This is a genomic window from Stenotrophomonas sp. YJH_SMC_20, assembly GCF_059367845.1.
The window spans coordinates 454,379-512,049 of the sequence record NZ_JCAFRG010000002.1 but is presented as its reverse complement, the minus strand read 5'-3'; the positions used below and the strand labels follow the sequence as shown (position 1 = coordinate 512,049).

The 57,671-nt window shown below is 68.1% G+C and carries 46 protein-coding genes (2 of these 46 running past the window's edge); 38 read left to right on the top strand and 8 right to left on the bottom strand.

The features are described 5' to 3' along the window. From moaCB to AC5P6A_RS05645, 10 genes are all read left to right on the top strand, one after another. A protein-coding gene (moaCB, locus tag AC5P6A_RS05690; RefSeq protein ID WP_346473935.1) for a bifunctional molybdenum cofactor biosynthesis protein MoaC/MoaB crosses the window boundary here: on the top strand, nt 1-823 show its 3' portion. The gene continues 173 nt to the left of window position 1, outside the view; only the last 823 of its 996 coding nucleotides appear in the window; its start codon lies beyond the left edge, outside the window; the stop codon is at nt 821-823. Beyond that, the gene (locus tag AC5P6A_RS05685) at nt 823-2,076 is read left to right on the top strand and encodes a molybdopterin molybdotransferase MoeA (protein WP_346714891.1); all 1,254 of its coding nucleotides are present in this window, start codon (nt 823-825) and stop codon (nt 2,074-2,076) included. Before moaCB ends, AC5P6A_RS05685 begins: the two co-directional genes overlap by 1 nt. Further along, nucleotides 2,076-2,336: a MoaD/ThiS family protein gene (locus AC5P6A_RS05680; protein WP_021204222.1), complete on the top strand. Its 261-nt coding sequence runs from the start codon at nt 2,076-2,078 to the stop codon at nt 2,334-2,336. The genes AC5P6A_RS05685 and AC5P6A_RS05680 overlap by 1 nt, the downstream gene beginning before the upstream one ends. A gap of 3 nt (nt 2,337-2,339) precedes the next feature. Beyond that, nucleotides 2,340-2,840 carry a molybdenum cofactor biosynthesis protein MoaE gene (locus AC5P6A_RS05675; RefSeq protein WP_308305671.1) on the top strand — a complete coding sequence of 167 codons (501 nt, stop codon included), beginning with the start codon at nt 2,340-2,342 and terminating at the stop codon, nt 2,838-2,840. A 108-nt stretch (nt 2,841-2,948) separates the two neighbouring features. Further along, complete coding sequence (gene mobA / locus AC5P6A_RS05670) at nt 2,949-3,491, top strand: molybdenum cofactor guanylyltransferase (protein WP_058981727.1); 543 nt, start codon at nt 2,949-2,951, stop codon at nt 3,489-3,491. Next, nucleotides 3,488-3,853, top strand: a complete 366-nt coding sequence (locus AC5P6A_RS05665) for a hypothetical protein (protein WP_164144752.1) — start codon at nt 3,488-3,490, stop codon at nt 3,851-3,853. The genes mobA and AC5P6A_RS05665 overlap by 4 nt, the downstream gene beginning before the upstream one ends. A 68-nt stretch (nt 3,854-3,921) precedes the next feature. Beyond that, nucleotides 3,922-4,698 carry a helix-turn-helix domain-containing protein gene (locus AC5P6A_RS05660; protein ID WP_308305670.1) on the top strand — a complete coding sequence of 259 codons (777 nt, stop codon included), beginning with the start codon at nt 3,922-3,924 and terminating at the stop codon, nt 4,696-4,698. A gap of 23 nt (nt 4,699-4,721) precedes the next feature. Next, entirely contained in the window at nt 4,722-5,465 is a 744-nt protein-coding gene (gene modA, locus AC5P6A_RS05655; protein ID WP_308305669.1) for a molybdate ABC transporter substrate-binding protein, read from the top strand. A gap of 3 nt (nt 5,466-5,468) precedes the next feature. After that, nucleotides 5,469-6,152 (top strand): molybdate ABC transporter permease subunit, encoded by a 684-nt coding sequence (gene modB, locus AC5P6A_RS05650; protein WP_021204216.1) that lies wholly within the window; start codon nt 5,469-5,471, stop codon nt 6,150-6,152. Then, nucleotides 6,142-6,810: a sulfate/molybdate ABC transporter ATP-binding protein gene (locus tag AC5P6A_RS05645; protein ID WP_171952988.1), complete on the top strand. Its 669-nt coding sequence runs from the start codon at nt 6,142-6,144 to the stop codon at nt 6,808-6,810. The genes modB and AC5P6A_RS05645 overlap by 11 nt, the downstream gene beginning before the upstream one ends. 137 nt (nt 6,811-6,947) lie before the next feature. On the opposite strand, the gene AC5P6A_RS05640 is transcribed toward AC5P6A_RS05645, so the two are convergent. Further along, on the bottom strand, nt 6,948-8,477 hold the full coding sequence (locus AC5P6A_RS05640) for a diflavin oxidoreductase (protein WP_346714890.1): 1,530 nt from the start codon (nt 8,475-8,477) through the stop codon (nt 6,948-6,950). Next, the gene (locus tag AC5P6A_RS05635; RefSeq protein WP_026347009.1) at nt 8,474-8,902 is read right to left on the bottom strand and encodes a PAS domain-containing protein; all 429 of its coding nucleotides are present in this window, start codon (nt 8,900-8,902) and stop codon (nt 8,474-8,476) included. Before AC5P6A_RS05635 ends, AC5P6A_RS05640 begins: the two co-directional genes overlap by 4 nt. A gap of 440 nt (nt 8,903-9,342) precedes the next feature. On the opposite strand from AC5P6A_RS05635, the gene glgA reads away from it, so the two are divergent. From glgA to glgX, 7 genes are read left to right on the top strand one after another with little or no spacing between them, the layout of a single operon-like run. Beyond that, on the top strand, nt 9,343-10,869 hold the full coding sequence (gene glgA / locus AC5P6A_RS05630; RefSeq protein WP_019659881.1) for a glycogen synthase GlgA: 1,527 nt from the start codon (nt 9,343-9,345) through the stop codon (nt 10,867-10,869). Continuing rightward, complete coding sequence (locus AC5P6A_RS05625) at nt 10,866-13,100, top strand: 1,4-alpha-glucan branching enzyme (protein WP_308305667.1); 2,235 nt, start codon at nt 10,866-10,868, stop codon at nt 13,098-13,100. Before glgA ends, AC5P6A_RS05625 begins: the two co-directional genes overlap by 4 nt. Next, nucleotides 13,097-14,815: a malto-oligosyltrehalose trehalohydrolase gene (gene treZ, locus AC5P6A_RS05620; RefSeq protein WP_308305666.1), complete on the top strand. Its 1,719-nt coding sequence runs from the start codon at nt 13,097-13,099 to the stop codon at nt 14,813-14,815. Before AC5P6A_RS05625 ends, treZ begins: the two co-directional genes overlap by 4 nt. Next, a complete protein-coding gene (locus tag AC5P6A_RS05615; RefSeq protein ID WP_134729029.1) occupies nt 14,812-16,656 on the top strand; it encodes a 4-alpha-glucanotransferase in 1,845 nt (614 codons plus the stop codon). The genes treZ and AC5P6A_RS05615 overlap by 4 nt, the downstream gene beginning before the upstream one ends. After that, nucleotides 16,653-19,226: a malto-oligosyltrehalose synthase gene (gene treY, locus AC5P6A_RS05610; protein WP_164144760.1), complete on the top strand. Its 2,574-nt coding sequence runs from the start codon at nt 16,653-16,655 to the stop codon at nt 19,224-19,226. The genes AC5P6A_RS05615 and treY overlap by 4 nt, the downstream gene beginning before the upstream one ends. Next, nucleotides 19,195-19,365 (top strand): DUF2934 domain-containing protein, encoded by a 171-nt coding sequence (locus AC5P6A_RS05605; protein ID WP_080352942.1) that lies wholly within the window; start codon nt 19,195-19,197, stop codon nt 19,363-19,365. The genes treY and AC5P6A_RS05605 overlap by 32 nt, the downstream gene beginning before the upstream one ends. After that, nucleotides 19,352-21,472 carry a glycogen debranching protein GlgX gene (gene glgX, locus AC5P6A_RS05600; protein WP_171952994.1) on the top strand — a complete coding sequence of 707 codons (2,121 nt, stop codon included), beginning with the start codon at nt 19,352-19,354 and terminating at the stop codon, nt 21,470-21,472. Before AC5P6A_RS05605 ends, glgX begins: the two co-directional genes overlap by 14 nt. 52 nt (nt 21,473-21,524) lie before the next feature. Here the strand turns inward: glgX and AC5P6A_RS05595 are convergent, their stop codons facing one another. Together AC5P6A_RS05595 and AC5P6A_RS05590 are read right to left on the bottom strand one after the other, a co-directional pair. Then, nucleotides 21,525-21,839 (bottom strand): AzlD family protein, encoded by a 315-nt coding sequence (locus AC5P6A_RS05595; protein WP_111102601.1) that lies wholly within the window; start codon nt 21,837-21,839, stop codon nt 21,525-21,527. Further along, nucleotides 21,836-22,567 carry an AzlC family ABC transporter permease gene (locus AC5P6A_RS05590; protein ID WP_019659873.1) on the bottom strand — a complete coding sequence of 244 codons (732 nt, stop codon included), beginning with the start codon at nt 22,565-22,567 and terminating at the stop codon, nt 21,836-21,838. The genes AC5P6A_RS05595 and AC5P6A_RS05590 overlap by 4 nt, the downstream gene beginning before the upstream one ends. 127 nt (nt 22,568-22,694) lie before the next feature. Between AC5P6A_RS05590 and AC5P6A_RS05585 the strand changes: the two genes are divergently transcribed. From AC5P6A_RS05585 to AC5P6A_RS05515, 15 genes are all read left to right on the top strand, one after another. Further along, entirely contained in the window at nt 22,695-23,159 is a 465-nt protein-coding gene (locus AC5P6A_RS05585) for an Lrp/AsnC family transcriptional regulator (protein WP_005413654.1), read from the top strand. A gap of 597 nt (nt 23,160-23,756) precedes the next feature. Further along, nucleotides 23,757-24,437 (top strand): STN domain-containing protein, encoded by a 681-nt coding sequence (locus AC5P6A_RS05580; RefSeq protein WP_346714889.1) that lies wholly within the window; start codon nt 23,757-23,759, stop codon nt 24,435-24,437. Between the two features lie 16 nt (nt 24,438-24,453). Continuing rightward, nucleotides 24,454-24,984 carry an RNA polymerase sigma factor gene (locus tag AC5P6A_RS05575; protein WP_026347004.1) on the top strand — a complete coding sequence of 177 codons (531 nt, stop codon included), beginning with the start codon at nt 24,454-24,456 and terminating at the stop codon, nt 24,982-24,984. 69 nt (nt 24,985-25,053) lie between these two features. Next, nucleotides 25,054-26,034: a FecR family protein gene (locus AC5P6A_RS05570; RefSeq protein ID WP_346714888.1), complete on the top strand. Its 981-nt coding sequence runs from the start codon at nt 25,054-25,056 to the stop codon at nt 26,032-26,034. Between the two features lie 58 nt (nt 26,035-26,092). After that, complete coding sequence (locus tag AC5P6A_RS05565; protein ID WP_346714887.1) at nt 26,093-26,644, top strand: hypothetical protein; 552 nt, start codon at nt 26,093-26,095, stop codon at nt 26,642-26,644. Nucleotides 26,645-26,764: 120 nt separating this feature from the next. Continuing rightward, nucleotides 26,765-27,346, top strand: a complete 582-nt coding sequence (locus tag AC5P6A_RS05560; protein ID WP_171952997.1) for a hypothetical protein — start codon at nt 26,765-26,767, stop codon at nt 27,344-27,346. Between the two features lie 57 nt (nt 27,347-27,403). Further along, nucleotides 27,404-27,841 carry a type II secretion system major pseudopilin GspG gene (gene gspG, locus AC5P6A_RS05555; protein WP_171952998.1) on the top strand — a complete coding sequence of 146 codons (438 nt, stop codon included), beginning with the start codon at nt 27,404-27,406 and terminating at the stop codon, nt 27,839-27,841. 9 nt (nt 27,842-27,850) lie between these two features. Further along, nucleotides 27,851-28,756: a type II secretion system minor pseudopilin GspK gene (gene gspK, locus AC5P6A_RS05550; RefSeq protein ID WP_171952999.1), complete on the top strand. Its 906-nt coding sequence runs from the start codon at nt 27,851-27,853 to the stop codon at nt 28,754-28,756. Further along, nucleotides 28,753-29,916, top strand: coding sequence for a type II secretion system protein GspL (gspL, locus tag AC5P6A_RS05545; protein WP_171953000.1), 1,164 nt, complete (start codon nt 28,753-28,755; stop codon nt 29,914-29,916). The genes gspK and gspL overlap by 4 nt, the downstream gene beginning before the upstream one ends. Next, nucleotides 29,913-30,440 carry a type II secretion system protein M gene (locus AC5P6A_RS05540; protein WP_171953001.1) on the top strand — a complete coding sequence of 176 codons (528 nt, stop codon included), beginning with the start codon at nt 29,913-29,915 and terminating at the stop codon, nt 30,438-30,440. The genes gspL and AC5P6A_RS05540 overlap by 4 nt, the downstream gene beginning before the upstream one ends. Continuing rightward, on the top strand, nt 30,437-32,818 hold the full coding sequence (gene gspD / locus AC5P6A_RS05535) for a type II secretion system secretin GspD (protein ID WP_155029661.1): 2,382 nt from the start codon (nt 30,437-30,439) through the stop codon (nt 32,816-32,818). Before AC5P6A_RS05540 ends, gspD begins: the two co-directional genes overlap by 4 nt. Continuing rightward, a complete protein-coding gene (gene gspE, locus AC5P6A_RS05530; protein WP_134729052.1) occupies nt 32,815-34,248 on the top strand; it encodes a type II secretion system ATPase GspE in 1,434 nt (477 codons plus the stop codon). The genes gspD and gspE overlap by 4 nt, the downstream gene beginning before the upstream one ends. A 7-nt stretch (nt 34,249-34,255) precedes the next feature. Then, nucleotides 34,256-35,455 carry a type II secretion system inner membrane protein GspF gene (gene gspF, locus AC5P6A_RS05525; RefSeq protein WP_134735426.1) on the top strand — a complete coding sequence of 400 codons (1,200 nt, stop codon included), beginning with the start codon at nt 34,256-34,258 and terminating at the stop codon, nt 35,453-35,455. A gap of 254 nt (nt 35,456-35,709) precedes the next feature. Beyond that, nucleotides 35,710-36,906 carry a substrate-binding domain-containing protein gene (locus tag AC5P6A_RS05520; protein ID WP_155029658.1) on the top strand — a complete coding sequence of 399 codons (1,197 nt, stop codon included), beginning with the start codon at nt 35,710-35,712 and terminating at the stop codon, nt 36,904-36,906. Between the two features lie 206 nt (nt 36,907-37,112). Continuing rightward, on the top strand, nt 37,113-49,505 hold the full coding sequence (locus AC5P6A_RS05515; RefSeq protein WP_346714886.1) for a filamentous hemagglutinin family protein: 12,393 nt from the start codon (nt 37,113-37,115) through the stop codon (nt 49,503-49,505). 344 nt (nt 49,506-49,849) lie between these two features. Here AC5P6A_RS05515 and AC5P6A_RS05510 read toward each other — a convergent pair whose 3' ends face one another. Genes AC5P6A_RS05510 through gspH form a run of 3 tightly spaced genes read right to left on the bottom strand, consistent with a single transcriptional unit; the run spans nt 49,850 to nt 51,266 of the window. After that, nucleotides 49,850-50,464, bottom strand: a complete 615-nt coding sequence (locus tag AC5P6A_RS05510; protein ID WP_180876723.1) for a prepilin-type N-terminal cleavage/methylation domain-containing protein — start codon at nt 50,462-50,464, stop codon at nt 49,850-49,852. Then, on the bottom strand, nt 50,461-50,811 hold the full coding sequence (gene gspI / locus AC5P6A_RS05505; RefSeq protein ID WP_219633891.1) for a type II secretion system minor pseudopilin GspI: 351 nt from the start codon (nt 50,809-50,811) through the stop codon (nt 50,461-50,463). The genes AC5P6A_RS05510 and gspI overlap by 4 nt, the downstream gene beginning before the upstream one ends. 8 nt (nt 50,812-50,819) lie before the next feature. Next, the gene (gene gspH, locus AC5P6A_RS05500; RefSeq protein WP_495222260.1) at nt 50,820-51,266 is read right to left on the bottom strand and encodes a type II secretion system minor pseudopilin GspH; all 447 of its coding nucleotides are present in this window, start codon (nt 51,264-51,266) and stop codon (nt 50,820-50,822) included. A gap of 115 nt (nt 51,267-51,381) precedes the next feature. Here gspH and AC5P6A_RS05495 point away from each other — a divergent pair, with 115 nt between their 5' ends. Next, the gene (locus tag AC5P6A_RS05495; protein WP_346714885.1) at nt 51,382-51,831 is read left to right on the top strand and encodes a hypothetical protein; all 450 of its coding nucleotides are present in this window, start codon (nt 51,382-51,384) and stop codon (nt 51,829-51,831) included. A 90-nt stretch (nt 51,832-51,921) separates the two neighbouring features. Here the strand turns inward: AC5P6A_RS05495 and AC5P6A_RS05490 are convergent, their stop codons facing one another. Then, nucleotides 51,922-52,257, bottom strand: coding sequence for a hypothetical protein (locus tag AC5P6A_RS05490; protein ID WP_346714904.1), 336 nt, complete (start codon nt 52,255-52,257; stop codon nt 51,922-51,924). 201 nt (nt 52,258-52,458) lie between these two features. On the opposite strand from AC5P6A_RS05490, the gene AC5P6A_RS05485 reads away from it, so the two are divergent. The 5 genes in view from AC5P6A_RS05485 to AC5P6A_RS05465 are tightly spaced (at most 42 nt apart) and all read left to right on the top strand, a layout consistent with a single transcriptional unit that may run on beyond the window. After that, nucleotides 52,459-54,075: a ShlB/FhaC/HecB family hemolysin secretion/activation protein gene (locus AC5P6A_RS05485; protein WP_346714884.1), complete on the top strand. Its 1,617-nt coding sequence runs from the start codon at nt 52,459-52,461 to the stop codon at nt 54,073-54,075. Between the two features lie 38 nt (nt 54,076-54,113). Beyond that, entirely contained in the window at nt 54,114-55,898 is a 1,785-nt protein-coding gene (locus tag AC5P6A_RS05480; protein WP_180876738.1) for a DUF2341 domain-containing protein, read from the top strand. A 10-nt stretch (nt 55,899-55,908) separates the two neighbouring features. Continuing rightward, entirely contained in the window at nt 55,909-56,322 is a 414-nt protein-coding gene (locus AC5P6A_RS05475; protein ID WP_005409874.1) for an ExbD/TolR family protein, read from the top strand. 39 nt (nt 56,323-56,361) lie between these two features. Continuing rightward, nucleotides 56,362-57,027, top strand: coding sequence for a cell envelope integrity protein TolA (gene tolA / locus AC5P6A_RS05470; RefSeq protein ID WP_134735433.1), 666 nt, complete (start codon nt 56,362-56,364; stop codon nt 57,025-57,027). Nucleotides 57,028-57,069: 42 nt separating this feature from the next. Further along, nucleotides 57,070-57,671, top strand: the 5' portion of a protein-coding gene (locus AC5P6A_RS05465; RefSeq protein ID WP_346473825.1) for a putative porin. Its footprint extends 1,144 nt past the window's final position; only the first 602 of its 1,746 coding nucleotides appear in the window; its start codon is at nt 57,070-57,072; its stop codon lies beyond the right edge, outside the window.

Sequence of the window (57,671 nt, the reverse complement as noted above, 5' to 3'; positions counted from 1 at the left end):
CCTGCAGGGCGCGAAGATGGCCTCGATGCTGATGCCGCTGTGCCATCCGTTGCCGCTGGAGCTGGTGCAGGTGTTCTGCGCGCCGGTGCCGGAACGGCAGGCGATCCGCGTGTGGTGCGAGTGCGCCAGCGAGGCACGCACCGGCGTCGAGATGGAGGCACTGGCCGGCGTCAACGCGGCGCTGCTGACCCTGTACGACCTGAGCAAGCCGGTGGAGCCGGCCCTGCGCATCGAAGGCATCCGCCTGCTGTTCAAGGAAGGCGGCAAGCGCGGTGTGTGGCTGCACCCGGATGGCATGGACGAGGCCGAGCGTGAGCGGTTCAAGCCGCGTGCGCCGAAGGGCCTGGAAGGCGCGGCCTGCGCGGTGATCACGCTGAGCGATCGCGCCAGCGACGGCACCTATGAAGATGTGTCCGGCCCGACCCTGGTGTCTGGCGTGGAAAAACTGGGCGGCGAGGTGGTGGCCGCCGAGGTACTGCCCGATGGCATCGAGCCATTGGCAGGCCGCCTGCAGGCCTTGGCCGCCGAGGGCGTGCGCCTGTGCCTGTGTACCGGCGGTACCGGGCTGGGCCCGCGCGACCTGACTCCGGAGGCGCTGCGTTCGTTGAATGCGCGGCCGGTGCATGGCCTGGCGCAGATGGTGCGGGCACTGAGTGCACAGCACACGCCGATGGCCTGGCTGAGCCGCGCCGAGGTGGTGCAGCTGGGCAACATGCTGGTGTTCGCGCTGCCGGGCAGCCCAAAGGCGGCGGCGCAGTGCCTCGATATTCTGGCGCCGGTGCTGGGCCACGCCTTGGCCATGGTCGATGGCGGTGGCCACTGATGATTGCCTACAGCGAGGCCTTGCAGCACCTGCTGGACGCGGCTACGCCGCTGCCGGCCGAACGCCTGCCGCTGCACGAGGCCGCGGGCCGCACGCTGGCCCGTGACATCCACAGCGCACAGTCGCTGCCGCCGTTCGACAATTCGGCGATGGACGGCTTCGCGCTGCGCGCCAACGGCGCGACGTTCGAGGCCGGCACCGAATTTGCCGTGCAGGGTTGGCAGGCGGCCGGCGATGCTGGCGCCGAAGGCGGCGAGGGTGCCTGGGAAATCATGACCGGGGCACGCATGCCGGTTGGGCTGGATACGGTGGTGCCGGTCGAGAACGTGGAGATCCTCGCCAGCGAGGATGGCCGCCCGACCCGCATTGCCCTGAAGGCATTGGTGAAGCCGGGCCAGAACGTGCGCCTGCGCGGCGAGGATGTAAGCGACGGCGAGCGCGTGCTGCAGGCCGGGCAGGTGCTGGACATCAACGCGCGCACCCTGCTGCATGCCATCGGCGTGGGCGAGGTGGCGGTGGTGGCGCGGCCAAAGGCGGCGGTGATTGCTACCGGCAAGGAGCTGGTGACCGAGGCGGCGCAGACGCTGGCATCCGGGCAGATTCGTGACAGCAACCGGCCGTATCTGGTCGGCCGCCTGCAGGCCGCCGGTGCCGAGGTGGTCTGGCAGGGCACGGTGGGCGATGAGGTGGCGGCGTTCAACGCTGTCCTGGATGAAGCGCTGGACGCGGGTGCGCAGCTGTTGATCAGCACAGGCGCGGTGTCGGCCGGCCGCTACGATTTCATTCCCGACGCGCTGCGTGGCCGAGGTGCGCGCATCGTGTTCCACAAGGTGGCGATCCGCCCCGGCAAGCCGTTGCTGTTCGCGGTGCTGCCCAATGGCGCGCTGTATTTCGGCCTGCCGGGCAACCCGGTCTCCGCTGCGGTGGGCCAGCGCTTCTTTGTCGAGCCGGTGCTGCGCCGCCTGCTGGGGCTGGCACCGGAGCCGGTGCTGACGTTGCCGCTGCAGGCCGACGTGCGCACGCCGCCGGGCCTGCGCTTCCACGCGCGGGCGCGGGTGGAAGTGGATGCGCAGGGTCGCCTGAGTGCGCGCGTGCTGGCCGGGCAGGAGTCGTTCCGGTTGATGTCCATGCTGCAGGCCAACGCCTGGGTGGTGCTGGAAGGCGAGGGCGGTCTGGCCCCTGCCGGCACGCCGGTGCGTGTGCAGGGCTGGGGTCATCAGGACCCGGTGCAGCTGGCGAGCCAGGAGCCGTGATGAGACAGGTGAATCTGCAGTTGTTCGGTGCGTTTTCCGATCTGGATGCAAGCCGTGAAATCGCGGTGGAGGTGGCTGGTGGCACCGTGGCCGATCTGCGCCAGGCGCTGCGCGAGCTGCTGCCACTGCGTTGGCCGGGTTTCCGTGCCGGCCTGCTGGATTACTCGGCATTCGCCGATCAGCAACGCGTGCTGCGCGACCACGACGCGTTGCCCGACGATGGCCGGGTGGCGATCCTGCCGCCGGTGAGCGGGGGCTGAGCGATGAGCGAGAAGATCATCGCGAAGGTGGTGGACCGCGCGCAGGCGGCGATTGATCCGGCCGAGGGCATCGCGGCGGTCTCCGATCCGGGCTTCGGCGGCATCGATGTGTTCATCGGCAAGGTGCGCGACGTCAATGTGGGCCGGCGGGTGACCGGGATCACCTACGATCTGTTTGAACCGCTGGTGCTGAACGAATTCAAGCGCCTGGCCGCCGAGGTCGAAGGCACGTTCGGGCCGAAGCTGAAGCTGTATGTGGCCCATGCCAAGGGCCGGCTCGGCATCGGCGATGTGGCGGTGGTGGTGGCCGCCGGCAGTCCGCACCGGGACGAGGCGTTCCGCGCGTGCCGGCAGCTGATCGAGGTGGTGAAGCACCAGTGCCCGATCTGGAAGCAGGAGCATTACGAGGACGGCGACAGCCAGTGGAGCGAGGGTTGCAGCCTGTGCCATGTGGACAGCGAAGCTTCGCACTCCCACGACCACACACATGACCATGGGCATTGACCGCGCCCTTCGGGAGGGCGCCGGGTCCAGTAGATCCACGCCATGCGTGGATGAGGCGTTCCCGATGAATCCGGCCGACGCAGCCACGCATGGCGTGGCCCTACTGCGATGAGCATCAACGGCATCGTGCTGGCCGGTGGCCTGTCCAGCCGGATGGGCCGCGACAAGGCGCTGCTGCCCTGGCAGGGCCGCACCCTGCTGGAACACATGCGCGGCGTGTTGAAGCAGGCGGGCGCCGGGCGGGTATGGGTGAGCGGCAACTACCCGGCGTTCGGCGGCGTGCCGGACTGCGTGGCACGCTGCGGCCCGCTGGGCGGGCTCTACAGCGTGGCGATGCAGATGCCTGACGGGCCGGCCTGGGTGGTGCCGGTCGATACGCCGCGGATGACGCCCGCGCTGTTGCTACGTCTGCAGGCCGATCAAGCGCGCGCCTGCACGGTATTCGACGATGAACCGTTGCCGATGCGGCTGCAGATCGATGATCATTGCCGCCGCGTGCTGCGGGACTTGATTGATGATCCGATGGCGCGACGTTCACTGCGCGCCCTGCAGGAACGCCTGGGCGTGACCCGATTGCCATTGGCACCCGAGGATCAGGCGTTGCTGCTCAACTGCAATACGCCATCAGAGTGGGAGTCCATCACAGCATGAAGGTCCAGCTGCAACAGCAATCGATGCGCCTGCGCGTGGATGAGGAAGAGCTGGCACGCTTGCTGGCCGGCGAGTCGGTCGAGAACCTGACCCGCTTCGGCGGCAGCGGCGGCTGGGGCGTAGCGCTGTCGCTGCATGCCGGCGATCAGGCGGTGCTGCTCGATGGCGGTACATTCTGCCGGTTGGTACTGCCGCGCCAAGCCGTTGAGTCGCTGGCGGGGCGGTTGCCCTGCCGGGATGGCTTGGGCTTCGGTATCGCCCTGGATGACGACAGCATGTTGCAGCTCCAGTTCGACGTGGACGTGCGCGACAGCATGCGCCAGCGTGGCCCGCAGCGACGCTCTGAACCTGCGGCAGAGTAGGCGCATGGTGCGCAGGGTGGGGCGCCCCGCTGTCGTATGATGACGGCCTTCGTTCCTGCGTTGCTGCAATGCCCCTGAATCCCTCCGCTCCCTCCGCGTCCCGACCGGCCACGCCCAATCCGGCAGCGGCCGATGACGGTGACGCGCTGCACTTCTGCAGTACCTGTGCGTTCTCGGACGCCTGCATGTCGCAGGGCTATGACAAGGCTGCGCTGGGCGAGTTGCATGTGCTGGTCGACCACGTGGGGCCGTTCCAGGCCGGTGATTACCTGTTCCGTGCGGGTGATCCGTTCGATTCCATCGCAGCCGTGCGTGCCGGCATGGTCAAGACCTTCGTCGATGACAGCCAGGGAAACGAGCAGGTGTTGGGCTTCAGCCTGCCCGGTGAAGTGATCGGGCTCAATGCCATCCATGGCGCGCGCTTCCCCTGCAATGCGGTGGCACTGGATACGGTCTACCTGTGCCGGATCTCGTTTCCGCGATTGAGCCTGCTGGCCACGCGCATGCCGGGGTTGCAGGCGCGGCTGTTCAGCCTGCTCAGCGCCGAGATCGGCAAGGTCGCCACGCTGGCGGCCAACCATCGCACTGAGGAGCGCATGGCAGCGTTCCTGCTGGATCTTTCCGGACGCTATGCCCGGCGCGGTTTCTCAGCCACCCGCTTCAACCTGAGCATGGCCCGCACCGAGATCGCCAACTACCTGCGGATGGCGCCGGAGACGGTGAGTCGGGTGCTGCGCCGGTTGAGCGACGAGGGTGTGATTGCGGTCAATCAACGTGAGATGCTGTTGCTGCAACCCGAGCGGCTGGCGGAACTGGCCGTGGCTCGGGAATCCGGACTGGACTGATCAGGCAGGCGAGGGGCCGACCCATGATGCGAGCGGGGCTGTTGGTGCTGGGAATGCTGGCTGCAGTGCCGGCCTGGGCGGCCGAGTTGACGGTGTCGGCGGCATCGAGCCTGACCGAGAGCTTCCGCGAACTGGGCAATGCCTATGAGAAGGCGCACCCGGGCACCAGGGTCGATTTCAACTTCGCCGCGTCCGGCGTGTTGGTGCAACAGATCAGCCGCGGTGCGCCGGTGGACGTGTTCGCCTCGGCCGACGAAACCACGATGGACCAGGCCCAGCAGCAGAACCTGCTGGCGGCCGGCACCCGCGAGGTGTTCGCGGTGAACGCGCTGTGGGTGGTGGTGCCGCCGCAGGCCAAGGCGGCGCCGCGTACCTTGAAGGACCTGGCCGGTGCCGGTGTGCAGCGCATCGCACTGGGCAACCCGGACAGCGTGCCGGTCGGCCGCTATGGCAAAGGCGCGCTGGAAGCGGCGGGCCTGTGGCCGTCGGTGCAGGGCAGGATCATCACGACGCAGAACGTGCGCCAGTCGCTGGATTACGTGGCGCGCGGTGAAGTGGATGCCGGCTTCGTCTATGCCACCGATGCACAGGCAATGCCCGACCGGGTGCGCCGTGCGTTCGTGGTGCCGGTGTCCGGGCGCATCGCCTATCCGCTGGCGGTGACCAAGGCCAGTACGCAGCCGGTGGAGGCCAGGCGCTTCGCTGCCTTCGTGCGTTCGCCGCAAGGCCAGGCGATCCTGGCCAGGCACGGGTTCGGCAAGCCCTGAGGCATGGATCTGGACTGGAGCGCACTGTGGTTGTCGCTGAAGGTGGCCGGCTGGGCCACCGCGATCAATCTGGTGCTGGGCGTGGCACTGGGCGCATTGCTGGCGCGGCGGCGATTTCCCGGCCGTGAGCTGCTGGATTCGCTGCTGACCTTGCCGATGGTGCTGCCGCCGACGGTGCTGGGGTATTACCTGCTGGTGCTGATCGGTCGCAATGGTCCGATCGGTGCGTGGCTGCAGTCGTGGTTCGGCATCAACCTGGTGTTCACCTGGCAGGCGGCCGTGATTGCTGCGACGGTGGCCTCGCTGCCGCTGGTGTTCAAGCCGGCACGCGCGGCGTTCGAGGAAGTGGACGGTCAGCTGGAGCAGGCCGCACGCACCCTGGGTGTATCCGAAGCGGCGGTTTTCTTCCGCATCACGCTGCCACTGGCCTGGCGCGGCATCCTCGCCGGCCTGCTGCTGGCGTTTGCGCGCGCGATGGGCGAGTTCGGCGCCACGCTGATGGTGGCGGGCAGCATTCCGGGCCGCACGCAGACGCTGTCGATTGCCATCTACGAGGCGGTGCAGGCCGGCCAGGACGGCAAGGCCAATGCGCTGGTGATACTGACCTCGGTGGTCTGCATCGTGATCCTGTTGCTGGCCGCGCGGCTGGTGGGCGGGCGTCGCCGGGAGCTGCGCGATGTGGCTTGACCTGCAGGTGCAGCGTCGCCTGCAGGCGGCCGGCCAGGATTTCGTGTTGGACGTATCGCTGCAGTGCACGCAGCGCCAAGTGGTGTTGTTCGGGCCCTCGGGCGCGGGCAAGAGCCTGACCTTGAAGGCGGTGGCCGGGCTGCTGCGGCCGGGCCAGGGTCATGTGCGCGTGCAGGGGCAGACCCTGTTCGATGCGGCCACCGGCGTGGATCTGCCGCCGCAGCGCCGCCGGCTGGGCTATGTGTTCCAGGACTACGCGCTGTTCCCGCACCTGAGCGTGCGCCAGAACGTGGCGTTCGGGCTGCAGAAGGGCTGGTTGAATCCGGGGCTCGGCCAGCGTTTCGATGCGGTGGAGCAGTGGTTGCACGCCTTCCGCATCGACACGGTGGGCGATCTGCTGCCCTCGCAGGTCTCCGGTGGCCAGCGCCAGCGCACTGCATTGGCGCGCGCCCTGGTGACGCAGCCGCAGGCGCTGCTGCTGGATGAGCCGTTCTCCGCACTGGACCACGACCTGCGCCAGCACCTGCGCCAGGAGCTGGAAACCGTGCTGGACCGGACCGGCATCCCGTTGTTGTTGATCAGCCACGACCCGCAGGATGTGGCCATGTTCGGCCAGCAGGTGGCGCGCGTGGTGGACGGCCGCATTGTAGGCAATTGACCCGTGATGGACGCACCGGCGATGGTTGGTCACATCTGATGGTAGTGCCGGCCGCTGGCCGGCAACCACGGAATCCTGAGCAGCCGGCCAGCGGCCGGCTCTACCGATCCAGGATTCGTGCGGTCCAGTGGTATGGATCAATACAGCTCACAGTGCGTGCGGCCTTCACCGCGCAGCGCGTCCCAGCGCCCTTCGCCAGCGACGGCATCGATGGCCTCGCGCACCGCGCTTTCCAGGTGGCGCTTGTTGCCGCACAGGTACAGATGCCCACCGCGGGCCAGCACATCGCGCACTTCATCGCCGCGCTGCCGCAGTACATGCTGCACATAGACCTTTTCGGCGCCATCGCGCGAGAACGCGGTATGCAGGCCGGCCAGCACGCCCCGGGTATGCCAGTCCTGCAGCTGGTCGCGGTACAGGTAGTCGCGCTTGCTGTGCTTCTCGCCAAACACCAGGTGCACCTCGCGTTCGCAGCCGTTGGCCTGCAGTTCCTGCATCAGGCCCATCAGCGGTGCGATGCCGGTGCCGGTGCCAACCAGCAGCAGCGGCGTCTGGCCGGTATCGGGCAGGTGGAAGCCAGGGTTGGAACGGCAGTACACACGGGCACGGTCGCCACCGTGCAGCAGGCTGCCGGTAGCGGTGCCGAAGCGCTCGCGGCCGCGCAGGGTGTAATGCACTTCGCGCACGCACAGGCTCAGCTGGTCGTCGCGCGGGTGCGAGGCGATTGAATAGGCACGCGGCAGCCGCGCTGACAGCAGTTCACGCAGCCGCGGCAGCGGCATGCTGTCCGGGGTGGCGTGGTCCTGCAGCACGTCCAGCAGGTCCAGGCCGTGCAGGTAGGCGTCCAGCTCGCGCTTCTGGCTGACCTTCAGCAGGCCCTTCAGCGTTTCGCTGCCACCGAGCCGGGCCAGCTCGCGCAGCACGCTCTTGCTCAGCAGGCGCAGCTCGCGGTCGCGCAGGGCGGCCACGGCGGTGCTGTCGCCGTACCAAGTGGCCAATGCCTGCAGCAGGGCAGGATCGTTCTCCGGCACCACGTGCAGGGTGTCACCCGCGCGGTAGGCCATGCCACTGCCGACAATGTCCAGCTGCAGGTGCCAGGCAGCGGGGTCGCTGCTGTTCAAGCGGCGGCGTTCGAGAATGCGGGCGGCAAAGGCATTGTCTTCACCATAGGCGGTGACCTGCAGGTGCAGGTCTTGGCCAGCGCTGAGGTCGCCACCCAGCACCTGGCTTAGCACCGGCTGCCATTGCTGGAAGAACTGCTCGTAACCCAGGTCGGCGTCCACGCGGTGCAGCAGCGGCTGCGCCTGGCGCTCGCTCAGCGCAGCATCCAGCGCCTTGGTGAAGCCACAGAAGCTGGGGTAGCCGGTGTCACCCAGGCCGAACACCGCATAGCGCAGGCCGCTCAGCGTCGGGGTCTGGCGCAGGGTTTCGAAGAACCGCTCGCCATTGGCCGGCGGTTCGCCATCGCCGAACGAGCTGGAAATCGCCAGCAGCACATCGCCGTGGCCGAGACTGGCCACGTCGATGTCGTTGAACGGGAGCACCTGCGGCGCGTGCGGCTGCAGGTCCGCGCCCAAGCGCTGGGCCAAGGCGCGGGCATTGCCCGACTCGGACGCGAAACCCACCAGCAGGCGGCTGAAGGGCGTACTGGTCGGGAGGGCGTTCACGCGGCCTCGTAGAAGTCGTCGAACTTTTCCTTGCTGAACTCGACCAGGTCGTAGTTCTGCATCAGGTCATTCACCACGCGGCGGATGCTGATGTAGGAGGTGATGTTGCCGTCGGCGTCGAACAGCGGCTGCACGGTGGTGTCGACCACGTAGAGCACGCCGCCCTTGCCGAGGTTGGGCACGATCCCGGTCCAGGTCTTGCCGGCCTTGATGGTGTCCCACATGTCCTTGTAGACCGCCTTGGGCACATCCGGGTGGCGCACGATGCTGTGCGGCTGGCCGATCAGCTCTTCGCGGGCGAAGCCGGTGAGCGTGCAGAACAGGTCATTGGCGTAGGTGATGTTGCCCTGCAGGTCGGTGGTGGAGATCACCATGACGTTCTGCAGCGCATTCACGAGCTGGTCGTTGTCGGGGGAGTAGTTCATCGCGGGGTCCTTGTAGAGGCCGGCAGCGCCGGTGTGTTCGGTTCCTGCATAGGAATACGCCCGCGTGGCGGCGAGCGATTTGACATTGGTCAAGCGCGTGGCGCGAAGGCCTGCGACCGGGTGTCGCAGGGAGAATCTCTGTAAAGCCGAGCCCATTTTCGGCTCGAGCGCCAACGGGACTGCCCGCAGCCGAGCGTGGGCTCGGCTCTACAGGAGAGGCACGGGCGGCTGGCGGGCGTACCTCATGCGTACTGAGCTCATGACGCCTTGTCACAAAGAAATCGCCATGGCTTCACGGTTGATTGATCGCATGGAGGGCTATTGTCGTCCTGAGCCTCTCGCTGGCGTCCCCCACGTCCTGCGTCGACTTCCTTCCCAGCACCAGCGCCCGTCCGGGCGCCGCTGGCGTCTGTCTGCCTGAAGCATCCGAGATCATCCCCATGGCCCGCGCCACCCAGTCCGCTTCACCCGTTGCGATCGCTCCGGTCACGCCCGTGCCGATCGGCACCCGCCGCGGCCATTCGCAACCGCTGGAGCTGCCGGAACTGGTGCAGCGGGTGTTGTTCGTTGCCACCGAGATGGCGGACTTCGTCAAGGCCGGTGGCTTGGGCGACGTAGCTGCGGCCCTGCCGCGTGCGGTGCGCGGTGCGTGTGATTCGCGCGTGCTGCTGCCCGGCTACCCGGAGGTACTGCAGCGCCTGCCACAGCTGCAGCGGGTGGGGCACGTCAGCGCGCGGGCCGGCTTGCCAGCGTGCACGATCGGCATGGCGGTGCAGGCCGACGGCCTTCCGATCTATGTGCTGCTGTCGGCGGAGCTGTACGAGCGTGAGGGCTCGCCCTACGTGGACGGGCAGGGACAGGAGTGGAAGGACAACGCGGTTCGATTCGCCACGCTTTCGCATGCGGCTGCGGAGATTGCGGCCGGGCGTGCCGGGCTGGACTGGTCGCCGCAGCTGCTGCACCTGAATGACTGGCCGGTGGCCATGGCGGCCGCCTACGTGCGTTGGGACCGGACGGCCGTGCCGACCCTGCTGACGATCCACAACCTGGCTTACCAGGGGCTGTTTCCGTACGCGCTTGCACCCGTGCTGGGCGTGCCGGCCGAACACCTGGATGAACTGCACTTCCACGGGCAGATGTCGTTCCTGCAGGGCGGGATCACCAACGCCACGCGGCTGAACACGGTCAGCCTGCGCTACGCGCAGCAGATCACCGCCCCGGATGACGGCTGCGGGCTGCATGATCTGTTGGCGCGTCGCGCGGCCGGCGGGCACCTGAGTGGAATCGTCAACGGCATCGACGCCAGCTGGGACCCGCGCCGCGATATCCATCTCAAGGCCCACTTCGGCATTGGTGAGTGGACCGGGCGCGCCACCAACGCGCATGCGGTGCGCAAGGCGTTCGGCCTGGCGCCGTCGACCGGCCCGCTGTTCGCGGTGGTCTCGCGGCTGGTGCACCAGAAGGGCCTGGACATCACCTGCGACGTGGCGCCCCAGATCGTGGCGGCCGGCGGCCAGCTGGTCATCATCGGCGGTGGCGAGCCGCAGGTGGAAGCACAGGTGCAGGCGCTGGCCCGCCGCTACCCGGGGCGGGTGGGCGCCTTCATCGGGTTTGAGGAAGCGCTGGCCCGCCAGATGTTTGCCGGCGCCGATTTCCTGCTGATGCCTTCACGCTTCGAACCCTGCGGGCTGAGCCAGATGTACGCGCAGCGCTTCGGCTGCCTGCCCATCGCACACGCGACCGGCGGGCTGGTGGATACGGTGGAGGACGGCGTGACCGGTTTCCTGTTCCATGGTGCCAATGCCGATGGCCTGCGCCGCTGCGTGGAACGGGCGATGCGCACCTTCCGCCTGCCCGGCCTGCTGCAGGCCATGCGCCGCGCCGCCATGCTGCGGCCGGGTGGCTGGGATGCGGCCGGTCGCGCGTATCTGGCCCTGTACCAGCAGACCTGCCAGGTGGCCGCATGAGCCACGACAGCCTGCATCTGGCCGCCCTGGAGGATGAAGCGATCACGGAGACGGGATTGGATCAGCGTATCGCCCCGGCGCTGCAGGACCTCGTCCACGCGCGCCCGGCCGATGCATTTGCCTGGCTGGGCCCGCATCGCCAGCCAGAAGGCGGACGCCAGCTGCGCGTGCTGGTGCCGCACGCGCAGCGCGTCGAGGTGGTTGCAGACGATGGGCAACGCTGGGACCTGTCTCCTGGCCCGTTGCCCGGCCTGTTCGAGGGCGCGGCCGGTGACGCGGCGATACCGTTGCTTGCCCTGCATTTCGAACAGGGCGTGGAGCAGGTGCACGATGCCTATGCGTTCGGTCCACTGTTGGACGAAGCACTGCTGCAGCGGTTCCATGCCGGTGATGCCGATGCGGCGCGGCAGCTGGGGGCGGTGCCGATGCAGGTGCAGGGCATCGCGGGCGTGCGCTTCGCGGTGTGGGCACCCAATGCCCAGCGGGTCGCGGTGGTTGGCGATTTCAATGGATGGGATGGCCGACGCCATCCGATGCGGCTGCGTCACACCGCCGGCGTGTGGGAGCTGTTCCTGCCGGGCGTGCAGGCCGGTGCCCGCTACAAATTCCGCATCGTCGGCGCCGACGGCCGGGTGATGCCCGACAAGTTCGATCCGATGGCGCGCTGGGCCGAGCTGCCACCGGCCACCGCTTCGCGGGTGCCTTCGGCGGCGCCGATGCAGTGGCACGATGACGCCTGGTTGGAGGCCCGGCGCCAGGCCGGAACCTGCGCACCGCTGTCCATCTACGAAGTACATGCGGGCTCCTGGCAGCGCAGCGACGAGGGTGCGCCGCTGGACTGGGACGCCCTGGCCGACCGGTTGATTCCGTACGTGGCCGGACTCGGCTTTACCCACATCGAGCTGCTGCCGGTCAGCGAGCATCCCTTTGGCGGTTCCTGGGGCTATCAGCCGCTGGGCATCTACGCGCCGACGGCGCGCCATGGCACGCCGCAGGCCTTCGTGCGCTTCGTGGACCGCTGCCACCAGGCCGGCGTGGGAGTGATCGTGGACTGGGTGAGCGCGCACTTCCCGAACGATGCGCATGGCCTGGCCGGGTTCGATGGCACCGCGCTGTACGAGCATGCCGACCCGCGCGAAGGGGTGCACGCCGACTGGGACACGCTGATCTACAACTACGGCCGCAACGAAGTGGCTGCCTACCTGATCGGCAGTGCCTTGGAGTGGGTGGAGCGGTTCCATATCGACGGTCTGCGCGTGGATGCTGTGGCGTCGATGCTGTACCGGGATTACAGCCGTGCCGAGGGGGAGTGGATTCCCAACGAGCAGGGCGGGCGCGAGAACCTGCAGGCGGTCGCGTTCCTGCGGCGGATGAACCAGGCGCTGCGTGAGCGTTTCCCGGATGTGCTGGTGATCGCCGAGGAATCCACCGCGTGGACGGGTGTGACCGCGCCGGTGGAGGAGGGCGGGCTTGGCTTCACCCACAAATGGAACATGGGCTGGATGCACGACACCCTGCAGTACCTGGGGCGCGATCCAGTCCATCGCCAGCATCACCACAGCGAGATCAGCTTCGGCCTGGTCTACGCCTTCTCCGAACGGTTCGTGTTGCCGCTGTCGCATGACGAGGTGGTGCATGGCAAGGGAGCGCTGCTGGCCAAGATGACGGGCGAGCCGGCGCAGCGGCTGGCCCAGCTCCGCGCGTACTACGGTTTCATGTGGGCGCACCCGGGCAGCAAACTGCTGTTCATGGGCGGCGAGTTCGGCCAGGGCCACGAGTGGTCGCACGATGCGGTACTGGACTGGGCACAGGCGGCCAGCAGTGAGGGCCAGGGCCTGTCGCGCCTGGTGCGAGACCTCAACGGCGTGCTCCGCGCCGAACCCGCGTTGCATCGCGACGAGCGCGACGAACGCGGTTTCGATTGGAGCGTGGCCGACGACAGCCGCAACAGCGTTTACGCGTTCATCCGACGGGATCCTGCCGGCAGCGGCCGCACCCTGCTGGTGGTGAGCAACTTCACTCCGGTGCGTCGCGACGGCTACCGGGTCGGCGTGCCGCAACCGGGGTGTTGGACCGAACGGCTCAACACCGACAGCGGTTACTACGGTGGCGGCAATGCGGGAAACCTCGGTGCAGTGCATACCGAGCCGAGGCCGATGCATGGTCACGCCCAGTCGCTGCGGCTGACCCTGCCGCCGCTGTCCACGCTGTATCTGCAGGTTGATGCATGACCACAGTGGCTCCGCGCCTGGGCGCTTGGCCGGTGGACGGTGAAGGTGTCGAGTTCCGTGTGTGGGCACCGGACGCAGACACCATGGCGCTGCGCCTGGAGGGCGTGCTGCGGCCGATGCACCGCGACCCGGACGGCTGCCATTGGCTGCGGACACAGGCGTCGCATGGTGACCGCTACCGGTTCCGCCTGCCGTCCGGCCAGGACGTGCCCGACCCGGCCTCGCGCTGGCAACCGGACGGCGTCGATGGTGACAGCGCGGTGGTGCTTGGCACGGATGGAGCACAGCCCACGTGGCAGGGGCATGCCTGGCAGGACCTGGTGATCTATGAAGTGCACATCGAGGCCTGCGGCGGCTTCGCGGCGTTGACCGCGCAGCTGCCGATGCTGGCGGCCCTGGGCATCACCGCCATTGAACTGATGCCGGTCGCGCAGTTTCCCGGCCAGCGCAACTGGGGCTACGACGGCGTGTTCCCGTATGCGCCGGCCCATGCCTATGGCGGGCCGGCAGCGCTGAGGGCCTTCATCGAAGCGGCGCACGATGCAGGGCTGTCGGTGCTGCTGGATGTGGTCTACAACCACTTCGGACCACAGGGCAACCACCTGCGCGACTACGCGCGCGGGTTCTTCCGTGACGACCGCAGCACGCCGTGGGGCGAGGCCATCGACTTCCGCCAGCCCTGGGTGCGGCGCTTTTTCATCGACAACGCGCTGATGTGGTTGCGCGACTACGGCTTCGATGGCCTGCGCCTGGACGCGGTGCACGCCATTGACGATGACCGTTTCCTCCAGCAGCTGGCCGATGAGGTACGTGCGGTGGCCCCGCACGCGCACCTGGTGCTGGAGAACGAGCGCAACCAGGCGCGGTGGCTGCGCGGCGCCTACCAGGGGCAGTGGAACGATGACTTCCACAATGCGCTGCACGTGATGCTGACCGGCGAGCAGGAGGGCTATTACGCGGCCTATGCCGGTCGCGCCGAAGCACTGCTGGCGCGCTGCCTGGCCGAAGGATTCGCCTGGCAGGGTGAACCGGACCTGCGCGGCGATCCCCGCGGCGAACCCAGCGCCGACCTGTCGCCCGCGCGTTTTGTGGTATTCGCGCAGAACCACGATCAGGTAGGCAACCGCGCTCTCGGCGAGCGCCTGTCGATGCTGACCGATCCTGCGCGGCTGCGTGCGGCGCTGGCGTTGACCCTGCTGACGCCGATGATCCCGCTGCTGTTCATGGGCGAACCGTGGCAGGCGCAATCGCCGTTCCTGTTCTTCACCGACTACGCGCCGCCGCTGGACGAGGCGGTGCGCGAAGGGCGTCGCCGCGAGTTCGCTGGTTTCAGCGCCTTTGCCGACGCCGCCTCGCGCGCGCGTATTCCCGACCCGAACGACCCGGCCACCCTGCAGGCGTCCTACACGTCGCCGCCCGGCGATGATCCCTGGTCGCAGGACTGGCTGCGCTGCACGAGCGGGTTTCTGGCACTGCGCAGGCGCTATCTGCAACCCGGGTTGCTGCAGGCGCGGTCGTTGGGTGCGCGCGTGCTGGGCGAAGGCGCGGTGCAGGCGGGCTGGCAGCTGCCGTCGGGCCAGTGGTGGATCGCGGTCAATGTCGGCCCGTCGCCGGTGGTGCATGCGATGCCGGCCGGGGAGCACGTTGTAGGGCCGGACGCTGCCACGTTGCTGCCCGCAGGCGGCGGCGTGCTTGCCTGTTGGGTCGCCGCATGAGGACCGATGCGGCGGTTCTGGAGGCGGCACGGCGCGCGGGCCTGCTGGTTCGCTGGACCGACGTGGCCGGTGTCGAGCGCGAAGTCGCACCGGACGTGCTGCGCGCGGTGCTGGAGGGGCTGCAGGGCGATGCAGCGCCCGAGCACGGTGGCCTGCGCACGGCCTGCTGTGGACAGCTGCTGGCGATGCCGGACGCAGCCGGCGCAGCGTGCTGGGTGGATGAGCATGGCGCAGTGCTGCCGGCACGCGCCGATGCGCAAGGGCGCTGGCGCGTGCCGGACCAGCCGGGTTACTGGCAGTGGCGCCGGGGCGACCGGCAACAGGCGGTTGCGGTGGCGCCACAACGTGCCTGGTGGCCGCAGGGCACGCTGCGCGGCTGGGGCCTGTCGGCGCAGGTCTACAGCCTTCGCGCCTCTTGCGACGCTGGCATCGGTGACAGCGCCGGCTGTGCACGATGGAGCGAACTGCTGCACCGTCACGGCGGCGATGCAGTGGCGTTGAGCCCGCTGCATGCCGGCTTGCCACCTGGGCCAGGCTACAGCCCCTATTCGCCCAGCGACCGGCACTGGCTCGATCCACTGCAGGTGTCCCTGCCGCAGGTACTGCCGGAGGCAGCCGACGCCGTGCTGGCTGAAGACCAAGCACTGGCAACGGCAGTTGCAGCCGCCACCGCAGCGCGCCGCATCCACTGGCCGCACTCGGCGGCGTTGAAGTGGCGCTGGCTGCGCCAGGTGCACCAGTGGCTGCGGCAGCAGGCGCCGGCACAGTGCGAACAGATGCAGACGTGGCGCGATGCGCAAGGCGAACCCCTGCTGCGCTATTGCCAGCACGCCGCCGACCGGTTCACTGGAAGCGCCGACGACCATGCGTTTGCGCAATGGTTGGCGCGGCAGGGCTGGGCGCAGGTGCAGGCGGGATTGCGCAACGACGGCGCGTCGATCGGGCTGATCGCGGATCTGGCGGTGGGTTGCGCACCGCAGGGCGTCGAGGCGCGGACCGGCGGCGACCAACTGCTGCAGGGTCTTGAACTGGGCGCGCCGCCGGATGCGTTCAATCCGCTGGGCCAGGCCTGGGGTATCACCAGCTGGTCACCCTTCGCCCTGCAGCGCGAGGGCTTTGAGCCGTTCATCCGCGTGCTGCGCGCTGTGATGGCCGGCCGTGGCGGGCTGCGCATCGACCATATCCTTGGCCTGCAGCGCCTGTGGGTGCTTCCCCGCGGGGCGGGCGCCGGGCAGGGCGTTTACCTGCGCTATCCGTTCGATGATCTGATCAACCTGCTGGTGCTGGAATCGTGGCGGCATCGCTGCGTGCTGATTGGTGAAGACCTGGGCGTGGTGCCGCCGGGCGTTCGCCAGCGGCTGGCAGCCCGCGGCATCCTGGGCATCGAGGTGCTGCCGTTCGCCCGCAACGGTGAGCGCTTCCTGCCGGCGCCACGGTGGCGCCGCGATGCGGTGGCCATGCCCTCCACCCATGATCTGCCACCGCTGTCCGGCTGGCTGCACGGGCGCGACCTGCGCTGGCGCGCCCGCCTGGGTGAGCTGAGCGGGCTTCCGTCGGCGCTGCACGCGCGCTCCAGAGAGGTCCAGGCGCTGTCCGCAGTGGCCCGGGGCGAGGGGGCCACGCTTGAAGCGCGTGCGCTGTCGCTGGTCGCGCACGCATCGTCACGGCTGGCGCTGCTCCCGCTGGAAGACGCCCTGGGCAGTCGCGCGCAGGTGAACCTGCCGGGCACCGTCAACGGCCATCCGAACTGGCGCCGGCGGCTACCGCTAGCGTGGGACCAGGACGCGGTTGACGCACGTATTGCCCGCTTCAGCGCCACGCGGCGGAGGGAGCGGCGATGACTCCATTGCGTGCCACCGTACGCCTGCAATTGCATGCAGGCTTCGACCTCGAGGCCGCCGCGACGCAGCTGCCGTACTACGCCGCGCTGGGCGTCAGCCACCTTTACCTGTCGCCGATCACCGCTGCGCTGCCCGGGTCTACGCATGGCTACGATGGCATCGACCCGGCCCGCATCAATCCGGAACTGGGCGGCGAAGAAGCCTTCCGGCAACTGGCCACAGCGACGCGCGCGCACGGCATGGGCCTGATCCTCGACATCGTACCCAACCATCTGGCGGCGTCCCCGCACAGCCATTGGTGGAACGATGTGCTGATGCACGGGCGTCGAAGCCCGCACGCAGAATGGTTTGACATCGACTGGGAGGCGCCGGGCTGCGAGGGCCGGCTCTGGCTGCCTGCACTGGACCGGCCGTTGCACGACGCGGTGCGCGATGGCGTAGTGCGCGTGGTGGTGGACAACGCGCGTCCCGTGCTGCGCCACCATGGTCTGGCGTTGCCCTTGTCGCCGCGCAGCCATCCACTGGACCCCGCGCAGTGGCCGGCGTGGGCCGAGCGCTGCAACCGCAGCGTTGAACGGCTGCATACGCTGCTGCAGCGGCAGCACTACCGGCTGGCCTGGTGGCGCACGGCGGGCGATCAGGTGAACTACCGGCGCTTTTTCGATATCAATGAACTGGCCGCGCTGCGGGTGGAGCGCGACGACGTGTTCGAGGCGGTGCATGCGCTGCCGCTGCGGTTGGTACGCGAGGGACGGGTGGACGGCCTGCGTATCGATCATGTGGATGGCCTGTCCTCCCCGGGCGCCTACCTGCGGCGCCTTCGTGAATCGCTCGACGCAGCCTGTGCGGCCGGCGGTCGTGATCCGCAGGCGGTGAGCCTGCATGTGGAGAAGATACTGGCCGAGGGCGAGCAGCTGCCCGACAGCTGGGCCTGCGACGGTACCACCGGCTATGACTTCATGGACCAGACCGGTGCCTGGTTGCACGATCCGGCGGCTGCCCCCGCGCTCTCGCGCACGTGGCAGGCGCTGGGCGGTGACTCGCGCAGCTTTGACCGGATTCAGCAGGACGCTCGCGGCATGATGTTGCGCCAGGGCCTTCACGCAGACTTCCAGCGGCTGCTGCGCAGTGCGCAGCAGGTCCTGCAGCCCCGGCTGGCCGAGGCCGATATCGGAGTGGCTGCGCTGGCACGCGCATTGGCTTCATTGCTGCGGCATTACCGCACCTACCGGCCCTATTCGCTGGAGGGGGCGGGTGAACGAAAGGCGCTGGTGGACGCTGCCGGTGCTGCGCGCGAGGCGCTGGACGGTGCCGCACGCGCCGCGCTGGATCTGCTGCTGCAGGCACTTCCCGGCCAGGCGCCGGCTGAAACCGAGCTGCGCGTACGGTTCGGGCAGCTGGCCGCGCCGCTGAATGCCAAGTCGGTGGAAGATACCGGGTTCTATCGCTATTTCAGGCTGCTGTCGCGCAACGAAGTCGGCAGTGATCCGCAGCGGCTGGGCATGGAAGGGCGCGAGCTGCTGGAACATGCAGCCGGGCGCCTGCGGCGCCATCCCAGGGCGCTGCTTGCGCTGGCCACCCACGATCACAAGCGCGGGGCCGACAGCCGGGCACGGCTGGCGGTTCTCAGTACCTGCACGGTCGAGTGGCGGGACGCGGTGCGGCGCTGGAGCCGGATGGCGACCCACGCCGGCGCGCCGATGCCGTTGCCGGGTGCCGAGACCTATGCGCTATGGCAGGCGCTCGTCGCCGCGTGGCCGATGCACGGTACCCCCGGCGCCGACTTCGCATCGAGGATGGTGCAATGGCTGACCAAGGCATTGCGCGAGGGTAAACGGGTCAGCAGCTGGTCCGATCCCAACGTGGCCGTGGAGGAGGCCGCCGCGCAGTGGCTGCACGCGCTGCTGGATGGAGCGCCATTGCAGCCGGTGCGGGAGGCGCTGGCGACGTTCGTGGCGCGCATCGCGCCGGCGGGCGCCTGCAACGGCCTGGCACAGCTGTGCCTGCAGCACTGCCTGCCCGGCGTGCCCGACCTCTACCAGGGCGGCGAAGGCTGGGACCTGAGCCTGGTGGACCCGGACAACCGGTACGCGGTGGACTATCCGGCGCGGCACGCGTGGCTGCGTGATGCGCGCGGGTGGCCCGCGCTGCTGGATGACTGGCGGGACGGTGGGATCAAGGCATTCCTGCTCCGGCAGTTGCTCGATTGCCGCCGCAGGCACCCGCATCTTTTCCTGCACGGCGCGCTGCAGCCGCTGTCCGCGCCTGCGCGCTCGCCGTGGCTGGCGTTCACGCGCAGGCATCAGGCGCAGGTGCTGCTGGTGGTCGTACGGCGAAGTTCGCCCACCACCATGCCGGGGCCCAGCCTGCACATTCCGCGCGACGTCGGCAGCGGCGTGACGCTGCGTGGGCTGCCGGCAGGCCCCATGCGCAATGTCCTGGACGGGCGCATCGAACATTTCAACGCAACCGCGGACGTGGCCGGGCTTCTGGCTGGCAGCCCGTTGGCGATATGGATCAACGAGGAGACAGGTAGGGATGGACAGCAGGGAACGACGGCAGCGGATTGAGGCACTTGCCCACCAGATCTGGGAGGCAGAAGGGCGCCCGGACGACCAGCAGCAACGGCACTGGCACATGGCCGAGCGGCTGGTGGAAGCCGAGATTGCCGCCGCGCGCGGGGAGGAGGGCACTGATGGCGAGCCGTAAGTGGACGCAGACCTCGCGGGTGCGCGAAGGCCGGCCGTTCCCGCTGGGGGCGACCTGGGACGGATTGGGTGTGAACTTCGCGCTGTACTCGCGGCACGCCACGCGGGTGGAACTCTGCCTGTTCGATGGACGCAACCGCGAAGTGGAACGCATCGCGCTGCCCGAGTACACCAACGAGATCTGGCATGGTTACCTGCCGGACGTGCGGCCCGGGCAGCGTTACGGCTACCGGGTGCACGGCCCGTATGCGCCGGAAGAGGGCCATCGCTTCAATCCCAACAAGCTGCTGCTGGACCCCTACGCCAAGCAGATCGTCGGCGAACTGAAGTGGGCCCCCCACCTGTTCGGCTACACCCTGGGTCACCGCGATGGCGATCTCAGTTTCGACCGCCGCGACAGCGCCAGCTACATGCCGCGCTGCGCCGTGATCGACCCGGCCTTCAGCTGGGGTGTCGAGCGTGCACCTGCCACGCCCTGGGACCGGACCGTGATCTATGAAGCGCATGTGCGCGGGCTGACCATGCAGCATCCCGATGTCCCGCAGGCCGAGCGTGGCACCTTCTCTGCCCTGCGCCATGACGCAGTGGTCGACCACCTCAGCCATCTGGGCGTGACCGCCATCGAACTGCTACCCGTGCACGCATACGTCGATGACCAGCAGCTGCTCGAGCGCGGGCTGCGCAATTACTGGGGGTACAACACCATCGGCTTCTTCGCGCCGCAGCCTCGCTACCTGTCGCTGGGCATCGTGGCCGAGTTCAAGCAGATGGTCGCGCGGCTGCACAATGCCGGCATCGAAGTGATCCTGGACGTGGTCTACAACCACACCGCCGAAGGCAATGAGCTGGGCCCTACGCTGTCCTTCAAGGGCATCGACAACGCCAGCTACTACCGCCTGGCCGATGATCGCCGCTACTACATCAACGATACCGGCACCGGAAATACGTTCGACCTGACCAATGCCGGTGCGCTGCGCATGGTCATGGACTCTCTGCGCTACTGGGTGACCGAGATGCGGGTGGATGGGTTCCGCTTCGACCTGGCAACCATCCTCGGCCGCGAACGGCATGGCTTCGACGCCTCGGGCAGCTTCCTCGATGCGGTACGCCAGGACCCGATCCTGAGCCAGGTGAAGCTGATTGCCGAGCCATGGGACATCGGCCCGGGCGGCTACCAGCTGGGCCAGTTTCCGCCGGGCTGGGCCGAATGGAACGACCGCTTCCGCGACACGGTGCGCGCGCTGTGGCGTGGCGATGGCGGGCAGCTGGCGGAGTTTGCCACGCGCTTCACCGGCTCGGCCGACCTGTTCGAACACCACGGCAGGCGGCCGTCGGCCAGCATCAATCTGGTGACGGCGCATGATGGATTCACCCTGCACGATCTGGTCAGCTACAACGATCGCCACAACGAGGCCAACGGCGAGGACAACCGTGACGGCCACTCGCACAACCTTTCCAGCAACCACGGCGTGGAGGGAGACACCGATGATGCGGCGATCCTTTCGTTGCGTGCGCGGCAGATGCGCAACCTGCTGGCCACGCTGCTGCTCGCGCAGGGCACGCCGATGCTGCTCGCCGGGGATGAGTTCGGCCATTCGCAGCAGGGCAACAACAACGCCTACTGCCAGGACAATCCACTGAGCTGGATCGACTGGGAGCGCGCAGCATTGCCGGCTGCACAGGCGCAGGTGGCGTTCGTGCGGCGGGCGCTGTCACTGCGCCGGCGCTACGGCCTGCTGCGCCGGAACCGGTTCCTGCGCGGCGAGTACGATGAGGCGCTGGGCCTGCGCGATATCGACTGGCGGCATCCCGATGGTCGCGGCATGGAGGAAGCGGACTGGCATGACGCAGGGCTGCGTGCGCTGCTGATCGTGCTGGACGGTCGCAGTCCGGACAGTGGCCTGCGCGAGCCCGGGCGGCATGTCAGCCTGGCCCTGCTGTTGAACGCCGGGGAGCAGCCGCAGCGGTTCTGTGTGTCAGACGACGCCCTGTCGTTCCGGCGCGTACTCCTGCAGACCGACGAAACGCCGTTGGAGCCGGATGAGGAAGGCGCCTGGACGCTGCCGCCGCGCAGCCTGTGCCTGCTGGCGGCAAGCAGCAGCGCGTGATTGCACTGCTGCGCCACTACGGTGCGCCGGGCGTTGCCCGGCGTACCGGTAGCTACCCCACCAGATAGCGCAACACACCCGCCGAGACCACGCCGATCAGCACGGTCGGGAGCATCGACAGCCGCGTGGCGGCCAGCAGGGTAATGGCCAGCGCGGCCAGGTCGGCGGGTTTGTCGGCAACGAAGTCCGGGGCGATCACCGAGATCAGCACGCAGCCCGGCGCGGCTTCCATCACCGTCACCGCACGTTTGCTCAGGGTGCGGTTGCGCAACGCCAGGAAGCCGACGATGCGGGTCAGGTAGGTGGCGGCGGCCATCAGCACGATGGTCAGTACCGAGGTCCAGTGGATCAGGCCATTGAAGATCATGCTGCGTCCTCCGCCAGCAGCCAGGCTGCGGCCAGGCCGGCCAGTGCGCCGCTGGCCACGTACCACGCGCCCGGGACCAGCAGATAAGTGGCGGCGGCCACGACCAGGCTGACCAGCCACGGCCGCGCCGCCTTCATGCCCTGCCACATGCCGCGCAGCAGCACCAGGAACACGGCGGGGAAGGCCATGTCGAAACCATAGGCGTGGATGTCGCCCAACAGCGGCCCGATGATCGCGCCGAGTGCGGTGCAGGCCACCCAGACCGTGTACAGGCCTGCCGACACGCCCAGGTAGTAGGCCAGGCTGAAGCCAAGCGCGCGCCGGCGCGCATCGGCCACGCCCATCGCCCAGCTTTCGTCGCACATGAAGAACAGGGCCGGCAGCACGCGTCGGCGCGGCAGGTGCTGGAGCAGCGGGGCCAGGCTGGCGCCCATCAGCAGGTGGCGGCTGTTGACCAGGGCGGTGATGGCCACGATCAGCGCGATGTGCGGTGGCGAGGTCCACAGTTCGACGGCGGCGAACTCCGAGCCACCAGCGAAGTTGAGACCGGTCATCAGCGGTACTTCCAGTGCGCTCAGGCCCTTCTGGGCCGCCTGCGCACCGAGCACCAGGGCAAACGGAATGAAGCCGATCATCACCGGCACGGCGGCGCGCAGGCCGCGCAGGAATTCGGCACGCGGGGCGGTATCGCAGGTGGCGGGCGGGGGGAGGGTGGTACGGGCGTCCATGGAACGGCACAACAAGGTGGGGGTGGCCCATGCTAGCGGTCCAATCACGAAATCGGGTTGCGCTGATGCCACTTGATTCTGGATGATTGATATTTCATGCGGCCAGAAGCGAAACGGGTGAAATTCCATGCAGTACCAGCTCGACAACCTCGATCGGCGCATCCTCGACGCCCTGCAGCGCGACGGTCGCCTGCAGAACCTGGAGCTGGCTCGCCTGGTCGGGCTGTCGCCGTCGGCCTGTCTGCGCCGGGTGCGGTTGCTGGAGGAGGGCGGCTACATCGACCGCTATGTGGCCTTGTTGAACGAGGCCAAGGTGGGCCGTGGCTTCACGGTGTTCGTGCGGGTGTGGCTGCGGGGGCAGGACGAGGACACCACCAATCACTTCATCAACAGCATCAAGTCGTTCCCGGAAGTGCTGGAATGCCATCTGATGGCCGGTGACTGCGATTTCCTGCTGCGGGTGGCGGTGGCGGACCTTGATGCCTACCGGCAGTTCCAGATGCAGCACCTGAACCGGATTGCCGGGGTGCAGAACACCAAGACGGAGATTCCGATGCAGCGGATCAAGCAGACGACCCAGCTGCCGCTTTGAGGGATGAGGTTTGCGGCCGGGTTGCACCCGGCACCCGCGGGTAGTGCCGGCCGCTGGCCGGCAACCTCAACAGCAACAGCAACAGCGGGCCTGCTGAGGGATGGCGGGGTGGGTCCGGTTGCGGGGGACGCTGCAAGTACGTCCATGTAGGCTCGGTCGCCGCTTGCTCGTGTGCGCTGTCCTGCGCACACGGCAAGACGGGGGTTGGGCGTCCTGCCCAACCCGCCCGAGGCATGCCTCGGGCCCATGCGGCTCACGCCCCCGCAACCGGACCCACCCGCCTTCGACAGATTTCCACGATCTGCCGGAACGGCATGAGCTGCTCTTGGTGGGTGTCGACCTTGGTCGACACGTCTGGGTCGGCACGGGGTCGGATCCCGTTGCTGCGCAACGGGCTCTGACCCCAGGCGTGGATGAGGTGGTCTGTTCGATCTATTGATTCCTGATGGGTGACTGGCTTCAGGTCGGCTGTAGGCGGCGGTCATCGCAATGACATGTGACCCCGGTACGGTTTGAGCCCGCTTGCGGGTCGCGCGCGGGCCGGGGTTCCGGTCTTGGCGCGCGTCCACTGCAGCTGCTGTCGCTGCCGAGGGTCATGTGTTCTACGTCAGGGGGCTGAATGGACACCATGCGGTCAGAACTTGGAAGGTGGCCATCGCGGCATGGCTGCTGCTGTCCTTTGCCGCTGCCGGGCAGGACGGCGTTCATGCCTACGACATCCCTGCGCAGCCACTGGAACAGGCGGTCGAGCGCTTCAGCGTCATCAGTGGGTGGTCCGTGATGTACCCGGGCGATCTTGCCGCGGGCCGCAGCAGCCGTGCGCTGCGCGCCAGCCTGCCGCCGCTGCCCGCCCTGCAGGCGCTGCTGCAGGACTCCGGCGTCGAGGCCGAGGTGATCGGCAAACAGCGTGTGGTGCTGCGCCGGAACACGCCCTTGGCTGCCGAACCCGGTGTCGGCGCGGAACTCGCCGATGCGGAACGTCGACGTCGCTATGGTGGGCTGCAGCAGCGGCTGCGAGCGGTGTTCTGTGACGACCCGGAGATCGCTCCCGGGCGCTATGCCGCGACGCTGCGTTTCCGTGTCGACAGCGAGGGCCAGGTGCATGCGCCCGAGCTGCTGTCAGGCAGTGGCAGCGAGCGCCGCGATGCGCGCCTGCTGCAGGCGCTGCAGCACTTGGTGCTGGCGCCCGATGCCGCTGCGCTGCCGCAGCCGGTAACGCTGCAGATCCGACCTTCCGGCACCGACCACGACTGTGGCGGGCGCACGCCCCTTCCATGACTTCAAGGATTCGAACATGAGCAACGGTACGGCTGGGGCAGTTGACCTGATGGACCACCTTCTGGGTGCCTACGATGAACTGAAGCGCCGGCTGGTGCGCAAGCTGGGCTCGGAGGAGCTGGCCGGCGACGCGCTGCAGGACACGTGGATGCGCCTGAGCGCGCGGCGTGACCGCCTGGATGCCGTGCAGAACCCCGCGGCCTACCTGCTGCGCATGGCAATGAATACCGTGATCGACCGCCAACGTGCTGACCACCGCCTGCTGAGCCTGGAGGAGGTGGATACGCTGATGGACATGGCCGACCCTGCACCCGGCCCGGCGCAGGCGGCTGAACTGGACTTCGCGCTGGAAGACATGGTCGGCCTGCTGCAGCGCATGCCCGAGCGCCGTCGCCGCATCCTGCTGGCGATCCGTGTCGACGGCCTGCAGCAGCGCGACGTCGCCGATCACCTCGGTGTGTCGCTGCGGCTGGTGCAGCGTGAGCTGAAGGCCGCCCAGGACTATCTGGCCGAGCGCAGCGGAACGGGGCGCCAGGTGCGGTTCTGAACGGCGGCATCCGTCTACACTTTGACGCCGAGCAGAACCCCGCAGCGTGCGGGTCCGGCATGAGCCCCCATGGATCCTGACGATCGCCCGCAACGCCCGCTGGATGCCGTCGAGCGTCAGGCGCACGCGTGGGTGGTGCGGCTGACCTCGGGCGAGGCGACCGCCGCCGACGGGCGCCGGTTCAGCGCGTGGTGTGAGGCTGACCCGCGCCATCGCGAAGCGTTTGGCCGTGCGCGCCGGCAGTGGGAGCAGGTGCGGCTGGCCGGCGAGCAGCTGCCAGCGGCCGCGCGTCAACCGGTCGCGCCGACGCCGGCCCAGCGCTGGAGCCGACGCGCCTTCCTGGGCGCCGCGATTGCCGCGCCGGCCAGCCTGGTAGTGGTGGCGGCCATCCGCCCGCCGATGGGCCTGTGGCCCTCGGTGACAGCCATGGCAGCCGATTTCCATACCGGCACCGGTGAGCGACTGCAGATCGCGCCCTCGCCGCAACTGAAGATCGAACTGGATACGCAGAGCAGCCTGCGCCGCCGCGCGCACACGCAGGGCGAAGGCTTCGAGCTGGTGCAGGGCCAGGCCGCGATCGAGACCCAGGCCGGTCTGCGCCTCGCGTTGTTCGCGGGCCCGGGCTGCGTGATTGCCGATGAGGGCGCGGTGCGCCTGGACGTACGCAACACCCGGGGCCAGGTGCGGGTGACCTGCCTGCAGGGCAGTGCCCGCATCCAGCATCCGCAGGGCCGGCTGCGGCTGCAGGCGGGCCAGCAGACCCGGTACGACGAGCGCCTCAGTGGTGTGGTGGCCGAGGCCGTGGCGTCGGAAGTGAGTGCCTGGACGGAGGGCATGCTGGTGTTCCGCCGCGCACCGCTGCGTGAGGTGGTGGAGGAGATCAACCGTTACCGCCGCGGCAAGGTACTGCTGGGCGAATCGGCATTGGCGCGCGCCCCGGTCAGCGGCCGCTTCCGCATCGATGATCCGGACGCGGCGCTGGAGCAGCTGCGACGGACGATGTCGCTGGATCTGCGTCGCTTTCCGGGTGGCATCGCCGTCCTTGGATAGATGAAGGCGCTGGCCGTGCGCGCCGCGCCGGGCTGTTGCAAGCAAGGAGAATCCAAGGATGCGCAACGAGACCATCGGTGTGCTCGATCTGCGCCGCAATCTGTCTGCATTGCTGGAAACCACCCAGCGAAGGCCCCTGATGGTGCATCGCTATGGTTCGCCCTGGGTGTGCGTGGTGTCTGACGCGCAGTGGCAGCAGCAGGCGGTGCTGCTGGACTTCAATCCGCAGTCACACCCATTGGCGGTGCTGCTGCGGCTGCAGCAGCAGGAGATGCCTTTGGTCGAATCCGGGGCGCTGCCGCCTGCGGTGCTCGCACGCGCACTGCTGTTGGCGGGCATGCATGGCATCGACGATCTCACGCAGCTGCATGAGCAGGTACTGCATCATCGGCTCTGGCACTGGTTCGTGGCGGGCGCCCATGGGGTGATGGAGGGCTGGCAGCTGCCCGCACTGCGCGTTGCGCTGGCGTCATGGTGCGATGACGTGGACATGACTGATGCACTGGTCGCATTCGCTGCCCGCAGCGACGTGGCGGTACTGGCCCGCCGTTGTGGGGGTGACGCACCGCGGCTGCAGCGCGAAGCCTGCAGGCGGATGACGCTGCGATGACGTTGCCGATGAAGCGCCACCCCGTGCACAGAGTTGCATTCGCGGTGTCGCTTCACCTGCCTTGCTGACGTCTTCTCCAGAGTACGACGCACCACGCGTCGTGGAGCACGGGCGGCGCAGATGGAAGACAGTCGCAGGATCAGCATGCTGGAGCTGGATCGCCACCTGAGCCAGTCGCTGGAGCAGGCACGGCACAGGCCCCTGAACGTACAGCGCTATGGCCGCTCGTGGGTCTGGGTGCTGTCCAGTGACGCCTGGGCGGATGCGGCGCGCTGGGCGGCACTGGACAGCAGTGCGCATCCACTGGCGGCACTTCGAAAGGCCCTCGACCTGCGGCTGTGGCCCTGGCCCGACGCGGCCATGAGCGCGCTGCCGCTTGGCGCAGCCGATGCGCGACTGCTGCAACGTGCGGCCCTGCTGGTGATCGTGCGTGATCTCAACACTGCGCAGCGCGTGTACGACGACCTGCGCTACCACCAGGCCTACCGCATGTTCATCGGCCTCGACCACGGCACCGCGTGGTCGCCGACGCAGTGCGTGCGCCTGCTGCAGGCGTGCGTGCATCCGTTGTTGCGCGAGTGCATCGACCAGACACTGGCCAGCGTGCCGCCGCACCTGCTCGAGGCGGCACGCGTGCCGGCTGCACGTGCGCCCGCACAGGCAACCGCGCAGCGAATCGCAGGCGGATGTTTATCGTACTGACACATGCACCGCTGACCATGGTGCAGCGGTCTCTTCCAGGATGACGAGGGCGGAACAATGGCAAGGCAGGCAGGTGGTTGCAGGGCTCGGCAGCAGGGCTTCAGCCTGATCGAGATCATGGTGGTGGTGGTGATCATTGGCATCCTTGCCGCGCTGATCGTGCCGCGGTTGATGGACCGTCCGGACCAGGCGCGCGTGGTGGCGGCGCGCCAGGACATCGCGGCGCTGATGCAGGCGCTGAAGTTGTTCAAGCTGGACAATGGGCGCTATCCCAGTGCCGAACAGGGCCTGCAGGCGCTGGTGAAGCCGCCGCAGGGCAGCGGTGCGTTGCCGGTGGCGCCGTATCTGGATCGCCTGCCGAATGACCCGTGGGGCCATCCGTACCAGTACCAGGTTCCAGGCACTCATGGCGACATCGATGTGTTCTCGCTGGGTGCGGACAGCCAGCCCGGTGGCGACGCCGGAAACGCGGATATCGGCTCCTGGCAGCTGTGAGGCGTGCTGATGACAGCCCGGACGCATTCGGTCTCGTGCATCCGCCAGCGTGGCGTGGCGGTGATCGTCGCCTTGCTGGTGGTGGCATTGGTGGCCGTGATTGCCACTGCGCTGCTGACCCGGCAGTCGGCGCAGTTGCGTGCGCTGCGCGGCGACCAGTTGCGCGCACAGGTACGCATGGCGGTGGATGCCACGCTGGAGCGTGCGGCGCAGCAGCTGCGTGAGGATGTCAAGGAACAGCTGACCACGGTGCGCAGCGGGCGCTGGGCGCGCCCGTTGGAACTGCAGGCGCCGTTGCCGGTGCAGGTGCAGCTGGTCGATGCGCAGTCGATGTTCAACCTGCGCAACCTGCTGGCACATGGCAGGCCGGACCCCGAGGCGCGGGGCGCGTTCGTCGCGTTGTGTGCCGGGCAGGGGCTGGGCCAGGGCACCTGCGCATCCGCAGTGGACCGCATCCAGGCGCGCCTGCGCGACGGCGATATGCCGGCGCAGGCGCCGCTGCCGCGCGAATCACTGATCGAACAGGCGCTGGCCGGCGCCGACCCGGTGGCGTTGCAGGCGCTGGCGCGGCGCACAGTGGTGTTGCCCGCGCAGACCCTGGTCAACGCCAATACCTGCGACCTGAGCGTCCTGCAGGCAGTGACGCCTGCGGTGGAACCGGCAAGGCTGCAGGCGCTGCTCGCTGAGCGCGACGCCGGCCACTGGCTGCTCAACCGCGGTGACATCGCCAACCGACTCCAACTGAGCAACGAACAGATGGCCGTGCTTCCGCTGGGTATCCATAGCGAGTGGTTCCTGGCCGTCGGCCGGGTGCAGGCCGACGGCAGCGCGGTTGATTTCCGCGCGCTGCTCTGGCGCGAGTACCGCGACGACGGGGTGCGTGTACAACGGGTGTGGACGAGGATCGGCGCATGACCGTGCAGCTTCGGGTGCGCCTGCCGGCGCTGGCGCACCTGCGCGCTGACAGCGCAGTGGACTGGGCGCAGCTGCACAAGGGCGAGGTGCTCGCCCACGGCCGCGACACGCTGGCGGCGCTGGGCCTGCGGCATCCGCGGGCCACGGTGCACGCCTGCCTTGATCCGAACGACCTGATCCTGCTGGAACTGCAGCTGCCGCCGCTGTCCGGGCGCCGCCTGCACGCGGCGTTGCAGGGCGAGGTGGAGGCCATGCTGCTGGATGATCTGCAGGAGGTGGCGCTGGCCCACGGTGCGCAGGCGGCAGACGGTACGGTTCCGGTGGCCTGGCTCGGCCAGCAGGCCATTACGCAGGCGCAGCAGCTGCTGGCCTCGTGCGCGCTGCAGCTGCAGGCGTTGTATCCGACGCCACTGCTGCTGCCTTGGCAGGACCGCCACGCCACGCTGCAGGTCAGCGGCGAGCATCTGCTGGTGCGCAGCGGGCGCGATCGGGGACTTGTCCAATGGTATGGCGGACGTGATGCGTCTGCGGCGATGCAGGCGTTGGCCACCCGCCTGCAACAGGCCGGCGTGCAGGCCGTGCAATGGATCGACAGCGTACCGCCGGCGTGGCCGGGCAGCCTGCCGGCCACCGCCGTCGCGCATGAACTGCAGGCCTGTGGCCCCTTGCCGGGTTGGTCATTGCCGCTGCCCGGCGCAGGCCGTCAGGCGCCGCGACTGGCGATCGGCCTGGCACTGGCGGCGGTGCTGTTGGCCGCACTTGGGCTGCAGTGGCAGGTCTCGCGTTGGCGGATCGAGGGTGAGGCGCTGCAGCAGGACATGGCACGGCAGTTCAGCGCACGCTTCCCGGAGATCACCGATGTGGTGGACCCGGTGTTGCAGGCAAGGCGAGCGCTTGCGGTTCCGCCGCCAGCGCCGCCGTTGCCGGCGCTGCAGCGTCAGGTCGCCAGCACGCTGCACGCGGTTCCGGAGCTGGCGGGGCAGGTGCACAGCCTGCACTACCAACCCGGGCAGGTGTACCTGGAGCTGGACGCTGAGGCTCGGGCATTGGCCGACGATCCACAGCGGCTTGAGCGCTGGCAGCAGGCGGTGCAGGCGCAGGGGCTGCAGCTGGTGCGCGATGCCGGTGGACGCCTGCGGGTGAGCGGAGCGGGACAGTGACGACGCGAACCTTGCGGCTGAGCGAGGGGCTGGCGGGCGTGCAGCAGCGCTGGCAACGCCTGCCACCGCGCGACCGGCTGATGCTGTGGGTAATGGTGGTGGCGCTGCTGGTGGCGGGCCTGTGGTCGTTATGGCTGGAGCCCTTGCTGAAGCAGCGCACGCACTGGCAGGCCGAACTCCCACGGCTGCAGGCGCAGCAGCGCGCACTGGCACCGCTGCTGCACGCCCGTGAGCGCCAGCAGCTGGCGCAGGGCCAGCATCCGACCCTGGCCGGACTGCGTGACCAGATCAAGGCCGCCGGTCTGGCTGGCGGCCTGCATATCGAAGCGCGCGACGGGCGCTGGCACCTGCAGGTACGGGCCGTACCTGCCGATGCGCTATGGAACTGGCTGCTGCCGCTGCTGGCCGACCCTGCCATCGAGCTGCAGCAGCTGCAATTGACACGCACAGGGGATGCGAACATGCCGGCGGCACGGATTTCAGGACACATCGTGATGGTGGCCCCTGCGGGTGCCCATCCATGAGGGCGATGCGCAGCCTTGCCTGCAGTGCCGCATTGGCCCTGATCGTGGGCGTGGCCCACATGCCGGCGCCGGTGGCGGCGCAGGACACAGGCGATGAGCCGGTGCAGCTGAACCTGGTGGATACCGATATCGGTGGCGTACTGCGCATGGCAGCGCGCTTCACCGGGCGCCAGTTCCTGGTCGATCCACGGGTGACCGGCAAGATGACAGTGGTTTCCGATGGCCCGGTCAGCCGTACCCAGGCCTATCAGCTGCTGCTCGGGGCGTTGCGCATGCGCGGCTTTGCGGTGGTCGAGAACGGCGGCGTCAGCCGGGTGGTGCCGCAGGCCGACGCCAAGCTGCTTGGCGGCCGGGTGGGCGCCGGTGGTGCAGGGGGTGAGATCGCCACGCGCACCTTCCCTCTGCGCTACGAGAATGCTGCGGCGCTGGTGGCAGTGCTGCGGCCGATGATCAGTCCGGACAATCCGATCACTGCCAACCCCGGCAACAACACCCTGGTGATCACCGACTATGCCGACAACCTGGAGCGCATCGCACGGGTTATCGCCAGCGTCGATACTCCGGCCGGCATGGACACCGATGTAGTGAAGCTGCAGCAGGGCATCGCTGTGGACGTCGCGGCGATGGTCGCGCCGCTGCTGGATGCGCAGGGCGCCGAGCCCAGCCAGAAGGTGGTGGTGATGGCCGACCCGCGCAGCAACAGTGTGCTGCTGCGTTCCAGCAGCCCCGGCCGCACCCGTCTGGCGCGGCAGCTGGTGGAGAAGCTGGACCGCGCCCAGGACGAGTCCGGCAACCTGCATGTGGTCTACCTGCGCAATGCCCAGGCCAATCAGCTCGCCGGCGTGCTGCGCGGCGTGGTTGCGGGGCAGAGTGATGCGCCGGCAGTGGGCAGCAATGAAGGCATCACGCCACTGCCTGGCGATGCAAGCCGTTCCGCACCGGCGCAGCCGTCGCAACCGCAGCAGGCCAAGACCGGAAGCAATGCGCTGGAATCGCAGCGGCTGGACCCGAGCCGGCGTGACCCGATCGATGCGGGAAGCACCGGCTTCAGCCAGAACGGCATCTCGGTGCAGGCGGACGTGACCACCAACACGCTGCTGATCTCGGCGCCGGAGCCGGTGTACCGCAACCTGCGACGGGTGATCGACCAGCTCGACCAGCGCCGTGCACAGGTGCTGGTCGAGAGCCTGATCGTGGAGGTCAACCAGACCGATGCGGCCGAGCTGGGCGTGCAGTGGATGCTGGGCAATGGACGCACCTTTGGTGGCACCCACTTCGGTGGCGCCACCGGCGGCAGTGGACTCAATACCGGTGCCCGCACCACGCTGGACGTGCTTCCCCGGGATGGCCTGAAGATCGGCGTGATCGACGGCACCATCAACCTTCCAGGTGTCGGCCAGATCCTCAACATGAAAGCGCTGGCCAACGCACTGCAGAGCAAGGGCGGCGCCAACATCCTGTCCACGCCGAACCTGATGACGCTGGACAACGAAGCGGCCAGCATCATGGTCGGCCAGACCGTGCCGTTTGTCAGCGGGCGCTACGTGACCGACGGTGGCGGCGGCAGCAACAACCCGTTCCAGACCATCGTGCGCGAGGACGTGGGCCTGAAGCTGCGCGTGCGCCCGCAGATTTCCGAAGGCGGCACGGTGAAGCTGGACATCTACCAGGAAGTCAGCAGCATCGACGCGCAGAGCGCGAACAGCACGGCCGGCATCATCACCAACAAGCGCGCCCTGGATACCAGCGTGCTGCTGGACGATGGCCAGATCATGGTGCTGGGTGGCCTGCTGGAAGACAGCGTCAGCCATGGCCGTGATGCGGTGCCGGGGCTGGGAAAGATCCCGGTGCTGGGCGCCTTGTTCCGCAGCGACACGCGCAAGCGCGCCAAGACCAACCTGATGGTGTTCCTGCGCCCGCACGTGGTGCGTGACCCGGCCGCCGGCCAGCGCCTGACCCGCGACCGCTACGACTACATGCGCAACGCGCAGGCGGGCGCGCAGCCAGTACAGAGCTGGGCCTTGCCGGCGCTGTCGGCACCGCAGCTGCCACCGCAGGACCTGTCTGTACTCGGCCAGGGCAATGCGCGCGATGGCCGGGGCCAGCCGTTGCAGAACACCAGCCTGGCCGCGTTGTATCCGTCCGGTGACGGCGATGCGCAGCTGGTGCAGTTCGCGCAGGGGCTGGACCCGGCGCGTGCCAGCCAGGGCGTGGCGCAGGTGCGGGCACTGGGCCTGCAGGCCTATGCTGAAGCGACGCCCGGCGAGAGCGGGCAACGCCTGCGCGTGCGATTGCCGCGCGATCCGGCGACGCTGGACCCTGCGCTGCAGCAGCTGCGCGGGCTGGGCTACACGCCGGAACTGGTGATCGGGCCGTGAGCGCTTCCGCGCCGCTGGCGTACGCCTGGGTGCGCAGCCATGGCGTGATGCTGTCCGAAGTTGGCGGCGAGCCCGTGTTGCTGGGCACCGCCGACACCGCAGCGTGGGCCGTGGCCGAGCTGCGCCGGCGGCATGGCCCGCTTCCGTTCCAGATGCTGGATGCGGCAGCCTGGCAGCAGCGCTTGGGCGAGCAGTACCGTGACGGCGGCGATGCCGCTGCCGTGGTGGGGGCCGCCGAGAGTGAAGTCGATCTGGACCGGTTGATGCAGGACATGCCGGAGGTCACCGACCTGCTGGATGCGCAGGACGATGCGCCGGTGATCCGCATGATCAATGCGTTGCTGGCACAGGCTGCACGCGACGGTGCCAGCGATCTGCATATCGAGCCGTTCGAGACCCATTCGGTGGTGCGCTACCGGGTGGACGGCACGCTGCGCGACATGGTGCATCCACGGCGCGCACTGCATGCAGCGCTGGTGTCGCGCATCAAGATCATGGCCCACCTGGACATCGCCGAGAAGCGGTTGCCACAGGATGGGCGCATTGCGATCCGCGTGGGCGGGCGGCCGCTGGACATCCGTGTTTCCACTGTACCGACCGGGCATGGCGAGCGCGCCGTGCTGCGATTGCTGGAAAAGGATGCCGGCCGCCTGCAGCTGCAGCGCCTGGGCATGGCCGATGACACCTTGGCCACATTCACCGGGCTGATCCGGCAGCCGCACGGGATCGTGCTGGTGACCGGGCCGACCGGCAGCGGCAAGACCACGTCGCTGTACGCCGCGCTGGGCCAGCTCGACAGCAGCACCAGCAACATCCTCACCGTGGAAGACCCGGTGGAGTACGACTTCGCCGGCATCGGCCAGATCCAGGTCAATGCGCGCATCGGCATGAGCTTCGGCACCGCGCTGCGCGCGATCCTGCGCCAGGATCCGGACACCATCATGATCGGCGAGATCCGTGACCTGGAGACCGCACAGATCGCGGTGCAGTCGTCGCTGACCGGGCACGGTGTGCTGGCTTCGCTGCACACCAACGATGCGGTCTCGGCGGTGACCCGCCTGGCCGACATGGGTGTGGAGCCCTTTCTGCTGGCTTCGTCGCTGCGCGGCGTACTGGCGCAGCGGCTGGTGCGCCGGCTGTGCACGCAGTGCCGGCGTGCCGAGGTGGATGGCGAAGGCCGAACCGTGTGGCGCGCGGTGGGCTGTGCGGCCTGCGCCAACAGCGGCTATCGGGGTCGTACCGGCATCCACGAACTGTTCGTGGTCGATGACCGCGTGCGCGCATTGATCCATGAAGGGCAGGGCGAGCCCGCGCTGCGCGAGGCCGCGCGGCGCGCCGGCATGCGCACGTTGCGGCAGGACGGCCATCGCTGGGTCGACAGCGGGGTGACCACGCTGGAAGAAATCCTGCGCGTCACCGGCGACGACTGAGACGACGATGGCACTGTTCGATTATCAGGCCGCCAACGCGCAGGGCCGCATCGAGAAAGGCCAGCTGGACGCCGACAGCCCGCGCGGTGCGCGTCAGCTGCTGCGCGGGCGTGGGCTGACGCCTGTGCAGGTCAGTGCGGCGCGCAGTGCCGGCAGTGGCTGGGGTGCTCGCCGGTTGTCAGCCAGTGAGCTGGCCTGGGCCACGCGCCAGCTGGCCAGCCTGCTGGCCGCCAGCCTGCCGTTGGAAGCTGCATTGAGTGCGGTGATCGAGCAGGCCGAGCGCCCGCACGTGGCGCAGGCGCTTACTGCCGTGCGTGCGGATGTACGTGCTGGCCAGCGCCTGACCGTGGCACTCGCCGCGCGGCCTCGCGATTTCCCGCCGATCTATCGGGCCCTGGTGGGGGCGGGTGAAGACTCCGGCGACCTGGCGCGAGTGATGGAGCGCCTGGCCGACTACATCGAAGAGCGCAACGCGCTGCAGGCCAAGGTGCTGACCGCCTTCATCTACCCGGCGGCGATCAGCCTGGTGTCGGTGGCGATCGTGATCTTCCTGCTCAGCTACGTGGTGCCGCAGGTGGTGACCGCGTTCGTGCAGGCGCGGCAGACGCTGCCGATGCTGACCCAGGTGATGCTGGCGGCCAGTGCTTTCGTGCGCAGTTGGGGCGTGTGGGCGGGGCTGGGCATCGCTGCGCTGGTGGTGGCATGGCGACTGGCGCTGCGCCGGCCCGAGCTGCGCCTGCGCTGGGACGCGATGCTGCTGCGGCTGCCGATGGTCGGGCGTTTCGTGCTGGGTGTGAACAGTGCGCGCTTCGCCTCGACACTGGCGATCCTGCTGGATGCCGGCGTGCCGCTGCTGCGCGCGTTGGAAGCTGCCCGGCAGACACTGGGCAATGCGTTGCTGGCGCGTTGTGCCGATGACGTGTCCGCGCGCGTACGCGAAGGCGCTGCGCTGGGTGCTGCGTTGAAGGTACAGAAGGTATATCCGCCGATCCTGGTGCATCTGGTGGCCAGTGGCGAGAAGACCGGTTCGCTGGCGCCGCTGCTGGATCGCGCCGCGCAGACCATCTCACGCGAGATCGAGCGTCGCGCGATGGCGCTGACCGCCCTGCTGGAACCGACCATGATCCTGGTGATGGGCGGCGTGGTGCTGACGATCGTGCTGGCGGTGCTGATGCCGATCATGGAAATGAACCAGCTGGTGCAGTGATGCGCAAAGCGCAACACGGGTAGCGCCGGGCCATGCCCGGCGAGCGCGCAGCACGGCGTGCCTTCGATTCTCCACACAATCCTCCACACCTTTTTTCGATCTTCCACAGGTTTCTTAAGCGGCCTGTCATCGGTGCGGACCAGCATGGACACGTCGCCGCAGAGTGGGCTGGGAGGCCCTCGGCGGCAGCAGGCGTGTAGTGACCGTTCCTCCCTTGGCGTTTCCCTTCGCAGTAAACCCTTCAGGAGAAGATCATGAACAAGTACAAGACCCTGGCCGCGCTGGTTGCTACCGCGCTGCTGGCCACTGCTGGTGCCGCTTCGGCCCAGACCGCCGTCACCGGCGGCGGCGCTTCGCTGCCGGCCGACCTGTACAAGGGCCAGGCCGACAGCATCCTGCCGGCCAACTTCAGCTATGCCGTGACCGGTTCGGGCACCGGCAAGAAGGCCTTCCTGGAAAACAATTCCAGCCTGTTCCAGGCCACCGGCACCGTGCATTTCGCCGGTAGCGACTCGGTGCTGAGCGGCACCGAGCTGAGCACCTACAACAGCACCTACAACGTGTCCGGCGACGCCAACCGCTATGGCGCACTGGTGCAGATCCCGTCGGTCGCCACCTCGGTCACCATTCCGTTCAACAAGGCCGGTTCGGCGGTTGACCTGTCGGTCACCCAGATCTGCGGCATCTTCTCCGGCAAGATCAACAACTGGAGCCAGCTGGCGGGCTTGGGCCGTACCGGCGCCATCCAGGTCGTCTACCGCGGCGAAAGCAGCGGCACCAGCGAACTGCTGACCCGCTTCCTGACCAGCGCCTGCCAGCCGGCTGACGTGTCGGGTACTAACCTGAAGCTGACCAACGGCGTGCCGGCATTCTCGGTGCAGTCGACCTTCGCCAACCTGTTCACCAGCGTGCCGTCGAACTTCATCGCTGCCCCGGCCACCGGTGGCACCGCGCTGTACAACGCCGTCTATGCCGTTGACGGCCGCGTCGGCTATGTCGGTCCGGACGTGATCCCGAGCCTGACCGATGCCACCAAGATCGCCAAGGTCAAGGGCTTCTCGCCGGATGAAGTGAGTGTGCAGGCCACGCTGGAAACCGCTGCGCCGCCGACCGGTGCCGCTGCCGAGAACCCGGCGAACTGGGTGCCGGTGTTCGGCAACCCGAACGCGGGCTATCCGATTGCCGGTTACACCAACTTCGTGTTCGGCCAGTGCTACAAGAATGGCACTGTGGGCGCCAACGTGCGTGCCTTCCTGGCACGTCACTACGGCAGTGTCGTCGATGGCAACGGCGTCGAGAAGGGGCCGAACGACGACGCGATCCGCGCGCACAAGTTCATTCCGCTGACCAAGACCTGGCGTGATGCGGTCCGCACCCGCTTTGCGACCGCCACCAACGCCGGTGCCGTGAACAACCCCAGCACCTGCTCGGGCATCGGCCGTCCGCTGTAACCGCGATTGCTTTGGTCTTTGCAGGAAACGCACAAGGGCGCCGGCAGTAATGCCGGCGCCTTCTGCGTATGTCCGCTGCATGACAGTGATGCGCCTGTCGCCTTCACGCCGTCGCCACCGTCTATGAGGTGCAGGGCGTGCCTGGCGCAGGCCCATCCGTACACACGCCGCGGCCGACGCGGCCCATCAGGTTGACGAGGTCCCCGATGTCGCACCCGCATTCGCCCACAGCCCGTTTCCCTGCTGCCCTGTGGCGCAGCCACCCGATGGCCTGGGCCGTCGCAGTGGCCCTGGGCAGCGTGGTGGCTCCGGCCACTCAGGCCCAACGGGCGTTCAGCCCCGGCTGGTTCGCCGAGCGCGGTGCGGCGCAGGGCGCGGCGGCACAGAGCGGGCGCATGCCCAATGGCGTGCCGATCCAGTTCCAGCTGCCCGCGCAGCAGCAGGATGCGGCACGGCAGAAGCTGCAGCAGTCGATCGACAACCTCGGCACGGCCGCGCAGGCCATCGCCCTGCAGCAGCGCCTGCAGGAGCAGGCACGGCAGGCGCGCCGCGAGGCGGGTTTCGTAGTGGCCGATGGCCTGGGCAAGGATGGCCTGAAGGTCGACGAGAATCCGCTGACCCGTGGCTGGATCAACGCCCGTGAGGCCATCCAGTCGCAGACCGCCGAGGGGCGGGTGCTGGTCAACATCGAGCAGACCGCCGACCAGGCGATCCTGAACTGGGAGACCTTCAACATTGGTGGCAACACCACGCTGAACTTCCTGCAGAACCCCGACTGGGCCGTGTTGAACCGGGTCAATGATCCCGCTGCAAGACCCAGCCAGATTCTCGGCCAGCTGAAGGCCGATGGCACGGTGTTCGTGGCCAACCGCAACGGTGTGGTATTCGGCAACAACAGCCAGGTCAATGTCCGCAATCTGGTCGCGGCGGCGGCGCGCATCAGCGATGCGCAGTTCCGCGAGCAGGGCCTGTACAGTGCCGACGCGAACACCTCGGCGCTGACCGACGCCGTGGGCAAGGTCATGGTCGAACGCGGTGCACGCATCACCACGCACGAACCGACCACGGCTACACGGGGCGGCGGTTATGTGCTGCTGGCTGGCCACAGCGTGGAAAACGCGGGCCAGATTGAAACCCGCAAGGGACAGGCCCAGCTGGCCGCCGGTGACAGTTTCGTGATCCGTCGCGGCGTGGGAACCGCCCAGAACACCGCGTCCACCACCCGCGGCAATGAGATTGCCCCGCGCTTCGTCGCTGACAGCACGGCGGGCAGTGTTCGCAACAGTGGTCTGATCCAGGCGCGCGAAGGCGATGTCACGCTGGCCGGCCGCACCGTCGAGCAGGCTGGAGTGGCCGTTGCTACTACCACGTTGAACCAGCGCGGTACGGTGCACCTGTTGAACTCGGCGTCCGATGCGGCCGGCAGCGTGACTCTGGCCGCCGGGTCGACCACGGCAGTACTGCTGGAGGACGATGGCAAGAGCACGGCGCTGGACAGCCAGCGCAACGCGCTCATCAAGGAATCGGCCGAGCAGGACAAGCTGCGTGGTTCCAGCAACAGTGGCACCTTCGATAATCTCTCGCGCCTGCAGGACCGCCGCGAGCAATCGCGCATCGAAGTCGTGTCCGGCGGCGATGTGAACTTCCAGGCCGGCTCGCTGGCAGTGGCCACCGGCGGCCAGGTGATCGCCGACGCCAGCCGGCGCAGCTATCTGGATGATGGCGCGCGCGTGGACGTCTCCGGTGCGGTGGGTGTGCAGGTGGCGATGGAAAGCAACAACGTCAAGGTGAAGGTGCAGGGCAACGAGCTGCGCGACTCGCCGGACAATCGTGACAGCGGCAAGCTGATCAGCAGCGAGGTGTGGATCGACCGCCGCCAGTTGACCGAAGTTGCCGCCGGTACCGGTGGCTATGAAGGCACGCGCTGGTATGCCGGCGGCGGCCTGCTGGAAGTGGGTGGCTATCTGGACAATCAGGGGCATTCGATCAGCGAATGGGCAGCGCAGGGCGGCACCGTCCAGTTGGCAGGCAAGGAAGTCGTCAGCCACGCCGGTTCGCACATCAATCTGGCTGGTGGCAGCCTGGATGTGCAGTCCGGCGTGGTGCAGCAGAGCTGGCTGCGTGGCCGCGATGGCCAGTTGTACCGCCTTGACGACGCGCCGGCGGAGATGCTGTACGACGGCCTGTACCAGGGCTATGAAGTGAAGCAGGAACGTTGGGGGGTGACCGAATCGTTCCGCAATCCGCTGGTTGCCCCGGGCCAGCGCTTCGACAATGGCTACACCGTGGGACGCGATGCTGGCCGCCTGTTGATCTCGGCGCCCACGGCCGTCCTGGAGGGCCAGGTGGATACGATGGCCTTCCAGGGCGCACAGCAGACGCGCCGGCCCGATCAGGGGCGGGAGGGCTATGCGCAGGCACAGACGGCGGTGGCCCGCAACGCCCAGCTGTGGCTCGGGCGTTTTGACAACAGCGGGCGCAGCGCGGTGTTCGACTCGAATGTCCGCATTGGAGCGCTCAAGGCCGATCCCCGGCCGTGGACGCTGCAGGCGCCGGTCGGGGAAGCACAGCGCAATACCGTGTGGTTGGACAGTGAGGTGCTGAGCGCCCAGCGATGGGGGCAGGTGGACCTCGCTTCGGCCGGCCGTATCGACCTCGATGGCACGCTCAGGTTGCAGGAGGGCGGCCGGCTTGGGCTCACCGCAAGCCGCGTCAGCTTCGGTGGAACGGTGCAGATTGCCGGCGGGCAGGTGGAAGCCGGAAATCTGCTTGCGGCGCTTGGCGGGCCCACGGCATTGCTGACGTCCGGACGTGGTGCGGTGGATGTCGCGGCCGGCGCCCGGATCGATCTTGGCGGTGGCTGGAGCAACGCGCTTGCAGCGCCGGAGGGCGGTCCCGCACAGGCGTGGATCGACGGCGGGCAGGTGCGCTTCAACAGCAGCCACGATATCGACGTGGGCCAGGGAGCAGCGATTCTGGTTGATGCCGGCGGTGCGATCGATGCCAACGGCAAGGGGCGCGTCGGCAAGGGCGGCAGCGTCAGTCTGCTCGCGGCCAGCACCGAGGTTGCGACCGACGGCAGCGGCCGGCTGGGCTTCGGCGAGGGCGCGCGCTTCAGCGCGCTCGGCAATGGCAGCGGCAACTTCATATTGGCAACCGGCGGTGCGGTGTCTATCGGCGTGCCTGGCACGGAAGCATCGGCAGCCTCGCTGCGATTGCAGGCAGCGCTGTTCAACAGCGGCTTCGCCGGCTATGACATCGCCGGTCACAACGGTTTGACGGTTGAAGAGGGCACCCCGCTGCAGGTGCAACGACCTGCGCTGCGCTTGGCCGACGGCGCAGCACAGGCTCTGGTCCGCGAGCAGGGCGTGCAGGCCTGGATGCCATCGTTGTACGAGGCCGATCCGAGCAGTGGTCGCGTGTCGCAGCGTGGCGGCGCGAGCCTGACACTGCGCGCGGGGCATCTGCTGTCCACGGCCGACCTGCGCGTTGGCAAGGGGGCCAGGATCGAGGTCGACCCGGGCCAGTCGATCGAACTGTCCAGCGCCGGCAACCTGAGCGTGGCCGGTCATCTGAAGGCAGCCGGCGGCCGCATCCGCCTGGATGAGGCGTTCGATCCATCCGGTGTACGTGGTGATGCACGCCGCGAGCGCCAGTGGACGATCGCCGATGGCGCGCTGCTGGACGTGAGTGGCGATACCGTTTCGCTGCGCGACGCGCGCGGGACGTTGCGCGGGCAGGTGCGCAAGGGCGGAACGATCGAGATCGGGGGCGCGCTGGACTGGGAAGACCAGGACAACGTACGCCACCTGCCACCCGATACCTTCGTGGTGGTGGAGCGTGGGGCGCGGCTGGATGCCTCCGGTGCGTCGGCGCTGCTCGATATCGATGGCAGCGGGCGCACCCGCGTGGACAGCGATGGCGGCAGCATCGTGCTGCGCAGCGGCAATTCCCTGTACCTGCAGGGTGAACTGAACGCAGCGGCCGGCGGCGACGGCGCGCGCGGCGGCACCCTGGGGGTTGCCTTCGGTGGTGGCACCTACGGCAGGACGGCAAACGGCAACGACGTGCTGGCACCGCGGATGATCTCACTGACCCAGCACGCCGCGCAGACGGCGGACCTGCCTGCACGCCTTGAGTACGGCCACGCGGCACTGTCGGTGGAGCAGATCGAGGCCGGTGGTTTCGATCATCTGGCCCTGTTCGGTGACATCCGTGCGCAGGGGGATGTCAATCTGCGCATGGACCAGAGCCTGCGCATCCAGGGCTTGAACGAGCGTTACCTCGGCTTCGTCCCGGGTGGCAGCGAGGGCGGCCACCTGCAACTGGCCGCGCCGTATGTCCGCCTTGCGCAGGGCCGCTGGTGGCAACCGGCCGGCGAAGGCACGTTGCGCCCGCTGGAGGCGCCCCTCGACGCCGGCCGGCAGCATCGCCTGGAGGTGGGCGCCGATCTGATCGACCTGCGCGATGTGACCTGGCTGGCGGGCTTTGATCAGGTCGCGCTGCGCAGCCGCGGTGACATCCGCTTGCTGGCCCCGGTCGCCAGCAGTTCGCTGGTCTCCACGCTGGCAAGCCCGGGGTCTATCGACATCAGCGCCGCACGCCTGTACCCGGCAGCCCGGGCCAAGGGACGCATCGTGGCCGGCGTCCCCGACATCGGACCTTCAGGCGAGCCGTTCTGGCAGAACCCCGACGCCGTGCTGCGCATTCATGGCATTGCAGGCGGCGCGCAACCGGCACCGGATTCTGCGTTCGGAAGCCTGGAGCTGGTGGCGGCGACGGTGGTGCAGGGCGGCAATGTGCAGGTGCCGTGGGGCCATGTGCAGCTCGGCGGCCGGAAGTTCAACGCCGATGTCGCCGGCCGCGTCGACCTGCTTGCAGGCAGTGTGACGTCGGTGAGCGGAGCGGGCCTGCAGCTGCCGTTTGGCGGCACCGTGGATGGTGTTGGCTGGCGCCGCAACGGTGCCGACTTCGATGTGCTGGGCCCCGGCTCGAACAACATCCCGATCGGTATCGACATCGTGGCCAACGCCTTCAATGGCGTGGCGGGCAGCGTGCTGGACATGTCCGGCGGCGGCGAGCTGTCCGGCGCTGCATTCGTGGCCGGACGGGGTGGCTCGGTGGACGTCCTGCGGCATGCGCTGGCGGATGCGAACCCGCGCTACCGCTTCAGCGGCAGTGACAATGCGGTCTACGCGATCATGCCGGGACGCTCGGGCACGCACGCGCCGCAGGCGCTCGCTGACGGCAGCGCCGATCCGCGCGTTGGCCAGCAGATTGTCATCCCTGCCGGGGTTCCAGGCCTACCGGCGGGAACCTACACGCTGCTGCCGGCCAGCTACGCACTGCAGAAGGGCGCATTCCGCGTCGAAGTCGGGGCTGAAAGCGCCGTCGGCAGCCGACAGCCAGTAGCGACCGGCACCGGTTCCTGGCGCGTCAGTGGACACCAGGCGCAGAGCCTGGGGGGTGGAGTCTCATCGCTGCTCACTGATCTGGTGCTGACGCCGGCGGATGTGGTGCGCCGCCATGCCAGCTACAACGAGACCTCCTACAGCGCGTTCGTACAGGGCGTGGCCGAGCGGCGTGGTGAAGCACTGCGCTGGCGGCCAACGGATGCCGGCAACCTCAACCTGGTGCTGGGTGATGGCGCCGGACGTTCGAGCGTGCCAGCCGCGATCTTCCAGGGCGTGTCACGCTTCAACGCCGGCAGCAATGACGGACGGGGCGGCACGCTTTCGGTCAATCTGCTCGCTTCCAATGAGGCGATGCTGGAGATCGCCACCCAGGGCGTTAGTGCCGGCAGTGGAAGCGGTGCCACCCTCTTCGATTCGGCGCTCAATGCGTTCCGCCCGGAAACGATGCTGATCGGCGGCGTGCTGCGACGTGACGCGACGACTTATTCGCTGGAGGGCAGTGCGCAGCACATCGTGGTGCGCAACGGCGTCACCCTGACGGCGCAGGAAGTGCTGCTGTCGGCTGCGTTCGGGGGCAAGGGGATCCTGGTCGAGCAGGGCGCTTCGATCGATACCTTGGCCGGAGCCGATCCCTCGCGCGTGGCGCAGGCCACGGCGCCCTATCTGGTGTCGGGCGGCCTGCTTGCCGTGTCCAACCAGCGCTTGACGGCGCTCAGTGCGCAGGGCGGCAGTGCCGCCGGTCCGGTGGCGATCGACATCGGCGGATGCGAGGTGGACTGCAGTGGCCAGACCCGGTTGCTGTCGGCAGGCAGCATCAATGTGGTCACCGACGGCGCCTTGAACATTGGCGACGCAGTGAGCTATGGAACGCGCCAGCTCGGCCTGGGCATGTCGGCCCTCAACCTCGGTAGTGCCGAAGCCATTGCGACGGCAGCGGCAGCTGGTGGCCTGCCGGCCGGCATGACCATGAACCAAGAGGTACTGCAGCGATTACTGCGCGGAAACACCGCCACCGGCGCGCCGGCGCTGGAGGCGCTCAGCCTGACCGCGCGCGATGCCATCAATGTGTTCGGCAGCGTGGACCTGGATACGCGTGACAGTGCGACCGGCCGCAGCAGTCTACGCAGTCTGGTGCTGGGTGCCCCTGCCATTCACGGCTACGGCAGCGCTACCGACCGCGCGCGCATCTTCGCCGATACGCTGGTCTGGGACGGTACGCTGGCCGGCACCGCATTGGCCGGCGGTGAGCAGACCCAACCAGCCGGCGAGGCGATGGTGGGCCGGCTTGGCCAAGGGCAGCTGGAGATCAATACGCGGGTGCTGGAGCTGGGGCGTGCGCCCTTCACCCGGTCCAGCTCGACGGTGGCCGCAGATCGCCAGGTGCTCGGCTTCGCCGGCGTAACGCTGGCGGCGTCGGATCGCATGCTGTTCTCCGGCAAGGGCAGCCTGGACGTCTTCCAGCGCCAGGGCGACTACGTGGCAGGCAGCGGCTGGCAGTTGAATGGCGGCGCGCTGGATATCGTCACCCCGCTGCTGACCGGCAACGCGGGTGCGCAGCTGGCCATCCGCAATGGAGGAACGGTGCAGCTGCGCGGTGCTGCGGCGACCACGGGCAGCGATGCGTTGGGTGCAGAATTGTCGATCACGGCCGAACGGATCGGCATCGACAGCCGCGTGGCGCTGGCGTCCGGCCGGTTCGAAGCCAATGCCCGCCAGGGCATGACGCTTGGCAGCAACGCGGTGCTTGACATGGCCGGCCGCAAGGTCAGCCTGTTCGACGTGGACAAGTACAGTTGGGGCGGCGACGTGGCGCTGACGAGCCGCGAAGGTGACATCGTTGCCGACACCGGGTCGCGTATCGATCTTTCCGCCCGCAACAACCGCGGCGGCCGCCTGACCGTTGCTGCACTGGGCCCGCAGGGCGGCCGTATCGATCTGGCCGGGACCCTGCTGGGCGGCGCCAGCGGTCGCTACGATGCCGGTGGAACCGAAGTGCCCTATGACGGTGGCGAGCTGGTGGTGCGTGCACGCCGGTTGCAGGACTTCTCCGGCCTGAACGCTCGGCTTACCGCCGGTGGCATCACCGGTGGCCGGACCTTCCAGTTGAGTGAAGGCGACCTGGTGATCGGCGATGAGGTGAAGGCCCGAAACGTTGATATCAGCGTGGATGGCGGCAGCCTGCAGGTCAATGGCCGCGTTGATGCCAGTGGCGAACAGGTCGGCAGCATCCGCCTGTCCGCCCGCGACGTGCTGCGTATCGATGGCACATTGGACGCGCATGGCAGCGGCCTGCGCGTGGACAGCTACGGCAAGATCATCGACAGCCCGAACCGGGCCATGATTGAACTGACCTCTGCCAACGGCAGCCTGCAGCTGGGTGCGGCTTCCTCGATGGACCTGCGCGCCGGTACGTCGGTGGCGACCGGTAGCGGCCCGGGCCAGAACGACGGCCGCGCACGCGGCAGCGTCAAGCTCAACGTGCCCCGCGTGGGCAGCAACGATGCAGCAATCGAAGTGGCCAGCGGCATCCGCATTGCCGGCGCCGGCGACCTCCAGGTCAACGCCTTCCGCAGCTACGATTCGGCGCCGCTGGCCAGCGCTCCAGACGTGCACGGCCATCGTCCGCAGGTGATCAACCAGCAATGGCTGGATACGGTGGTGGACCTGGACAACAGCCTGTGGATGAACGCCGCGCTGGCCAATACGGGATTGCAGCAGCGCACCGCCGCCCTGGGCAGCTACCGCCTGCGTCCCGGCGTGCAGCTGGTGGCGCGGAGCAGCAATGACAATCCGCGTGGCGACCTGGTGGTGGCCGGTGATATCGATCTGTCCGGCTACCGCTACGGGCCGCATTCGAACCGGACTGATCCAGCGCGCCGTGGCTTCGGTGAATCGGCCGCGCTCGTGCTGCGCGCCGAGGGCGATATCAACGTCTACGGCAGCATCAACGACGGTTTCGCACCGCCGCCTGCCAACCCGGATGAGGACGGCTGGGTGCTGCTGGAAGGGCGCAGCGCGGGCTCGCCGAACACCGCATTTGGTGGCGATCTGATCGTGCCCGGCGAGGGCGTCAAGCTCCAGATCGGCACTGAGTTCCGCGCCGGTGCGACACTGAATTACGACCTGCCGTTCCAGGCGCTGACATTGCCGTCGGGTACGGTGCTGCCGGTGGCCATGACACTTTCCGCAGAGCTCACGCTGCCCGCCGGCAGTGTGTTGGGGGCGGCGGTGACCACCGATGGCGGCCAGGTGCTGGCAGCAGGCACCGTGCTGGCCCAGGCGCTCACCCTTCAGGCAGGCGCACGGCTGGGCGCCGGCTTCCGCCTGCGCAGTCCGGCACCCGTGGCGGCCCAGGTCTGGCCTGCCGGAGTGGCGTTGCCGATGGTGATGCGGCTCTCCGGCGCGCTGGATCTGCACGCCGGTGCCATCATCCCCTCGATGACCAAGGTGGAACTGGCCGGCGACGCTCCGGTGAAGCTGCGGGTGGCCGACGCCAGCGGCCGACAGGGGCGCAATTGGGCGTTGGCCTCGATGTTGCCCGAAGGGACCACGTCATGGGACCTGACTGCGGTGGCTGGTGCAGATACAGCGTCTGCCGATCCGCGCACGCGTCGCTGGGGCAGTGACGGCAGCATCGTGCTCGCCGACAGCCACTACAGCACCATCGGTACAGTGACCACCACGACGGAATGGAAAGGCGATCGTGTCGTCAACCTGGAAGGTTCGCTGTTCTGGTGGGGGGACGACAGTCTGGTCGGCAAGTCGCCCCGGGAGGCGGCTGAAATGCTGGGTGTCGCCGAAGGTGACATCTGTGAACTGGGACCGTTCTGCGGCGCGGCGCCGCGCCTGGTGGACAAGGAGGGTTCGCTGATGTGGTGGGGGGACGAGTCCTGGGTCGGCAGGCCTGCGTCGGAACTTGGCGCCGAGATGGGCATGTCCGAGGAAGATATCTGTGCAGTCACCGGTTACTGCTACGGCGGCGGCACGCTTACCGAAGTCACTACCTACGGCAAGCGCCTGGGCTCGCCGGCCTGGAGCGTGTTGCGTACCGGCAAGGGAGACCTGGCGCTGCTGGCGGCGCAGGACGTGCGCATGAAATCCGGCTTCGGTGTCTACACTGCAGGTACGCCCACCCATCTGGGTGATGGCAGCGATCCGCGCTTCAACGCGGCGCGTGCGCCGAAGCCGGAGAACACCTTGCTGCTTGGTTCGACCCAGGCCTCCGGGGCCTACGACGCGGCCCTCGCCAGCTATCAGGCGTGGTATCCGGACCAGGGCGGCAATCTGCGCATCGAGGCGGGGCGCGACATCATCGGCGATACATGGAGCTTCCGCGCGGAATCGGGCACGGTCCAGCGCGACCAGGCTGGCCACTCAAGCGCAGCGGTGGGCAACTGGTTGTGGCGGCAGGGAACGGGCACCACCGGCGGTGTCGTGCAGACGCCGACCAGTTGGTGGATCAATTTCGGAACCTACAGCACGGTGAGGCCCGAACTGGATGCAACCCCCCGCCTGGTGGGCTTTACCGGCTTCGGGACGTTGGGGGGCGGCAATCTGAGCCTGGACGCAGGCCGCCATATGGGCATGCTGGACAGCATGGGCAACGCGCTGGGATACGAGATCTCGCCGCATTCGAGTGCGCTTTCGGTCGCGGTCGGATCAACCGGGCGCGTGGTCGATGGCCAGTTGCATGTCACTGGCGGTGGTGACATGGCCCTGCGCAGCGGGGGTGCACTGAATCCGGGCCTGCGTGCCAGCAGTCGTGGCAGCACATCGGATCAGCAGGACCTGGACGTCAATGGCGTGGTGACCAATGTTCGTGGCAATACCCGCATCGACGCTGCGCGCATTGGTGGCCTCAGTACAGTCCAGGCCAGCTATGGGCAACTGGGCCTGAAGGATCCGCTGGTGGCCGACAGCCCGGTTGCGATGGCCGGACCGGTGCTGGTGCTGGGCGACTCAACCGCGCAGTTGCAGGCGCGCGGCGACGTGGTGCTGGGTAGTGCCGCCGATCCAGGCCGGGTTCCCGTGGCCAATTTCAACACGATCGTGCTGGATGATGGCAGCCGCGCGTCTGGCACGAGCTGGTTCTCGCTATGGACGCCGCGCACCGCGCTGGACCTGTTCTCCGCCGGCGGGAATCTGTCGCCGGGCCTGGTGGGCACGCAGCATGCGAGCGGCAGCAATCAGGCCAGGGAGGTGGTCGAAATCAACGCCAGCAATGGCGACATCTATCTCAACTACTGGTTGTATCCCTCCCGGTTCACCGCCATTGCAGCCTCGGGCAACATCAATCTCGCCAATCTGCGCAGCGGCAGTGTGCCTGATGCCCAGGACGTCATCCTGCTGGCGCCCTCGGCGTCGGGACGGCTGGAGGTGCTGGCGGGAGGATCGATCCTGGCCGCCAACCGAGCGACACAGATCGCGCGCTCCAGCAGTGATGCCCGCATCCCCGGTCCGTTCGATCCCGGCTTCATCGCGCAGGGGCCCGGAAACGCGGGAACGGTGCGCAGCAATGTATCCGTCGATGGGAACGCCGCCAGCCCTGACACCGTGCTGCCGTATTTCGCGTTCGGTCCCAATACCGCGCTTGGTGCGTCGTTGCCGGCTACGCCGACGGCGGTCAGCCGGTTCTATGCCGTGGCCGGCGATATCATCGGGCTGGGCAGCGGCAGCAGGCGGCAGCTCTCGCGCAATGGCCAGAATGGCGGACGTACCGTATTTGACTGGTTTGAGGCGGGCTCGGCGGTACGGCTGCGCGCCGGCCGCGATGTCATCAGCGCCGATGTCACCGCGCTCAACGCCCGCGGAACCGATATCAGCGGGATCGAGGCGGGCCGGGACATCATCCGCAGCAATCTGACGGTGGCCGGCCCGGGCAATGTCGAGGTCAGCGCCGGTCGCCAGCTGCGCCAGGAAGAGGCAGGAAGCATCGTCAGCCTGGGCGGCACCGTGCAGGGCGATACGCGCCCGGGCGCAAGCATTGCCTTGACGGCGGGCAATCAGGCCATTGATTTCGATGCACTGCGCACGCGCTACCTGGATCCGGCCAACCTCGCCGATCCCTCGCAGTCGTTGGCTGCGCAACCGGGCAAGGCGGTGAAGATCTACGACAAGGAGTTGAGGGAGTGGCTGCAGCAGCGCTTCGGTCTGGCGGTTGGTGGCGCCGAGGCCCTGGCGGCATTCGACCGGCTGCCGAAGGAACAGCAGCGCATCTTCCTGCGCCAGGTCTACTACGCCGAACTGCGTGAAGGTGGGCGCGAGTACAATGATCGGAATGGGCCACGCGTTGGTTCTTACCTGCGCGGGCGCGAGGCCATCGCCACGCTGATGCCGGACAAGGACGCTGCCGGAACGGCCATCGACCGTACCGGCGACATCCTGTTGTACGGAGGCTCCGGCGTGCGTACCGAAGCCGGCGGCAACATCGAGCTGATGGCGCCGGGCGGACAGATCGTGGTGGGTGTGCAGGGCGTGGTGCCGCCGGCCAGTGCTGGGCTGGTGACCCAGGGGCAGGGTGACATCCGGCTGTTCAGCCAGGACAGCGTGCTGCTGGGCCTGTCGCGGGTGATGACAACGTTCGGCGGTGACATCCTGGCCTGGTCGGAGCAGGGTGACATCAATGCCGGCCGTGGTTCGCAGACCACCTTGTTGTACACGCCACCGCGCCGCGTCTATGACGGCTGGGGCAATGTGCTCCTGTCGCCGCAGGCCCCGGCCAGTGGTGCAGGCATCGCAACGTTGAACCCCATTGCCGAAGTGCGGCCGGGCGATGTCGACCTGATCGCGCCGCTGGGCACCATCGATGCGGGCGAAGCTGGCATCCGCGTCTCGGGCAACATCAACCTGGCCGCGCTGCAGGTGCTCAACGCCGCCAACATCCAGGTACAGGGTGAAAGCAAGGGCCTGCCCGTGCTGGCCACAGTGAACGTCAACGCGCTGGCCTCGGCCAGTGCAGCAGCCAACAGCGCCAGCCAGGCGGCACAGGATGTGATGCGCAAGAGCCAGGATGATGCGCGGCGCAACCAGCCATCGGTGATCAGCGTGCAGATCCTCGGTTTCGGCAGCGGCACCAGCAGCATCAACCCGCCGGCGCGTGGCAATACTGCCAACGCTGGCTATGACGCCAACAGTGCCTTCCAGTTCCCGCAGGCAAGTCGCGACGAGGCCACGCAGCGCCGGTAGGCCTCTTGCAACGGTGCCGATCAACGGTCGGCACCAAGGTAGATCCACGCCGTGCGTGGATGCGATCGGGCCGGAAGAACGGACAGCATCGGGCCAGCCGCCACGGAGCGGTGGCGGCCCCAGCCAGGACGGCACGGAGGGCAGGGAACGGCCATCAGCGGTGAGGACCACCGACACAACGCCGCCGGGTGCAGGAGAGTGCCCGGCGGCAGGCGGGGGGATCCATGCAATGCGCGGATTCCGGAGCCAACAACAATGCCGACCAACGGTCGGCACCCACCAAGGCACGGTCGGCACCCACCGTAGATCCACGCCGTGCGTGGATGCTTTGCCTGGGAAGAATCCTACAGCTCCAGCACGCGCCGGTAACTCAACGGCCCACGCCCATCACGCAGGCCCAGCCGCAGTTCCAGCCCGGTGGCCGGCAGCACTTCGCCTTCGCTCGGCAACGGCGCCCAGCCGGCACCGGGCTGCCATGCCCACACCTCGAACCGCTGTACCTCGCGCGCCACGGCAATGCCCTTCGACAGATCCGGCGCCGGCAGGGGATACCGATCCGTCGCTGCGCCGCTGGCCCGCCAAAGCGTATTGCCCTGCCGCCACCAGCGTACCCGTTGCCAGTGCAGCCCATCGCTGCCGACACTGCGGGTGATCTCCAGCGCGAAGCTCCCATCCGGGTGCCGCTCGCTCACCAGCGACGGCGGTAGCAACCGCTGCGGTTGATCGGCCGGCCGCACTGCGCCATTCATCAACGCATCGTCTGCGCGCATTTCGATATCACGCTGGAACTGCTGCAGCACGCGCAGCGCCGTCGTGGTCTCGGCATCGGCCTGGCGCAGGCGCTGATTGCTGTTGGCCACGCTGTCGAGCGCCCGCCAGCAGATCAGCGCCAGTACGCCCATGATGGTGATCGCAATCATCACCTCGATCAGGGTGAAACCGCGCACGGCGCGCGTCATTGCGCCGCCGTCCATGGCAACTGCATCCGCGCCAGCGACTGCCGGGGTGCATCTTCGGCAACCACACTCAGCTCCAGCTGCGGCTGGCCGTCGTTGCCCGTGCGCAGATGCTGAAGCACCAGGAAGCTGCTGCGCCCCTGCACACAGCGCTGCCGTGCATCCTGCGGTGCCTGTCCGCTCAGGCGCAGTTCCTGCCAGCGATCCTGCACGCACATCAGTGCCAGGCGACGGTCATGCAGCCGTGACTGATCGTCGGTCGCCACTGCCACCGAGCGCATCACCGCTGCCAGCGCAATCGAAACGATCGCCAGCGCGATCAGCACTTCGATCAGGGTGAATCCGCGCATGTTCCGCTTCACTGCACGACCTGCAACTGTCCGCTGCCATCATCACGAAGACGCAGTTGGCGGCCATCCAGCGACAACGCAAGCTCCCAGGCGATACCGATCCACTCCGGGCTCAGCTCAATGGGGCTGGCGGGCTGCACCGCGATACCCGTTGCCTGCCACTTCTGCGGTCGCAGCAGATCATCGCGTTCAATGATCACCCAACCGCTGCCTTCGCGGCGGCTGAAACGATAGCCGTTGGCGTCGGCCTGCCAACGCAGGGGGCGGCCATCGATGCGCGCCTCATCGCGCGCCACCTGCAGGCGCTGCGCCAACCGCTCGGCTTCCTGTCGCAGCTGCCGGCCCGGGTCGAGCAGGCTGCCCAGGCCCAGCCCGATTCCGGCCGTGCAGATGCCGATGATCACCAGCACCACCATCAGTTCCAGCAGGGTGAAACCACGCTGCACGCGCTGCATCGACGTTGCCTCCTGTCCGTGTCGACACCTGCCAGCGTAGGCCTGCATGATGAAACAAAAGCGTCAGCCACAGCTGCTAGCGTAGGCGGACACGAACGTGGCGGTGGTGCGGAACATGGATGGCAGGCGCTGGGATCGCAATCGCATGTTGACCGTGCTGGCGGCGACGCTGCTGCTGGCCGTGGTGGCCTATTGGAGTGTCACCCTGTCTGCCGTGGCGCCAGCGGCCGCGGCCAGCGAGGCGATGGCCGTGGCGCCGGTGCGGCCGATGTTCGATGCAGTGGCGAGCCTGCCGCTGGTACGGCTGCTGTCCCCCGGTGCAGTGCAGACCGAGGTGGTGGTGCTGGGCGTGATGGCCGGTGACCATGCGCCATTGGCCCTGCTCTCGGTGGATGGACGCCCGGCGGAAGCGTATGCGCCCGGCCAACGGCTCGGACCCTGCACGGTGCTGGCCAGCATCAGTGCCAGCGCGGTGGAACTGAACCAGGCCGGGCAATCGCGTAGCCTCCCGGTGCCCGAGCTGCCGCCGGTGCCGAGCGATGGCATCGTGCCCGCGGTACCGTAGAGCCGAGCCTACGCTCGGCTGCGCCTGCGCAGCATCGCCGATGAATGCAAAGACAGCCGAGCATGGGCTCGGCTCTACAAAGGCGCTGGCTCAGCGCGCAGGTCGCTGCGGCACCACCGAGCGCCCGAACGCATCGCCCATGCGCTGTCGTGTGCCTTCCAGGTTGTACTGCATCAGTTGGTTGCCGGGCTGCCGCATCAGGCGTTGGGCCTCCGGTAGCGCCGGTGATTTCGCCGTTTTCGATGCCGGCGCAAGTTTGCGCTGCAGGCAGTCCCAGGCCGGAATGCGCTCGCCATTGACCTGTACTTCGATGCAGGGCGCGGCGTCTTCCTGCTTCTTCGCCTCGTCGGCGCGCACCGGGGCCAGCACCAGCAGCAACGCAAGGGTGAGGGCAGCGCGCAGCTCCATTATCAATGATTCACGCATCTCGAACTTCCCGCAGCAATCGACGTTCTGCAATGAAGACGTGTGGCGAAGGCAGGGTCCGCCTGCGTGCGTTGCGGCGCTGTCAAAAGATGACAGTGCTGTCATAAAACTGTTGGCGGTTTTGACGCGACGTGCACGTCCTGTTGGTAGACCCACGCGCCGCTCCATGGCCATTACCTTCGATACGACGCGATGCCTTCGATGACTCCTGTTCCGTGCCGAGCCGTCCGCCTTCCCTTGCGCCTGCATCCCTTGGTGCTGGCCCTGGCCGCGATGCCGCTGCCGTTGTTCGCGCAGGAGGCAGCGCCTGCGCCCAGCGTGAACATCAATGAATACATCGTACGTGGCAATACCGTTCTCGATCCGCGCCAGATCGAGCGCGCGGTCGAGCCCTTCCTCGGCCCGGGAAAGACCCTGGCCGATGTCGAGAAGGCACGCGATGCAGTCAATGCGCTGTACCAGCAGGCGGGCTACCAGTCGGTCTATGTGGAGCTTCCCGAGCAGCAGGTCAGTGGTGGCGTGGTGCTGCTGAAGGTACAGCAGACACCGATCGGCCAGCTGCGGGTCGTGGGAACGAAGCACGAATCGCCCGAGCGCATCCGCGAACGCGTACCAGCGCTGGCGGAAGGCAAGGTGCCGGACTTCGACCAGGCCCAGAAAGAACTGACCGCGCTGAATGAGGGCGGGCGTCGCCAGGTGATGCCGCTGGTGCGCGAAGGCCAGGTGCCGGGCACGATGGATGTGGACCTGCAGGTCGAAGAGAAGTCGCCGTGGCGTGCCAGCGCGTCACTCAACAACGACCACAGCGCCGACACCGAGAAGCTGCGCCTGAGTGCGTCGCTGGCCTACGACAATCTGTGGAAGCGGGGGCACAGCGCCAACATCGGCGTGTACCTGGCGCCGGAAAATACAAAGCAGGCCAAGGTGTTCTCGGCCTCGTACACAATGCCGTTCGAAGGCACTCCGTGGAGCCTGGAAGCCTCCGGCTACAAGTCCGACAGCCGCGTGCTGAACGCGGGCGGGCAGGTCGGTACCGGCACCGGAACCAATGTGGTCGGCAACGGCCATTCGATCGGTCTCAAGCTCAACTATCGACTGGCCGGCAGCAGCCAGTGGTGGCGCCAGCTCAGCCTCGGCGTGGACTTCAAGGACACCGAGGAAGACACGCAGATGGGCAAGGAGAGCCTGAAGACGCCGCTGAAGTACGCGCCGATCACCCTGGGGTTTGTCGGTGTGCGCCAGGGCGAGCAGGATCAGTTGAGCATCAACACCCAGCTGGTGGCCGGTACCCGCCGCCTGTTCGGCTATGGCAGTGACGCCACCGCCTTCGGCCAGAAGCGCTACTGGGCCGATCCGAGTTTCGTCGCCTTCAAGGCCGACGTGGCCAACACCCACACCTTCAGCAGTGACTGGCAGTGGTATGCGCGTGGCTCGCTGCAGGTAACCGATGCGCCACTGGTGTCGGCCGAGCAGTTCGCTGCTGGCGGCATGTACACCGTGCGTGGCTACCTGTCGGCCGAGGCGATCGGCGACTACGGCGGCCTGGCCAGCCTGGAATGGCGCACCCCGGCGTGGTCGCTGTGGAGCGGCACCGACCTGCGTGTCTACAGCTTTGCCGACGCGGCCTACCTGCGCCTGCGCCAGCCGCTGCCCGAGCAGCGTGACAAGTACAACCTGGCCTCGGTCGGCCTGGGCGCGCAGCTGCGCCTGGGTGAACACCTGCAACTGCGCCTGGACTACGCCTGGCCTTATGCCGATGGCCCGGTCACGCGCAAGGACGACCCGCGCCTGCATTTCAACATCAGCACCAGCTACTGACCCTTCCCTTGAACATGCGTTCTCCGGAGACCCTTCGCATGGACCGTTTGCTTTCCCGAGTGTTGTTGCTGCTGGCCGCGCTGGTTGCGCTGCCGGCCGCTGCGGCCGATGCCAATTGGTGGCAGGCCGAATGGAAGTACCGCAAGCCGATCACTGTCGACGCCGGCCCGCAGGGCGCGGGCCTGGCCGGTGACCCGGGTCGCACGCCGCTGCTGCTGCGCCTGCATACCGGCAACTTCGGCTTCGACGGCACCCAGGATGCGGGCAACGACCTGCGCTTTGTCTCGGGTGATGGCCGCACCGTGCTGGCCCACCAGATCGAACAGTTCGATCCCAAGCTGGGCCTGGCGCTGGTCTGGGTGGACGTGCCGGCGGTCAGCGCTGCGGCACCGCAGACGATCTGGATGTACTACGGCAATGAAAAGGCCCCCGCCAGCGGCAACGGCCAGCAGGTGTTCGATCCGGACTATACGCTGGTCTACCACTTCGCCGAGGCCAATGCGCCGGCACGCGACACCACCGCTTATGGCAACAATGCCGGTGCCGTGGTGCCGCCATCGGAAGGCTCGGTGATCGGCCGCGGCGTTCAGTTGGGTGCAGCCCCGCTGCCGCTGCCGGCCAGCGCATCGCTTGCGCAGGAGGCGGGCGCGCCGCTCACTGTTTCGGCCTGGATCAAGCCAGGCAGCAACAACGCTGCACAGGCGATCTACGCCCGTCGCGACGGTGCGTCCGAACTGGTGCTGGGCATCGAAAACCGGGTGCCGTTCGTGCAGCTCAATGGCCAGCGCAGCACGCCGGCGCAGCCGATTCCGGAAGGGCAGTGGGCGCATGTGGCGCTGACTGCGGAGAAGGGCGCACTGCAGTTGTACCTCAATGGCCGCGTGGTCGCCCAGCTGAGCGGCGAGCTGCCGGCGCTGACCACCGCGCCGGTGGTGGGCGCTGATGCGCCGGGCGCGGTGCAGCCGCTTGCCAATTTCGAGGGCGCACTGGATGAGCTGCGTATCTCGCGCGTGGCACGACCGGCGGCACTGCTGCTGGCCGATGCCACCGCACAGGGCGCCGACTCGCGCCTGATCAGCTACGGTGCCGACGAGCAGTCCGCCGGGCAGAGCCACTTCGCCTTCATCCTCAAGGCGATGCCGTTCGACGCCTGGGTGGTGGTCGCTATCCTCGGCCTGATGATGCTGCTGTCGTGGGCGATCATGATTGCCAAGGGGCGGCACTTCGGCCGTACCAGCAAGGCCAATGCAGTGTTCACCGAGAGCTTCGGCAAGCTGTCCGGCGTGCCGCTGCGCACCCTGTCCGACATGGACCGCCAGGGCAAGGCACCCACCGCGATGCACGACGGTTCGCTGTGGCGCATCTACCAGGTGGCCATCGATGAAATGCAGCAGCGCCACCAGCGCGATGGCAACAGCGGTTACCTCAGTGGCGCCACCATCGCCGCGATCCGCGCCTCGATGGATGCGGTGATGGTGCGCGAGCAGGAAGCGATGGCACGGCGCATGAACTGGCTGTCGACCACCATCGAAGGCGCGCCGTACGTGGGCCTGTTCGGTACCGTGATCGGCATCATGCTGGTGTTCGTGGTGGCGGCGATGGCCGGCGCGGTGGACATCAATTCGGTGGCACCGGGCATGGCCGCGGCGCTGCTGTGTACCGCAGCCGGCCTCGGCGTCGCGATTCCGGCGCTGTTCGGCTACAACTACCTGGGAGCACGTGCCGAGGCGATCGGCGCCGACATGGCGGTGTTCATCGACGAGTTCGCCGCGCGCCTGGCCGAAGAGCAGGACGGGCGCGGCCCGGCCGCGGTCCAGGGCTGAGGGGCGCGCCATGGGCCAGAAGGCGAAGTTCGGCATCAAGAAGCGCGAGAAGGGCATCAACGTAACGCCCTTCGTCGACGTGCTGCTGGTGGTGCTGGTGATCTTCATCCTGACCAGCAACGCCTCCATTCCCGGCATCGAGGTCAACCTGCCGAAGGCCAGCAACAGCGTCGCGCTGGAGAAGCCGAAGACCAAGGCGATCACCATCGACCCCAGTGGCCAGGTGTTCCTGGATGCCTATCCGGTGACGATGGCCGAGCTGGAAGACCGCCTGCGCACCGAGCGCGCGACCACGCCGGATTTCCCGGTGATCGTGCGCGGTGACGCGCAGGTGCAGTACGCCCGCGTGGTCGAGGTGCTGGACCTGCTGCGGCGGCTGGAGCTGGCCCAGGTCGGCCTGGTCACCGGCAAAGCGCAGGGCTGAGGCATGACGGCCCATCAACCCCCTCGGCCGGAGCCCGGCATGCGCGGTCGCCAGTTGCTGGTGACCTTCGCGTTGGTGCTGGCCGCTTTGCTGGTGCTCGGCATTGCCGTGTGGTGGATGCTGTTCAAGGACACCGCCAGCACCCGCCGGCCGGTGGTGCAGCCGCCGATGCTGGCGCTGCCACCACCCCCGCCGCCGCCGCCACCGCCGCCGGAAAAGCCACCGGAACCGGAGACGCCGCCGGAAGAAGCGATGCCAGAGCCGGAACCTCTGGATCCACCAACGCCGGCTGAAGAGCCAACGCCAACGCCGGACAACGCCGACCCGGTGACGATGAATGCTGATGCGCAGGCCGGCGGTGACAACTTCGGCATCCAGTCCGGCAGTGGCGGCGGCTCGTCCGGCGTCGGCCGCGGTGGTGCCGGCAATGCCACCTACGGGCGCTACCTCGGCTACCTGATGCAGCAGGCGATCTCGCGCGACGACAAGGTCAAGCGCCTGGCGTTCCAGCTGCAGGTGAATGTGTGGCTGTCCAACGATGGCCGCCTGGAAAAGGTCGAGCTGGTGCGCGGCAGTGGCAACGAGGAGGCCGACGCGGCCGTGCTCGATGCGCTGCGACGCATCGGCAAGGTCGACCAGGCACCGCCGCCGTCGCTCGATTTCCCCGCCCGCGTGCTGATCCAGGGCCGCCGGCCCGGGGCCTGATTCCCGACCTCCGTGACTTCCCTTCTTTCGATGAGAACCGTGATGAACGACCACGTCCGCGCACGAACCGACTCCCGCCGCCCGCGGCCGGCCCGACGGGCGCTGCTGTGCTGCGCCGTGCTGCTCAGCCTGGCCGCCCCGGCCGGTGCGATGGCCGCAGAAACCACCATGGTCAAGCTGATCAAGGGCCTGATCGCCAGCGGCGCGCTGAAGCCAGAAGACGGCCAGGCATTGCTGGTGCAGGCCGAGGCTGAAGCAGCGGCCGCGTCGCGCACCGCGACCACCGTACCTTCGGCCGCCAGCGGTGGCGTGGCCCTGGAGGCCGGCGACGTGCGCGTGCCCTACGTGCCGCAGAGCGTGCGCGACGGCATCCGTGACGAAGTGCGCCAGGACGTGATGGCGCAGGCCAGGTCCGAGGGCTGGGCGGCACCGAACGAAGTGGCTGAGTGGACCAAGCGCATCAAGGTCACCGGTGACATGCGCGTGCGCAGCGAGTCGCGCTTCTTCTCCGAACGCAACAGCGACATCGTGAGCAACTGGTCGTCGATCAATTCCGGCAACGGCTTCGACACCAACACCAACACCAACCTGCAGCTGCCGCCGCTGCTGAACACCCGCCAGGACCGCCGCAACCTGTGGCGCAT

Bases quoted from the DNA above. Each gene is read 5' to 3' on its own strand.
- AC5P6A_RS05685 (WP_346714891.1), top strand. From the start codon at position 823: ATGATTGCCTACAGCGAGGCCTTGCAGCACCTGCTGGACGCGGCTACG.
- AC5P6A_RS05680 (WP_021204222.1), top strand. From the start codon at position 2,076: ATGAGACAGGTGAATCTGCAGTTGTTCGGTGCGTTTTCCGATCTGGAT.
- AC5P6A_RS05675 (WP_308305671.1), top strand. From the start codon at position 2,340: ATGAGCGAGAAGATCATCGCGAAGGTGGTGGACCGCGCGCAGGCGGCG.
- mobA (WP_058981727.1), top strand. From the start codon at position 2,949: ATGAGCATCAACGGCATCGTGCTGGCCGGTGGCCTGTCCAGCCGGATG.
- AC5P6A_RS05665 (WP_164144752.1), top strand. From the start codon at position 3,488: ATGAAGGTCCAGCTGCAACAGCAATCGATGCGCCTGCGCGTGGATGAG.
- AC5P6A_RS05660 (WP_308305670.1), top strand. From the start codon at position 3,922: ATGCCCCTGAATCCCTCCGCTCCCTCCGCGTCCCGACCGGCCACGCCC.
- modA (WP_308305669.1), top strand. From the start codon at position 4,722: ATGATGCGAGCGGGGCTGTTGGTGCTGGGAATGCTGGCTGCAGTGCCG.
- modB (WP_021204216.1), top strand. From the start codon at position 5,469: ATGGATCTGGACTGGAGCGCACTGTGGTTGTCGCTGAAGGTGGCCGGC.
- AC5P6A_RS05645 (WP_171952988.1), top strand. From the start codon at position 6,142: ATGTGGCTTGACCTGCAGGTGCAGCGTCGCCTGCAGGCGGCCGGCCAG.
- AC5P6A_RS05635 (WP_026347009.1), bottom strand. From the start codon at position 8,902: ATGAACTACTCCCCCGACAACGACCAGCTCGTGAATGCGCTGCAGAAC.
- glgA (WP_019659881.1), top strand. From the start codon at position 9,343: ATGGCCCGCGCCACCCAGTCCGCTTCACCCGTTGCGATCGCTCCGGTC.
- AC5P6A_RS05625 (WP_308305667.1), top strand. From the start codon at position 10,866: ATGAGCCACGACAGCCTGCATCTGGCCGCCCTGGAGGATGAAGCGATC.
- treZ (WP_308305666.1), top strand. From the start codon at position 13,097: ATGACCACAGTGGCTCCGCGCCTGGGCGCTTGGCCGGTGGACGGTGAA.
- AC5P6A_RS05615 (WP_134729029.1), top strand. From the start codon at position 14,812: ATGAGGACCGATGCGGCGGTTCTGGAGGCGGCACGGCGCGCGGGCCTG.
- treY (WP_164144760.1), top strand. From the start codon at position 16,653: ATGACTCCATTGCGTGCCACCGTACGCCTGCAATTGCATGCAGGCTTC.
- AC5P6A_RS05605 (WP_080352942.1), top strand. From the start codon at position 19,195: ATGGACAGCAGGGAACGACGGCAGCGGATTGAGGCACTTGCCCACCAG.
- glgX (WP_171952994.1), top strand. From the start codon at position 19,352: ATGGCGAGCCGTAAGTGGACGCAGACCTCGCGGGTGCGCGAAGGCCGG.
- AC5P6A_RS05595 (WP_111102601.1), bottom strand. From the start codon at position 21,839: ATGATCTTCAATGGCCTGATCCACTGGACCTCGGTACTGACCATCGTG.
- AC5P6A_RS05590 (WP_019659873.1), bottom strand. From the start codon at position 22,567: ATGGACGCCCGTACCACCCTCCCCCCGCCCGCCACCTGCGATACCGCC.
- AC5P6A_RS05585 (WP_005413654.1), top strand. From the start codon at position 22,695: ATGCAGTACCAGCTCGACAACCTCGATCGGCGCATCCTCGACGCCCTG.
- AC5P6A_RS05575 (WP_026347004.1), top strand. From the start codon at position 24,454: ATGAGCAACGGTACGGCTGGGGCAGTTGACCTGATGGACCACCTTCTG.
- AC5P6A_RS05570 (WP_346714888.1), top strand. From the start codon at position 25,054: ATGGATCCTGACGATCGCCCGCAACGCCCGCTGGATGCCGTCGAGCGT.
- AC5P6A_RS05565 (WP_346714887.1), top strand. From the start codon at position 26,093: ATGCGCAACGAGACCATCGGTGTGCTCGATCTGCGCCGCAATCTGTCT.
- AC5P6A_RS05560 (WP_171952997.1), top strand. From the start codon at position 26,765: ATGGAAGACAGTCGCAGGATCAGCATGCTGGAGCTGGATCGCCACCTG.
- gspG (WP_171952998.1), top strand. From the start codon at position 27,404: ATGGCAAGGCAGGCAGGTGGTTGCAGGGCTCGGCAGCAGGGCTTCAGC.
- gspK (WP_171952999.1), top strand. From the start codon at position 27,851: ATGACAGCCCGGACGCATTCGGTCTCGTGCATCCGCCAGCGTGGCGTG.
- gspL (WP_171953000.1), top strand. From the start codon at position 28,753: ATGACCGTGCAGCTTCGGGTGCGCCTGCCGGCGCTGGCGCACCTGCGC.
- gspD (WP_155029661.1), top strand. From the start codon at position 30,437: ATGAGGGCGATGCGCAGCCTTGCCTGCAGTGCCGCATTGGCCCTGATC.
- gspF (WP_134735426.1), top strand. From the start codon at position 34,256: ATGGCACTGTTCGATTATCAGGCCGCCAACGCGCAGGGCCGCATCGAG.
- AC5P6A_RS05520 (WP_155029658.1), top strand. From the start codon at position 35,710: ATGAACAAGTACAAGACCCTGGCCGCGCTGGTTGCTACCGCGCTGCTG.
- AC5P6A_RS05515 (WP_346714886.1), top strand. From the start codon at position 37,113: ATGTCGCACCCGCATTCGCCCACAGCCCGTTTCCCTGCTGCCCTGTGG.
- AC5P6A_RS05510 (WP_180876723.1), bottom strand. From the start codon at position 50,464: ATGACGCGCGCCGTGCGCGGTTTCACCCTGATCGAGGTGATGATTGCG.
- gspI (WP_219633891.1), bottom strand. From the start codon at position 50,811: ATGCGCGGATTCACCCTGATCGAAGTGCTGATCGCGCTGGCGATCGTT.
- gspH (WP_495222260.1), bottom strand. From the start codon at position 51,266: ATGCAGCGCGTGCAGCGTGGTTTCACCCTGCTGGAACTGATGGTGGTG.
- AC5P6A_RS05495 (WP_346714885.1), top strand. From the start codon at position 51,382: ATGGATGGCAGGCGCTGGGATCGCAATCGCATGTTGACCGTGCTGGCG.
- AC5P6A_RS05490 (WP_346714904.1), bottom strand. From the start codon at position 52,257: ATGCGTGAATCATTGATAATGGAGCTGCGCGCTGCCCTCACCCTTGCG.
- AC5P6A_RS05485 (WP_346714884.1), top strand. From the start codon at position 52,459: ATGACTCCTGTTCCGTGCCGAGCCGTCCGCCTTCCCTTGCGCCTGCAT.
- AC5P6A_RS05480 (WP_180876738.1), top strand. From the start codon at position 54,114: ATGGACCGTTTGCTTTCCCGAGTGTTGTTGCTGCTGGCCGCGCTGGTT.
- AC5P6A_RS05475 (WP_005409874.1), top strand. From the start codon at position 55,909: ATGGGCCAGAAGGCGAAGTTCGGCATCAAGAAGCGCGAGAAGGGCATC.
- tolA (WP_134735433.1), top strand. From the start codon at position 56,362: ATGCGCGGTCGCCAGTTGCTGGTGACCTTCGCGTTGGTGCTGGCCGCT.